This window comes from Natronohydrobacter thiooxidans (genome assembly GCF_001884735.1).
Taxonomy (GTDB): domain Bacteria; phylum Pseudomonadota; class Alphaproteobacteria; order Rhodobacterales; family Rhodobacteraceae; genus Roseinatronobacter; species Roseinatronobacter thiooxidans_A.
On record NZ_MJAP01000036.1, the window covers coordinates 1 to 41,132 of the forward strand.

A 41,132-nucleotide genomic window follows, 5' to 3' on the forward strand; every position below is an offset into this window, starting at 1 on the left:
TGTCGCGTAGCCCTTTATTGGGGTCATCCTCAATTTGTGTGGTGCAGAGGAAGCATTCGGGCCCTGAGCAAGTTCGGGCCGGCTCGCCCATACATCGCGCGCTTCAAGGTCTTCAATCGGTTGATCTGGCCTTCGGCTTGACCATTGCTCCACTCCATTTCGATCGCATTCCTGACCGCATCAATGTCTCTGTTCAAGGTTCGGGCGAACCGCACGATGGGCGCTAGGTCCGTTTCGATCGCATCGTCGATCCAGGCGGGCAGCGGGTCTGCTTTTCGACCACGCAAGATGCCATTGAAACGCATGGCGAGGCGCCGCATTGTTGTGAAGGCTGGCGAGCCTTCCTTGAGAACTTCGACTTTTCTCGCTTGTTCCAAGGTGAATTTTCCTCTTGGTTTGATGCAGAGTGCGGCCGCGATAACCGGGGAAATCGCATGTCCCGTTTCCGGGTCCCGGACCGGTGCAAGGATCTGATCTTCCTTGGTGGGTCCCTCTTGTTCCTGTTTTTCGGCTCTGCGCCATCCGGCCAAGAGCCGCTGCAAGTTTGACAGGCTGCCCTCGTAACCACGTTCTTGGATCAAAGGGAGCAGTGCATTGCCGCTGCGAATACCGTTCTCCCAGCATTGCTTCAGGTACTCTTCAAAATACCACGCGGAGGAGCGCTTGAGGACGGCGCGCTTTCGGTCAGGTGGCGTCTCGAACTGCAGCCATTTCGCGACGCTACGCCTGGGAAACCCCGTTCGCCGCCCGATCTCGCTGCACGTCAGCCCTTGCTGCCGAAGTGCCGAAATGGTCCTGAAAATCTCTTCTCTGGACTTGCGATGGGCAAAACGTGATTTCAGAAGGTTCTGAGCTGTGCTGATGTTGTCTGCATCGGAGAGCAAGGCCCTGCCAGTTGCACGACCGTGCAGGTTCATTTGCTCCTCAATTGCCATGCGAAGGTTCTGCACGATATGAAACCTGTCGGCGACCTGTTCCGCCTGCGGCGCTCCTTGTCGGGCGGCTTGGGCGTAGAGACCGCAGCGATCCCGGCTTATGACTTCCACCTCAGGATGACGCCTTAGCCAGTCGGTGCATGTGACGACATCACGATCTTCGAGAACATCGATGACGGCGCGACGCTCGAGGTCGATGATGATCGTCCCGTAGTTCTGCGACTTTCGCCAACTCCAATCATCGATCCCGATGATCCGTGCGCGTGGTGGAACAACTTGAGCTGCGCGTAGCAACTGTCGGAGAATAGTATCGTCACTGACCCGGATACCCAGTCGCCGCAAGGGCCGTTCAGCTGGGGTGCCGCCAGCGGCATGCGCCATATGGCCTAAGAGTTGCGCCTGTCGAGACGTCCGGCGCGCATAAGGGGTCGCCACCGCCGCATCGCGATCGGAAAACGTGCGGCGGCGGCAATCCGAGTTCAAACATCGCCATCGACAAACTCTGAGCTCGATCCAAACCGCTTGGCCCTGAGCAGGAAAATCCTCGATCCGCCGGCGCCGCCAACCATGTCGTTGTCTTGAGGACGTCCCGCACTCTGGGCAGATGCCATTCGGAGCCAGTCTGCCTGATACGACCCATGCACCCGTCGCAGAATGGCGGACCTCACCAACCTCCACGCTGGCGGTTGGAGCCCAATGCTTCTTCGATACCACGGCCTTATCCTTTCAATCTGTGAAGCTCGGTCAGACCGTGACACACAAATTGAGGATGACCCGATTTAAAGGCAACGCGACAACCGCCGTCGGTTGGCGAAGGCAGAGTGATTGCTCTCGTCAATCTGCCAGTGCTGTCATGGGCCGACGGGAAATGCAGCGGCGAAGACGCGGGCCCTCGTTCCGGCTCAGGTTTCGATGCCGGAACCAAAATGGTGCACCATTTCATCGCGGACCCACATCATAGCGCGGTCTTTGCTGGCATACTGGTGCCATTGGATTGCCTCGACAAGAGGCGGGATCGGCATCTCTACCTCGACGATGCGCAGCGGTAGAACGCGGGTATAGACCCGCGCCAGCTGTCGGTGCGCCAGTGCGATCCGCTCGGTTCCCGGCAGCAGGAAGGGCATCGAGGCGAAAGACCCCGCCACGATGTCGATGCGCCGCCGACCCTCGCCATACTCGCGCGAGAACCATTCCTCGTAGCTGGGCTGTGCGCCGGGGCCGAAGCTGACTGTGACGTGGCGCAGGCTCAGAAATGCGTCGAGCGCCACCTGCTCACCGACCAGAGGGTTGTTGCGGCAGACCAGCGCGCAGAAGCTCTCAGTGAATAGCGGCAGGCTGGGGTGCTGGGGCGAACAGTAGGGCTGCGGTATTGCCAGCAGGTCAAGCTCGCCATCTTCCAGCATCTGAGCAGGCCCGCTATGGCTGAGGGTCATCTGTGTGGGCTGCACCACCTCGAATTGCAGATTGGGGGCTCGTGCCTGAATGGCCAGAATAGCATCGCCCAGTCCGGCGATCATCAGATAGTCGGATGCGAAAATGCGGATCGTGCGCGCAGAGCGCGTCGGGTCGAAATCACGCGGGGTCAGCACGCGGGCGTCGATCTGCATCAGCACATCGCGCACCTCGGCGGCCAATTCGCGCCCGCGCGCAGTTGGCACCAGCTCGCGCCCCACCTGCACCAGTAGTTCGTCGTCAAAATGCTCGCGAAGCCGCGCCAGCACACCCGAGACAGTTGACTGGCTACGAAACAGTTTCTCACCCGCCCGCGTCACACTGCGCTCTGTCAGCAGACAGTCAAGCACCACCAGCATATTCAGATCGAAACCCTTGAACCGCATCGCGCATCCATCCATTGGAATTTCCGATGCAGCTTATCTGAACTTTCGATTTCAACAATACATCAATTCACGATAAGACTTCTGTCGGGCCGGTTCTGCCGGTCGGAGGAGTGGAGGACCCCATGCTGAATCGTATTCCGGCACTTGCTGCGGCTGCGTCACTCGCGGCACTTCCCGCGCTTGCCACCGAGACCCTGATCTTTGCCACGGCCAGCCCGCCGCAGGGCCCGATTTCGACTGTGATCTTTGACGGCTGGGCTGAGCGGATCAATGCCGATGGCGAGGGCGTTGTGGAAATCGACGTTCGACACGGTTTCACCATGGCCAATCCCGGCAATTTCTATGACCGGGTCAAGGACGGTGTGGTGCCGATCTCGTGGGGATTGCTGGTCACGATTGGCGGGCGGTTCCCGCTGACGGGGATGGCCAATTTGCCCTATCTGACAGATGATGCCGAGACGGCCTCAGTCGCCTTCTGGCGGCTCTATGAAGAAGGGTACCTGGACGACGAATATCACGATATCGTGCCGCTGTTCCTGACGGTCTTTCCGCAGTCCGGGGTTCACCTGTCTGCGCCGATCCCGTCGCTTGACCATCTGCACAACGCGCGCGTGATCGTCGGTGGGCAGACCAATTCGATGTCGATTCAGTTGCTTGACGGCGTGCCGCTGTCGATCAACCCTGCCGATGCCTATGAGGCGATCCAGCGCGGGACAGCCGATGGTCGCTTTGTGCCCTGGACCGCCTTCCCGCCGTTCCGCATGGACGAGATCACCAGCTACCATATCGAAGCGCCGATCGGATCTTCTGTAGGAATGGCCTTCATCAATCGCGAGATCTGGGAAGACCTTCCGGAAGAGGTCCGCGAGGTCATCATGCGCCATTCGGGCGAGGAGCAGTCGCGCCTTCTGGGTCGCTTCTTTGACGAACAGGCCGCCAAGATCCGGGCCGAGATTGCCGGTCTCGACGGGCATGAGATCGTCAACCCGTCGCAAGAGCAGTCCGCCGCCTGGCAAGAGCGTCTTGAGCCCGTAACTGCCGCATGGGTCGAGCGTACGCCTGGCGGTACGGAGCTCCTGGAGCGTTTCATCGAACTTCTGGCCGACTGACGCAGCCGCCCATACGGACCAGTTCATCGCGGCTGGTCCGTTCTTGCCGAACGTGCGTTGCTGGACGGCGCACATCCCTTTCTTTTTTCCGTGATCGAGGATCATGACCCAAACCCGGAATCACCCGCAGCGCTATGACGCAATCGCCGAACAGATCGAGGCCGTATTGCGTACCGTCTCGCGCCCCGTGGCGCTTGCGGGTGTGCTCGGGATGCTGGCAGTGGCCGGTGTCACCGTTGCGGCGGTGATCCTGCGATGGGTGGGGGCAGGTGGCATCGTCGCGATCAACGAGATCGTGGGAATGGCCTTTGCCGTCGCCGTGGCTGCGACTTTGCCTGCAGCGACCGCGCAGCGCGTACATTTGAAAATCGACCTTCTGGGCCCGGTGATGGGACCCCGGCTGAGACAGTGGATGGAATTGCTGGGCTCGCTGTTGCTGTTGCTGTTTCTGATCCTGCTGGCTCGCGAGGTTCAGGCCTATGCGGGTCGGATGGTTTCGGGCGGGCGCACCACGACAATCCTTGGCTGGCCGATCGGCCCCTTCATGCAGGCCGTTGCCGTGCTGTTCTGGGCCACGGCGGCAGTGCAGGCAGTGATCGCCGCGCTGGATCTGGTGCCCGCGCTTGGCGGGCCGGGGCAGGTCAGCGGGCGCACACATCCTCTGGTCTGGCTGTTGCTGGCTGCCACGCTGGCCGCGCTGACATGGGCTTTCTGGTGGGGCTGGAGCGATTTTCGCGGACTGTCGCGCGCCGTGACGGGGGCACCCTCGGCTTCGGTCGGGCTGGGCTTCCTCCTCTTGTGGGCGGCGCTTCTGCTGTTGATGCCGGTTTCGGCGGTGATGGGGCTGATGGGCCTTTTGGGCACCGCGCTGTTCCTGGGCTGGCGCCCCGCATGGTCGGTGCTGTCCTCGGAAACCGCCAGTTTCCTGACCAACCCGCAGGTGGCCGCGCTGCCGCTCTTTCTGCTGATGGGCAGCTTTGCCATGGTCGCGGGGCTGTCGGATGATGTCTATCGCCTTGCCCGCGCTGTGCTGGGTCGGCTCAGGGGCGGACTGGCTCTCGCCACAGTCGGGGGCTGCGCAGGCTTCGGCGCAGTCACGGGTTCGTCGCTGGCCACTGTGGCGACATTTGGCCGTATTTCGCTGCCGCAGATGCAGGCTGCAGGCTACGCGCCGCATCTGGCAGCCGGAACCGTCGCCGCAGGCGGCACGCTGGGCGCGCTGATCCCGCCCTCTGCGCCGATCATCCTGTTCGCGCTGCTGACCGAAGCCAGCATCGGCCAGTTGTTCATTGCCGCGATCATTCCCGGACTGCTGGCGGCCGCGCTTTACATGCTGACCATCGCGTTGGTGGTCCGCAGGGATCCTGCCGCGGTGCCGGACCCGGCACCGCGCGTGCCAGGCGAGCGTCGCGCTGCCCTCGCCAAGGCCGGGCCAGTGACGCTGCTGTTCGGCCTCGTTATCGGCGGGCTTTACACGGGCGTTTTCACTGCCACGGAATCGGCGGCTGTGGGCGCCATCGGGGCCTTCCTAATGGCCGTGTGGCGCGGCAAGCTGACACGGGACCAGATCCTCAAGGTCATGGGTGAGACAACAGCGATCACCGCTATGATATACATGCTGATCTTCGGCGCGCTGACCTTCTCCTTCTCTGTGGGCGCAAGCCAGTTGCCCGATACGCTGACCACATGGGTTGGCGGGCTGAACCTGGCACCGCTCCTGATCATTGCGCTTCTGCTGGTTCTCTATCTGCTGCTCGGCTCGGTGATGGACAGTTTCGCGGTCATGATCATCACTGTGCCCATCGTCACGCCGCTGATCCTGGGCATGGGCTATGACCTGATCTGGTGGGGCATCATCATGCTGGTGGTGGTGGAAACCGGCCTGATCACGCCGCCTTTCGGGATCAACCTGTTCGTCATCCGCTCGGTCCAGCCCGACATGAAGCTGACCACGGTCTTCCGCGGTGCGCTGCCCTTCGTGCTGTCCGATTTCCTCCGTCTTGCCCTGCTGGTGCTCTTCCCTGCGCTGGTGCTGTGGCTGCCGATGTCCATGTGAGGTGCCATGCCGCAAATCATTGACCTGTCTGTTCCGCTGGAAACCGGGATCGCGTCCGACCCCCCGAACCTGCTGCCCGAGATCGATTATATGGAGCATGATGCCGGCGCGCTGGAATTCGCCGCGATGACCGGGCTGGAGCCTGCGCAATTGCTTGAAGGCAAGGGCGCGGCAGCCGAGAATTGCCGGATCACCACGCATAGCGGCACCCATCTGGATGCGCCCTGGCACTATCACCCAACAATGGATGGCGGCAAACCCGCCATGCGCATTGACGAAGTGCCGCTGGACTGGTGCTTCCGCCCCGGCGTGAAGCTGGATTTCCGCCATCTGCCGGACGGCCATGTGGTCACGGCTGCCGAGGTCGAGGCCGAACTCGCCCGGATCGGTCACGATCTGAAACCGCTTGATATCGTGCTGATCAATACAGCTGCCGGTACGGCCTATGGCGCGCCTGACTATCTGTCGAAGGGCTGCGGCATGGGGCGTGAGGCGACGCTCTATCTGACCTCGCGCGGGGTGCGTGTGACAGGGATTGACGCCTGGTCCTGGGACGCGCCCTTCTCCCATACGCTGAAGCGCATCCGCGAAACCGGCGAGGCCTCGATCTTCTGGGAGGGTCACAAGGCGGGGGCCGAGATTGGCTACTGCCATATGGAGAAACTCACCAATCTGGAATCCCTGCCTGCCAGCGGATTCACTGTTGCCTGCTTCCCCGTCAAGGTTGCCCGCGCCTCCGCCGGATGGTGCCGCGCCGTGGCGCTTCTTAACGACTGAAAGGACACATATGTTCAGATACTTCCCCACGAATTACGTCTGGGATCTGTCGGTCAATCTGGCGATCGAGATGGGCGGACGCATGGGCGAGATCGCCGAGATGTGCGCGCCACTTGCCGAGGCCGCGAAAACGCCGGATGCAGAAGGGACGCGCGCCTTCCGCGAGGCCTGGGTCACTGTGGCCGACCGGCTGATCGGCCTGGCCGAAGATGATCTTGCGCGCGGGCGCAGCCTTTCAGCTGCAAACAAGCTGATGCGCGCGGCCTGCTACCAGATCATCGCCGAACGGATGCAGGCGCATGGCGCCGAGGGGCGGATGGAGCTTTACCACAAGCATCTCGCGACCTTCTATCAGGCCCTGTCGCTGGGCCGGACCGGGGCGCATCGGGTCGAGATCCCCTATGAGGGCAAGCATCTTTCGGGCATTTTCGTACCTGCCGAGCGGGTGCGCGGGCCGCAGCCGGTACTGGTGCAGGTCAATGGCTTCGACAGCACCAAGGAAATGCGGCTGATGGCGCAGCTGCCCGGCATCCTTGCGAAACGCGGCATCGCCTCGCTGGTTCTGGACCAGCCCGGCACGGGCGAGGCGCTGCGGCTGCAAGGGTTTCCCGCCCGCCACGATTCCGAACATTGGGCGACCCCGGTCTATGAATGGCTCGCCGCCCGGCCCGATGTGGACGCGGCCCGGATCGGGATGGAAGGGGTCTCGCTTGGTGGCTATTACGCGCCGCGCGCTGTGGCCTTCGAGCCGCGCTTTGCCTGCGGGGTGAGCTGGGGCGGCAATCATGACTGGCGCGATGTGCAGAAGCGCCGTCTGGAACGCGAGGGCGATTTTCCGGTGCCGCACTACTGGGCACATGCCCGCTGGGTGTTCGGGGCCGGGGACATGGACGATTTCATGGCCAAGGCCGAACATATGCATCTGGACGGCATTCTGGACCGCATCCGCGTGCCTTATCTGGTCACGCATGGCAAGCATGACACGCAGATCCCGCTGAAATGGGCGGAGCGGACCTATGCGCAGCTGGTCTACAGCCCGCGCCGCGAGCTTGTGGTTTTCGACGAGCGCACCGGGGGCGTGATGCATTCCTCCGTCGATAATTCCGGCCCTGTTCTGGATTGCATTTCCGATTTCGTCGCCGAGGTCCTCGGCGGCCGCACTTCCTGAAAGGAGACTGCCCATGCAGATCATCGGACCTGATGTCCTTGTCTTTGGCGTGGATGACGTGCCCGCCTGTCACGAATTCCTGACGGCCTATGGGCTGGACGCGCAGGATTACACTCCGGAGAAGGGCGGGCTCTTCACCGGGCTGGATGGCACCGGGCTGGAAATCCGCCGCCGCGACGACCCCAGCCTGCCGCCCGCGCTCAAGACCGGCAACATGCTGCGGATGCAGGTGATCGGCGTGGTGGATGAGGCCGCGCTTGAGGCCGTGCAGGCGGAACTCTCAAAGGACCGGCAGGTGCTGCGGCTGGCCGATGGCAGCTTGCGCTGTCAGGATGATCAGGGCTTTGAGCTGGCCTTCCGCGTCACCACGCGCAAGCCGCTGGACATGCCCGGCGAGAAGGTGAACGCCCCCTATCACCCTGCGCGCGCGGCAAATGCCATCGGCGTGTCCGAGGATATGCCCGCCAGGCCGCGCAGCCTGAGCCATGTCGTGCTGTTCGTGCCGGATGTCGATGTTGCAGTGGGCTTCTACCGCGACCGGCTGGGGTTCCGCATCACCGACACGCTGACCGGGGCCGGTCCCTTCCTGCGCCCGCAGGCCAATCCCGACCACCATACGCATTTCTTTATCCGCACCCCGGTCTATATGCAGGGCTGCGAGCATCTGGCCTTCCATATGGGTGGGCCGACCGAGCTGATGCTGGCAGGCAGCCGGATGATCCGTGCGGGGTTTGAGAGCTTCTGGGGGCCGGGGCGGCACAAATTCGGGTCGAACTGGTTCTGGTATTTCAAATCGCCCCTGGGCTGCAATGTCGAGTTCGATGCCGATATGGACATCCATGACGATGACTGGGCCCCGCGCGAGGCACCCATGGGACCAGAGGCCGCGCAGGCCTTTCTGTTCCAGTACCGCGACAAATGGGCGCCCACCGGTGGCCCCGGCGGGCCGAAACCCTGATGCTGCTGTGCCATCTCGACGAGCTGCCCGATGGCAGCACGCGCGGCTTCAAGGTTGCGGGGCTGCGCTGCAAGGTGATCGTGGTGCGCAGGGGCGACCGGGTCTATGGCTGGCGCGACCTCTGCCCTCATTACGCTGGCGGCACACCGATGGCATGGAAGCGCGACGCCTATCTGAACGGGGAAGGGACGCATATCGCCTGCGCCGCCCATGGAGCATGGTTCGAGATCGACACGGGGGTCTGCGTACAGGGCCCGTGTCTGGGCAAGCGACTGACCCGCGTGCCGCTGGAAATACGTTCCGACGGAACGGTCGCCATGGCGACTAGCGGCCGCTGACAGAATTCAGAATGATCATCTCGCGGGAGGAGCTGCGATGAGTCCCACACTGATTGCCACGGCCGCATTTGCGTCCACCGTGGCCGCACCATCCGGCGCGCAGATTGCCGAACAGCCCGAGATCGTCAGCCGGGTTCACCCGGTCATCGAGGTCGATGGGCTGCGGTTTCGCGATGCGAATGGCAACGGAACGCTCGATCCCTATGAGGACTGGCGTCTGCCCATGGCCGAGCGGGTGGCCGACCTGCTGGGGCGTATGTCCATCGAGGATCGCGCCGGGATGCTGCTGATCAACACCCTGAATGTCGGCTGCGAAGACACGGTCGAGGGTACGCCGACTGCAGACTTTCTCGACGCTCAGCGCATGACCCGGTTCATCCTGCGCAATACCGTGGCCGAAATGGCCGATGATTGTTCCGGGCGTGCGCCCTTTGGTGGTTTCCAGGTGACGCCCACGCAACTCGCGGATTTCACCAACACGGTACAGGAGATGGCCGAGGCCCGTGGCCTGGGTATTCCGGTCCTGTTCAAGGACAATGCCCGCAATTATCTCGAATCCGATCCCCGGTTCGGCATCGGCGGCGGCGCGGAGGCAATGACGGCTTTCCCCAAGGAACTGGGCATTGCCGCTGCAGTGCTGGGCACCGGTGGGCTGGAGCCGGTCCATGCCCTGACCGATGTGATGTCGGCGGAATGGCGGGCGCTGGGGATCCGGGGCATGTATGGCTATATGGCCGACCTGGCTACCGAACCGCGCAGGTACCGTGTGCACGAGACCTTCGGCGAGGATGCCGAGCTTGTCGGCGACATTCTTGAGGCGCTGGTCGAGAGGCTGCAGGGTGGCCCGGTCGGACCGCAGACCGCCGTCGCCCTGACGCTGAAGCATTTCCCCGGCGGCGGGTCGCAGGAGGGCGGGCTCGACCCGCATTATTCCTTCGGCCAGCGCCAGGTCTATCCCAGCGATGCTTTCGAGGCCCATCTGGCGCCCTTCCGCCGGGCCATCGATGCCGGGGTCGGCGCGATCATGCCCTATTACGGGATCCCGGTGGACGTGACCTTTGACGGACAGCCTCTGGAGGAAGTGGGCTTCTCCTTCTCGACCCAGACTGTGGACTGGCTGCTGCGCGACCAGCTTGGCTTTGGCGGATATGTCAATTCCGATACCGGGATCATCCAGTCGCGCGCCTGGGGGCTGGAACACGCCACTGTCGCGGAACGCATCGCGGCGGCGGTCAATGCGGGCAATGACGTGCTGCCCGGGTTCTCGGATGTGTCGCTCATTCTTGACCTGCTTGATGCCGGGCTGGTCAGCGAGGACCGTATCAACGAGGCGGCGGGCCGTCTTCTGGTCGAACAGTTTGCGCTGGGGTTGTTCGAGAACCCCGGTGTCGAAATGTCGGCGGTTGCGCAGATCGTGGCGAATGACGACCATCAGACCCTCGCCCAACAGGTGCAGCGCCAGTCGGTCGTCCTGCTGCAGAACGAAGGCGTGCTTCCGCTCGATGCCGGGGCGCGGGTCTATGCTGTCAACCTCGACACTGATGCGGTCGAGGCTGCGGGGCTGATTGCAACAACGCACGCGGATCCAGACACGCCCCGGCCCACGGCCGAAGGGCATCACGCGGCGGTGATCCGTGTCTATATCCGCAATGTCGGGACCAACCGATATCGCAGCAATGATCCGGAATTCGGTGCAAACCCGGACCACCTGAACCCGCGTACCGGCGCGGTCTGGGGGGCCGAGGACGGATGCAACGTCGCGCCTGCGGCCAACCCATCCTGCGCCGATGATGGCCAGCTGGGCGGACCGCAATCCCCGGCACTTGGGCTGCTCTTTGGCGGCGCGTTGCCCTGGGAAGTGGATGCGCTGTCTTTCACAGCCATGGCAGCAGCCGAATCCTGGGAGGTCTTCCCGTCACTTGACACGATTCAGGCGATCATGTCCGAAGTCGGACCCGAACGTACCGTGATCGCCAACGCCTCGGATGCGCCGGGTTATCCCGAGGCAGACACACTGTTCCCGTTCGGGCACGGGCTTGGTTATTGAGATGGAGAGCAGACATATGACACCTCAACGCATCGTAATCATCGGGGGCGGATTTTCGGGGATGACCGCCGCCATCCTGCTGGCAGAGGCAGGCCATGCAGTCGATCTGATCGAGATCGATGCCGACTGGCGCAGCTATGGCGCGGGCATCAGCCTGAACGGCGGCACGTTCCGGGTGCTGGCCCGTCTGGGGGTGCTGGACGCCTACAAGGAGGTCGGTGCCCTGACCGATGGTGTGGAAATCTGGGGGCCCGCCGATCAGCTTCTGGCACGTCTGCCCACGCCTTCGTTACAGGAAGGGGCGACCGGAAACGGTGGCGTGATGCGGCCTGTTCTGGCCCGTCTGCTGGCCGCGCGGACGCACGCGGCCGGGGTGAATGTGCGGCTGGGGGTGAGTTTCGCCGAGATCGACGACAGCGCCGACGCGGCCCGCGTCACCTTCAGTGACGGGACAGCGGGCGAGTATGACCTTGTGATCGGGGCCGATGGTCTCTATTCCGCGACCCGCGGCGCGATCTTCCCCGATGCGCCAAAGCCGCGCTATATCGGTCAGGCAGTCTGGCGCGCGGTTCTGCCCACGCCTGCGCAGGTCAAAACGGTCACGATGTGGATGGGCCCGGGCGTCAAGGTCGGTATCAACGCGGTCTCGGATACCGACGCTTATCTGTTCCTGACCGAGCACCGGCCCACCAATGACCATGTTCCCGCCGACACGCATCTCTCCGCGTTGAAGGCGCTGCTGGACAAGTTCCCCTCGCCCACCATCCGCCAGGTGGCGGCGGAACTGGGTCCGCACAGCCAGATTGTCTATCGACCTCTGGAGCAGCTTCTGTTGCCCCAGCCCTGGTACAGGGGCCGGGTGGTGCTGATCGGCGACGCGGTCCATGCGACCACGCCCCATATGGCCGCCGGTGCCATGATCGGGATGGAGGATGCGATCGTTCTGGCCGAGGAACTGGGCCGCGCCGCGATTCCCGACGCCCTTGCCGCATTTCAGTCCCGCCGCTGGGACCGCTGCCGGATAGTCGTGGAAAACTCGGGTCGGCTGGCCGAAATCGAACTGGGCCACGGCACCCATGAAGAACATCAGCGCCTGATGGGCCAGACTCTGGGCGCATTGGCCCAGCCGATCTGACAGGGGGACCAGAGATGAAACTCGCCACGCTTCCCAATGGCACCGAAGACGGTGCACTGGTCGTCGTTTCGCGTGATCTGACCTGCGCTGCGCCTGCGCAGGGCATCGCCCCGAGCCTGCTTGCCGCCCTGCGCGACTGGGCAAGGGCAGAGCCTGCGTTGCGCGCGCTCGTGCAACAGGTCGAGGCAGGCACGGCGCAGGGTCTTGCGCCTTTCGATTCAGGCACCATCCTCGCCCCGTTGCCGCGCGCGCCGCAATGGCTGGACGGTTCGGCCTTCCTCAACCACGGTCGGCTGATGGATCAGGCTTTCGGCAATCCGCCCTTGCCGGATTTCGAAACGCATCCGCTGGTCTATCAGGGCGCAAGCGATGACTTTCTGGGCGCACGGGCACCGCTGGTCACGCCAGATGAAAGCCTGTTCATCGATTGCGAGGGCGAATTTGGCGTCGTGGTGGACGACGTGCCGATGGGCACAGACCCCGACGCCGCGCTGGACCATATCCGCCTGATTGTTCAGATCAACGACTGGTCACTGCGCCAGCCCGGCCCGTGGGAGCTGAAACGCGGCTTCGGTTTCCTGCAAGCCAAACCCTCGACCGGCTTCGCGCCCTGCGCCATCACCCCGGACGAGCTGAGCGCCCATTGGCGCGGCGGGCGTGTCTGCCTGCCACTGCGGGTCGAGGTGAACGACGAGCGCATTGGCGAACCCGACGGGTCCGAGATGGATTTCCATTTCGGCCAGATCATCGCCCATGCCGCGCGTACAAGGCGTCTGACAGCAGGTACGATCATCGGATCGGGCACGGTTTCGAACAGAGATCGCGCGGCAGGCTCGGCCTGCATCACCGAGGTGCGCGTGATCGAGAAGATCGACAAGGGTGCGCCCGAACGTGCGTTCCTGAACTTTGGCGACCGGGTGCGCATGGAATGCGCGCTTGCCGATGGAACCCCATTGTTCGGCGCGATCGACCAGCGCGTCGCGCGACCCTGACCCATACTGGAGCAACCATGACCCCTGAACCCTTCACTCTGACAACGCTTGGAACTGCCGGTGGCCCTATGCAGAACCCCGACCGGGCGCAGCCGGCCTTCCTGCTGATGAATGGCACAAAGCCTGTGCTGATCGATTGCGGCGATGGCGCGATGCGGCAGCTGAAGCGCGCCGGGATCGAGTTCCGGGACGTGGCCGAGATTTTCCTGACGCACCATCACTTCGACCATATCGGCGGCCTGTTTGCGTGCATCGGCATCAACATGATGACGATGCGGCGCGAGCCATTGACGATCTATGGACCTGCCGGGACTGCGCAGATCCTCGACGGGCTTTTCGCCGGTTGCGACGTGCCAAATGCGATCGGCTTTGGCGTGGCGGGGCAGGTCATGCCGCATCCGCGTGAATTCGTGAAAGTCAGGGAGATTCAGCCAGGTGATGTGCTGACATCGGGGGAGATGCGGGTCACGGTCTGCGAGAACACCCATTACCGCGCCGAGGCGGAGTTCGGCAAGGAAGGCCCGGTCTCGCTGTCCTACAGATTCGACACGCCCGACCGGAGCGTGGTCCTGACCGGAGATACCGGAGAATGCCGTGCACTGGAGGAACTGGCGCGTGGCGCAGATCTGCTGATCAGCGAAATCGCCGATCTCGACCTGACGATGCAGCGCGTGCGGGCGCGGAACGCGCATATGTCCGATGCTCAGATCGACAAGATCCGCGAACATCTGTCGTCCCATCACCTGAGCCCTGAACAGGTTGGCGATCTGGCGACCCGCGCTGGTGTGGCCCATGTCGTGGCGGTCCATTTCGCGCCCGGAGTGGCGACGCCCGAGACCACGCCATCCTATGCGGCCCGCATCTCCGCAATGTTCGAAGGTCGCGTCGAGATTGCATCTGACCTGTCAACCTATTGAAGCAGACTGGCCGCTGGTCCATGCGCCCCCCCCCCCCGCTATCCGGCGGCTATTTCTGCCAGGTCGCGGGGCAAGGATTTCGCCTGCAATGTCGATTTTGCACCGATCTTCCTCGATTATGCCGGGGTCAGGGTTCCGAACTACATGTAGGGCCGATCGCTTCGCCCGGTGCTGGAGGGACGCGCGCCCGCCGATTGGGACAACCTTGCCTATAACCGCTACTGGATGCATAACGACCCCATCCACGACGCCTATGCCGATTACGGGGTGGGCGATGAGAGCAATAAACTAATCTACTGGTACAACGCCCCGCTGGGCCAATCTGGCGCATGGACCAATAACGCACCGCCCGAGTGGGAATTGTTTGATTGCGAGGTTGACCCTTTCAATCTGGTCAATCAGGCGGGCAATCCGGAGTACCGGGCGGTATTCCTCGACATGCTGGCCAAACTGGATGCGAAGATGGAGGAGATCGGAGATGTCGCCGAACACGAGAGCGAAACCCGTCGCGCAGAGCGTGCCATCTGAGCCCAAGGGGTGCTGTACGCCCGCGCGCAATGGGGCATCCTTGCCCGCGGCCTCGCTGCCCCCACAGGGCGGGGTCGCCCTAAATGCCATCGCGGTTCCCGGCGGGCGCAGCATCATAGGCACCGATGCGCCCGCGATCCCGATCGATGGCGAGGGGCCGGAGCGTCGCGTAACCTTGCGCCCTTTCGCGCTGGAGGCCACGACCGTCACCAATGCCCGCTTTGCCGATTTCGTTGCCGCAACCGGTTATGTGACAGAGGCCGAGCGTTTCGGCTGGTCCGCTGTGTTCAACGGCGATCCGGACAGTATGCGGGCGGCCCGGCGCGCGGGCTCTGCCCTGCCGTGGTGGCACCGTGTGGACGGGGCAAGTTGGCACGCGCCCGAAGGGCCGGGGTCTTCCATCAAAGAGCGGTTGGATCATCCTGCCGTGCAGGTGTCCTGGAATGACGCGCGGGCCTTTGCCGCCTGGGTGGGCGGTCGCCTGCCAAGCGAGGCGGAATGGGAACACGCTGCCCGCGGCGGGGCCGAGCGCCGACGCTTTCCCTGGGGGGACACCGAACCTGATGACGAGGCGGCAATCTTCTGCAACATCTGGCAAGGCCGCTTTCCTGACGGAAACACGCTGGCAGACGGATATGAGCGGACAGCGCCCGCGCAAAGCTTCACGCCGAACCCGCTCGGCTTTTACAACATGGCAGGCAATGTCTGGGAATGGACCGCCGATCCGTTCCGCATCCGCTCGCTCTCGCGGGCAGCGAAGGCGCGCAATGCAGATGCGCGCCAGCACAACGAGAAGGTGCTCAAGGGCGGCTCATTCCTGTGTCACATCTCATATTGCTATCGCTACCGGATCGCCGCACGCATGGCGATGACCCCCGACAGCGCAAGCTCCAACACCGGCTTCCGCGTCGCATATGATCTGGATAACCGGTCATGACGACCCTTCGCCGGTAAGTCGTCTGAGCACTACCGAAATACGTCGGATGGTTGCGAAATTCGCTACGCTGCGGCGATATGTAAGTCCTGTAGCGAAGGTCGGCGCGAAGTCGTCGACCTGCAACTTGACAAGACCCTCGCTGGCCAATGTGGTCCCGAGCGGCTCGGGGAGGCAGGCAATGTAGCGGTGGTCTTCCAGCATTCGGGTCATGATCCGGAGAGAGTGCGCACGTAACGCAATATGCGGCATCGGGAGCTCCTCGCGCGCGCAATATCTTACGATCGCCCTGGTGGCGTTGAGGGCGCTGTAGAGCGTTAGCCAGGAATAGCGGGCAAGATCGGCCGGAGTTACATGGTGGGATAAGGCAAGCGGATGATCGGCTGCCACATAGACCGCATTGGCCTGTCGGCCCAGAAGCACCGTCTCGAAGTCACGACCGAAACCGTCCTGCGCGGTCGGCGCAGTCCCTGCGTAGCAGATGATCTCGCCCGAACGCAGCGCGGGGAAAAGTTCTGTCGTTGATCCTGTGGACACCTGCACTTCAAGGCCGGGGAAAGACCTTAGCAAGTCGTCGACCAGCGGTGGAAAATGGATCGCCGAATAAACCGCACCAGCCCCGAGGTGAAGCGTGCCGCCTGCCCCTGTCGCCTGCGCGCCCAATTCTGCCAAAAGCGCGTTCCATGTGGTCTCGATCTCGATCGCACGGGCATGGGCCTGCTTGCCGGCTGCGGTCAGGGAAACGCCACGGGCATCACGGACAAGTAACTCGACACCCAGCATATCCTCCAGTTGACGTATTGACTTGGTAAGCGCGGGTTGCGTCACGTTGCCTGCCCGCGCGGCGGCGTTGAACCCGCCGTGCCGAATGACAGCCAGAAAATGCTCGAGTCGTCCGATGGGTTGCATGTTGATAAGTTACCTATTCCGATTTGGAATTGAAACATACCCGATTCTATTATCCTACGTCAGAGATATTTGTTTAGTTCGCAGGAACTGTGGGGGGAGAAACAGTTTGCGAACCGTTTTTGTCGTTTTTGATTCGCTTAACGCTGCGGCACTCGCGCCTTATGGCGCTAAGGAAGTGCATACGCCCAACTTCGCGCGCTTGGCCGAGCGTGCCGTGACCTTTGATTCCCATTTCGTCGGATCGCTGCCCTGCATGCCAGCGCGCCGCGATCTGCATACGGGCCGACTGAACTTCATGCACAGATCCTGGGGTCCGCTCGAACCCTTCGACAATTCGCTGCCGCGCCTGCTCAGCGCCGAGGGTGTTTATTCCCATATCGTCACCGACCACATGCATTATTTCGAAGAGGGCGGGAACGGTTACGTTCAAGCCTTTGACACTTGGGAATTCGTCCGCGGCCAAGAGAACGACCCTTGGCGCGCAGAGGTGGAGCCACCGCTCGAACGCTACCGTTCCGATTTCGACCAGGCGCATTATGACATACCCGCGGCGCTTCCAGCGACGCGCGGCAAGATGAGCAGGTGGGAATGGAAGAAGCTTTGCCACGCCGTCAACCGCGAGGCGATACGCGACGAAAAGGATTACCCGACCGTTAAGTGCTTCGATCATGCGTTGGATTTCCTTGCCCGCAATCGGGGAGCGGGCGACTGGTTCCTGCAGGTTGAAGCCTTTGATCCGCACGAGCCCTTCCTCGCGCCCGAGCGGTTCAAGGCCATGTATCCGACGGATTGGAGCGGCGGCATCCTGGACTGGCCACGCTATGAGAAGGCAGATGGCGACGCCGCTGCGCGGGCCGAGATCCGGTCGAACTATGCCGCGCTTGTCAGCATGTGCGACGACCAATTGGGCCGCCTTCTGGATACTTTTGACGCGCATGATCTCTGGCGTGACACCTGCCTGATAGTGACAACCGATCATGGGTTTTTGCTGTCGGAACACGAATGGTGGGGCAAGAACCGCATGCCCTATTTTACAGAAATCTCGCGTATTCCGCTTATGATCTGGCACCCTGATTCTGGTCAGGCAGGCGGCAGCCGCTGCGATGCGCTGACCCAGACACCTGATCTGATGCCTACGATCCTCGACTTGCACAATGTGTCCGTGCCGTCCGGGGTGCTGGCGCAGTCGCTGCTGCCTGTTCTTCAGGCGGTCAATTCGCCGCGCGAGAGCGTGATTTTCGGGCAGTTTGGCGGACCCGTCGCTGTGACCGATGGCCGCTATTTGCTTTTCCGGTATCCGCAGAATGTCAGCACAGAAGGGCTGAACGAGTATACGCTTATGCCGATCCATATGAGTTCGGCCTTCACGCCCGACGAACTGGGTCTGGCCACATTGGCCCCACCCTTTGGCTTTACCAATGGGCTTCAGGTTTTGCGAATTCCGTCGCGACCCGAAGCGGTCCGTCCGCCGGGCCTTCATGACGCGTTCGACGTCGGCATCCGGACTGAGCTTTTTGATCTCGAATACGATCCCGATCAGACGCGCGCTCTGGATGATCCAGAGGTAGAGGCCCGTCTGCTGGCATCCGCATGTCGTCACCTGCTCGCCCATGAGACGCCGGGTGAGGTCTATGCGCATTATGGCTTGAATACGTACAGAGAAACCGTGGAGGAGAGAACATGAACAAGATTCTGACAAGCTGCACAATTGCGGCCTTGCTTGCAGCGGCTGGCCCAGTCGTCGCACAGGACAATTGGCCCGCTGGCGCCGTAACGCTCGTGGTGCCGTACAACCCCGGCGGCACCACCGACAATATGGTGCGGATCATCGCCGCCAAGATGGAAGAAACGCTCGGCAGCTCGGTCGTCGTGACAAACACCTCGGGTGGAGGCGGTGTTGTCGGCATGTCCGCAGCGCTACAGGCCGCCCCTGATGGCCAGACCGTCGGTCTGTATATTACAAACACGCTGGTCAGCATGGTCACGGGTGGCGCGCCGTTCACCATGGATGAAATCCAGCCCGCCTGCATGTTCGGTGACGCGGTCCTGACGATCACCGGGATCGGTGGCGATAACGCGCTGGCCGATCTTGCGGCGCTCGTGGAAGTTGACGGTGCCAGCATCGGGATCGAGCGGGGCACCTTGTCGCAATTTGCCGGGCTTCAGTTCAATGAACAGGCCGGGGGCCATATCAATGTCGTCCATGCGGGTGACGGCCCGGCGCGCAACGCCGCTGTCATGGGTGGCCATATCACTGCTCTGATCACGCCGACAGCTGGCGTCATCCAGCAGCATGAGGCGGGGCAACTCAAGATTCTGGCGGTTCTTTCAGAGGAACGTCTTTCGGTCGCTCCCGATCTGCCCACGGCGCGCGAGCAGGGTTTTGACGTCACGCTGACACAGAGCAACGGCTTCATGTTTCCTGCCGGCACGCCGCAGGAAGCCGTGGACGGTTTCTGCGACGCGTTGGAGGCGATCGCCGTAGACCCAGATTTCGTCACCGAGATGGAGGCGCTCAACGTTGATGTGCGCTTCATGCGCGGCGAGGCCTATGAGGATTACATGAGTGGTCTCTTGAACGACCTCGAAGCTCTGACCGAAGCGGCTGGTGATGGCAACTGACCCACCCCAAAAGTCTGCGCGGTCCACGCGCCGGGAGGAGGCGGGTTTTCTCGCCCTCCTCCTGCTTCTCACAGGTATCCTTACCCGAGAGACCTTCAAGTTTCGTGCTGTGCCATGGGACTCGATGGGTCTGACCTTCTGGCCACGAATTTTGCTGGCGGTGCTGGCAATCGCGGTCGTTATACGCTTTTTGGGACTGCGTCGGGACACGGCACCGGGCGAAGTCGGTCTGGTCCGGGGGCTTGCCATCCTCGCGGTCTGCGCGGTCTTCGTTCTGGCGCTTCCTGTGCTGGGGGTTTATCTGCTGACCCCGCTGTTTCTGGCGGTTTTTGTTGTAGCGCAGTCGGGTCCGACGCCACGGGAGCGCCTGCGACGGTTCGTGCTTGCCAATGCTGTCCTCCTACCGAGCATCTGGCTTCTGTTCGATCTCGCGCTTGGGCTGCGGGTGCTGTCACTTCCCTTTTGGTGGCAATAGGTTATGGACGTTCTTTTTCAGACACTTGCCAGTTTGGTGGCATCGCCGATCATCCTCGTGTTGATATTCGCGGGCATGGCTATAGGCGTCATTGTGGGAATGATGCCCGGCCTCAACGCAACCATGGCGATCGCGCTACTTCTTCCTGTGACCTTTCAGATGGACGCCATCCCATCGATCAGCCTGCTGGTTGCGATCTTCGTGGGCGGAATGACCGGCGGGTGCATTTCAGGCATCCTGCTGCGCATTCCCGGGACTGCCAATTCTGTCGCGACCGTCGCCGACGGTCACGCGATGACGCTCAAGGGGCAGGCGGGCAAGGCACTCGGCCTTGCCATCGCAGCCTCGGTCTTCGGAACGATCTTCAGCGGTGTCATCCTGATCGCCTTTGCGCCGATCCTTTCGAGCTTCGCGCTGCGGTTCCACTATCCCGAATATGTCGCAGCCTTTCTCTTTGCCATGGCAGCCGTAATCGCGGTCAGCGGCGAGAGCCTGTCCAAAGGGTTGATCGCGGCTGTGCTCGGGGCGCTTGCCGCCTCGGTCGGGATATCTGCAATCGACGGCCTGCCACGCTTCGACTTTGGTTACCGCGAAATGTATGGTGGCTTTCCGCTAATCCCGGCTCTGGTCGGTCTGTTTGCGGTTTCGCAGATCATGCGCTCTGCCCTCTCGCGTGATGATGGGCAGAGTGCGCCGACCCAAGCCGTAGGTTGGCGGGAGTTGCTGCCTGACCGGCGGGAACTTACGCGACACTTGCCGAACGCCACGCGCTCGGCCGCGATCGGAACCACGGTCGGCATCCTGCCTGCAGTCGGCGGCGGGCCAGCAGGCCTGATTGCCTATGCTCAAGCCCGCAACGCCTCGAAGGAGCCCACCAGTTTCGGGAATGGTGCACCGGGCGGCATCGTCGCCTCGGAAGCCGCCAACAACGCGACCGTCGGCGGGGCACTGATCACCGCAATGACACTCGGCATTCCCGGTGACACCGTCACTGCGATGTTAATTGGTGCGCTGACCATTCAGGGTGTCCAGCCGGGGCCTCTGATGTTCGTCAATTCTCCCGGCGTTGTCTATGCGATCTATACCTCGGTGATTGTAGCGAGTCTGATGATGTTCGTCTTCATGCTCGGCTCGACCCGATTTCTGATTCAGATGCTGCGGGTTCCGCGGTCGATCTTGTTGCCCTGTCTGTTCGTGGTGGCTTGTGTTGGGATCTATTCGCTGAATGGCAGGCTGTTCGAGGTCTGGGTCATGTGCGGCTTCGGTCTGCTCGGTTTCCTGCTGGAGCAATACCGCTACCCGCTTGCACCGGTGATTTTGGGCTTTCTTCTTGGCCCGCCGCTGGAAGCCAACCTTCGGCAGATGCTGGGTCAATATGACAGCCTGATGCCGCTGGTAACGCGGCCTATTCCGCTGGTGCTGCTGTTTGGCGCATTGCTGTTCGTGGTCTTCTCCCTGCGCGCGCGACGAAGGACGGTGGATATGTTGGTCGAGAAGCCTGTGTCACGCAAGGACAGCCAGTAGACCGCGACCCGGCGGATCGAGCAGTTAAAGCTTCGGATAGCCGCCATACCGATGCGCGCCTGTGCGGCGCTGAAGAGAGGTGCGCCTTGCATCATCAAGACATGGAAACTCTATGGAGGGAGAGAAACAATGAACAGATTAGGTCTCGGGCTCAGTTTTCTCGTGACAGCGGGCCTTGTACCTTTTGCTGTCGCGGCAGAGGAGGAAGCCACGCGCTCACTGACTGAAGTTGCGACATTCCAGCATTTCATTGCCAACGATCCGCTCGACGGCGCCCATGGCCTCCCGCCATCACCCGGTGCGCCGCTCAGATATGGTCCCGTCGTCATCACGATGGACCCAGACGGGAATGCCCTGGAGGCCATCGACGAGCAGGACCTGCGCTATTTTGACGGGCGCTATTACCTCTTCGGGCAGTCCTTCACCTACGGGACGTTCAATTATTCGCCCGGTGTGAACACGGGACCCATTATTCCAACCGAGCCGGGGTCGTTCTACCGCTATGGCGGACTTGTCACATACGTTTCCGACGACCTGATGAATTGGGACTATGTCAGCCGCCAGTTCCTGCAAGACCCCGAGACCGGCGCACTCTACGTCGTCAAGAAGCCTCGGGTCGTTTATTCCGAGGCGACGGGCAACTATGTCCTCTGGTTTCTGAATGGTCAGGCCGGAGGCAGTACCGAGTCGCGGTATTTCATCGCCGAGGCCAAATCGCCGCTGGGTCCGTGGGAAAACATTCGCAGACCCACGAACGAATCCGATCCGACCCTGGAAAATCTCGGGTCCGATTTCGGCATCAATATCGGCCCTGACGGCACGACATGGATGGTCACTTCGCATCGCGGGATCAACACATTCCGTCTCAACGACGAGATGACCGGAACGCTCGATGCCTATTCCGTCCCCGTTCCGGTTGCCGGCATGAGCGTCAGCGAGGCGGTTCAGTCCGGGATCGCCTTCGACACGATCTTTGGCGGCATCGGAATGCACTATAATGACGGCTGGTGGTACATCACCGGCAGCAACCTGTGCGGCAACTGCATCGCATCGCGGTCGTATTTCCTGATGGCGCGCGACCCGTCGGGGCCGTGGATGAGCCCGGAGGACTTCTCGACAGAGACGCCCGTGACCCCCGCCCTCTTTTCCGAGGATACCGGACATGCGCAGGTTCACAGCTCGGTCATGCTGCCCGACGCAGACGGCAACACTCACGGCCTTATCCCCGCCACCCGCTACCGCTCCAACCCTGAAGGCGCGCCAGCCGATACCGACAGGCAGGCAGGAGACACCAATCTCGCGCTTGGCGGTCTCTACCTCATCCCACTTGAATACGATGACGAAGGCCGGATCGAGATGCTGGATATTCGACCCAGCCTCGAATTCCCGCTTGCGCAGCCTGTTAGGACCAGCGTGCCTGTCCCCTATCAGGCCAGCCTGACTATCACGTCGACCTCCACCGTCGTCCAGTCGTGGGAAGGGGTCGAGGGAGAGCCGCTGGCGGCGCTACTCCCGTCGGTTTTCCAGCGCACCCCGGACCTTTCGCCCGAGCCGGTCGCAAGGGCCATTCCGATGGAACCGGAAGCGAACGCACCGCTAGAGGCCCGGCTGGACCTTCCGGATGGCCGCAGCCACACTTGGACAATCGACCCGCGGACGGTCCGCTGGGCGCCCGCGATCGTGCCCCTGAACCTTCCCGAACCCTTCGACGGCGCGGGAACTGTCACCCTGACCCTGTCGTCGCGGGTCACGAACGGGGGCTACGGCGTTGCAGTGGGTACACCCAACATGTTGCGCGAGAGTGCCTATTCTGTGATCACCGAAGACGGCACGACCGCCTATCCCAATGCCGAAATGATGCTCCGGCTCTCGGACGAACCGCGCGGTGCGCCGCGTATCACGGCCCAGCCGCGCAGCGTGCAGGTCGTAGCCGGTAGCGAGGCCGGATTTGCCGTCAAAGCCGAAGGCGACGGGCTGGGTTTCCAGTGGACCCGCCACGGCGAGGTTGTGCGTGCGCCCAATGGATTGAACGAATCCACGGCCCCGACCCTTCGTCTGGCTGATGTCAGCGCCGATGATGCAGGGACCTATGTGGTGACTGTGTTCAATCAGGCTGGCTCGGTCGCCTCAGCACCGGTCACGCTGGAAGTCCTCGAACCCTGAGGGAACGGTCAGCATCATTATGTGCGCAGCAAGACTGCGCGCCACGTCACTACCGACGGCACCCGCTCTCGTTGCCCTTCGTCGGGGCTGATCGATTGCACCGCCAGATAACAAGAGGAGTAAATTTATGACTTACAGGCAAAGGCCGCTGCGCGCGCCCATACTCGCCACCGCAGCGACGCTCTCGCTGGGCGCTCAGGGAGTGCTCGCGCAGGATACTGCACTGTCTGCGAGCGAGAATGCGCGCCAGCCCAACGTTCTGTTCATGATCTCCGATGACCTGAACGCCCGGATCGCACCCTATGGCGGCCAGGCGATCACGCCACATCTTGATCGTCTGGCATCGCAGGGCGTCACGTTTGATCGCGCTTACAGTCAGTATCCCTGGTGTGCACCCAGCCGTGCCTCCTTCATGACCGGAACCCGGCCCAACACGAACGGCATCATGGATCTGACAACACCGGTGCGGAATAATCTTCCGGACATCATTACCCTGCCCGAATACTTCCGGGACGCGGGGTACTACACTGCCCGGGTCGGCAAGGTCTTTCATCAGGGTGTGCCGTTTGGCGTGGGCCGAGACGGGCTGGATGACGCGCAGTCATGGGATGAAAGGTTTAATCCCTCAGGCTGCGACATGGACTCATTCGACCGGCTGACAAACCTGACACCCGGAATTCCGCTCGGTGCCGCGCTGACCTATCTGCGCGATGATTGCGAAGACGAGTATCAGACCGACGGGATGGTGGCCACGCAGACCATCGAGCTTCTGGAACAGGCTACCGGTGATGACAGGCCGTTCTTCATCGCGGCGGGGTTCTACCGCCCGCATGTGCCCGAGATCGTGCCCGAAGCCTATTTCGACCTTTATCCGCCCGAGCAAATCGCCATCGCCCAGAACACGCCGGAACATCTTTCTGCCGTGCTCCCCGCGTCGCGCACCTGGACCCCTGACCATCTGGGCATGACGCCCGGCGAGCAGCGAAGGTTCATTCATGCCTATTACGCGGCCACCACTTTCATCGACGCGCAGGTTGGCCGCTTGCTGGATGCGGTAGAGGAACTGGATCTGGCTGACGATACAATCGTGGTGTTCACAAGCGACCACGGGTTCCTGCTCGGCGAACATGGCCAGTGGCAGAAGCAGTTGCTGTTCGAGGACTCGGTGCGCGTGCCGCTTATCATTCGTGTCCCCGGAACACAAAACGCCGGACAGCGTTCACCCAGAACTGTTGAACTTGTCGATCTCTACCCGACTCTGACCGATCTGGCGGGGCTGCCGCAGTACTCCCGGAACGAAGGTACAAGCATGGTTCGCCTTCTGGAAGATCCGGAGGACGCGACCTGGATCAAGCCGGCCTTGTCACAGGTCCTTGGGGGTCGAAGCGTTCGCACCGAACGCTATCGCTATACCGAATGGGAAGAGGGCCGTTCGGGAAGGGAATTGTATGACCACACGAACGATCCGATGGAACGTGTCAATCTGGTCGATGATCCCAGCTATGCAGAAGTCATCGAACTGCTGCGGGCCATGCTGCCGCCGGAACCCGTGGAGTCGTTGCCCAATCGTTCAGCCTATGATCCGGATGAAAACTGCATCACCCCGTCGGAGCGTTACATGACCAGGCCCGGCGGAGGAGCCGGAGGAAGTGCCCCCGCTGGCGGTGGTAGTGGCGGCCCCCCTCCCGGCCTTGTGATCTGCGACGGGTGAGCCGGTCTCGGGATATCGCTTCGCAACCGCGCCACAATTCTCAGGCTGTGGTGCGGTGAGCTTCGCTTTCGCCAGTATGGGAGTGGGCAGGACATGGGGGTCGTCGTCGGTGATCTTGCTTGACCACCATGTGCTGTCCACTCCCGGCCAAGCGCAGGATCGGAAGGTTGGTCGAACCAATGGCCGGTCACGGGTTCTGCACAAGAGGGGAACCTGTCAACAACTTGCAGAGCCTGCGGCGTGCGTTGCCAGGTCACTGCCTTTGCAGAAAGGCCCAAACGGCCCCTGCTGACAATCGCGCCGCCACGCGAGGCGCGATATTCAAATGGAAGTGCTATCGAGGGGGTTTGGTCTGAAAACATCCGGCGTGGCCCGGTAGAAGCCAAACATCGCCTGCGGCAAACCCGGAGTTCCGCTGCGACCGCTTGTCAACCTGCGGGAACGCCAGCGCGCTTATCACACGACCGACCGGGGAACTTTCGTGCCGCTGGTGTTTGCGCCGGGCGAGGCGTTCCAGTTCGACTGGAGCGAGGACTGGGCCTATATTGGCGGCGAGCGGATCAAGCTGCAGGTCGCGCATATCAAGCTCTCGCACAGCCGCGCGTTTCTGGTTCGGGCCTATCTGCTGCAAACGCATGAGATGCTGTTCGATGCGCATTGGCATGCCTTTCGCGTCTTCGAAGGCGTGCCGGGTCGCGGCATCTACGACAACATGAAGACGGCCGTCGACAAGGTCGGACTTGGCAAGAAGCGCGATGTGAATGCGCGCTTCACAGCGATGACCAGCCATTATGTTTTCGATCCTGAGTTCTGCAATCCGGCTGCGGGCTGGGAGAAGGGGCAGGGTGAGAAGAATGTTCGCGACGCGCGCCATCGCATGTGGCAGCCGATGCCGGCCTGTCCGGATCTGGATGCGCTGAATGCTTGGCTGGAAGAACGCTGTAAGCTGCTGTGGGCAGAGACGGCGCATGGCACGTTGCCTGGAAGCACCGCCGATCTTTGGGAAGCTGAGAGGCATGCCCTGATGCCACTCCCCACAATGTTCTATGGCTTTGTCGAGGAAAGAAAGCGCGTCTCGCCGACCTGTCTGATCAGCTTTGATCGCACCCGTTATTCTGTGCCCGCCAGCTTTGCGAACCGCCCCGTCAGCCTGCGCATTTACCCTGATCGGCTGGTGGTCGTGGCAGAGGGGCACGTAATCTGCACGCATGAGCGCATCATTGACCGGTCCCACCGCCAGTCAAGGCGCCTGATCTATGACTGGCGCCATTATCTGGCGGTGGTTCAGCGTAAAGCCGGGGCGCTGCGCAATGGTGCGCCCTTCGTGGAAATGCCCGAACCCTTCCGGATGTTACAGGCAAAGATGCTACGCCAGCCCGGCGGGGACCGCGAAATGGTCGATATCCTGTCGCTGGTGCTGCACCACGTTGAACAGGCGGTGCTGTGCGCCGTGGAATTAGCCCTGGAGGCGGGCGTGCCGACAAAAACCCACGTGCTGAACCTGCTCCATAGGCTGCTGGATGGCAAACCGACCGACCAGCCGGATGTGAACCCTCCCGCGGCCTTGACGCTGAGCAAGGAGCCTGAGGCCAATGTCGCGCGCTACGATGGGTTGCGCACCCCGGGAGGAACATGCCATGCGTCATGACCCCGCTGGTGCAGCTCTCATTATCATGTTGCGCAGCCTGAAGATGCCAGGCATGGCGCAGGCCGTGCAGGACTTGCATGAGCAAGGTTCACCCGCCTTCGAATCCGCCATGCCGATCCTGTCGCAACTGCTCAAGGCTGAAATGGCCGAACGAGAGGTGCGCTCGATCGCGTATCACATGAAGGCTGCCCGCTTCCCAGCATACAAGGACTTGTCCGCCTTCGACTTCGCGGCCAGTGAAATGCGTGAAGCTCTGGTCCGCCAGCTCCATCGCTGCGAATTTCTGGATGGCGCAGAAAATGTGGTCCTGATCGGCGGACCCGGCACAGGGAAATCGCATGTTGCGACGGCCCTCGGCATCCAGGCTATCGAGCATCACCGTAAGCGCGTGCGTTTCTTCTCAACGGTCGAACTGATCAACGCCTTGGAACAGGAAAAAGCCCGGGGCAAGGCCGGGAAGATCGCCGATGCGCTGGCGAAAACCGACTTGGTGATCTTGGACGAGCTGGGATACCTGCCGTTCAGTGCTTCAGGTGGGGCATTGCTCTTCCACCTCCTGAGCAAGCTCTATGAACGCACCAGCGTCATAATCACCACCAACCTGAGCTTCAGCGAATGGGCGAGCGTCTTTGGTGACGCCAAGATGACCACCGCCTTGCTCGATCGCCTCACCCATCGCTGCCACATTTTGGAGACCGGCAACGACAGCTATCGCTTCAAGGCAAGCTCCGAAACAGCGAAAAAGAAACGGAGGGAAACACCAGCATTGATGCCATCGTGACACGCAGAACATAACAACCGGGTGGGCCAGATTTCGGTGACAATGCCGGGTCAAATCTCAGATGCCGTAACAGGGCTCGGCTTGAATCTCTGACGTTGAGAGTTGAATGACGGTTTGATGTGAAGTGTCGTTGCCCTTGGCACGCTGTGCGGCGTGTCTGCGGGGTCGTGCTGTGACGCGCGCCCCAACTATCTTGGCAATAGAGAGGACAACGACATAGAAATGTATATCGGTTTGGATGTCTCCCTTGCAAGCACTGCGATTTGCGTGGTGACCGCGCAAGGTACGATTATCAAGGAAACAACAGCCACCAGCGAACCGGAGGAGCTGATTGAAGTTTTGCAGGCGCTGCCTGGGAGCGTAGTTGCGGTGGGCCTGGAGGCCGACCCCTTGTCGCAATGGCTGCACCGGCATTTGACCGAAGCTGGATTTGGCGCTGTCCTGATGGAGACCCGGCACGTGAAGGGGGCACTGAAGGGTATGCCGATAAAGACTGACCGTCGGGATGCTGAAGGGATTGCCCGGCTTCTGCAAATGGGCTGGTTCCGGCCCGTCCACCGCAAATCGATGTCAGCGCAGGAGATGCGCGCTCTTTTGTCCGCGCGCAAAGCTATCCAGCAGGCGGCGATCAATCTTGAACTTTCGATCCGCGGTGTTCTGCGAAACTTCGGGTTGAAAATGGGACGCGTTGCCAAATGTCGCTTCGAAGAGCGGGTACAGGAACTGGCCGAGGGCAACCCTATGCTGGAAGTTGCGACAAAGCCAATCCTGACTGCACGACGTGTACTGCGCCAGCAGCAAGCGAGCCTGGAGAAAGTTCTGCGCGATCACGCCAAGACAGATCCGGTGTGCCGCCGGCTCATGACCATGCCTGGGGTTGGCACCCTCGTTGCACTGACCGTCAAGTCAGCGGTCGATAACCCCCAGCGCTTTCGCTCTTCAAAAGATGTTGGTCCTTGGGTTGGCTTAACCCCTAGACGCGAGCAATCTGGCGAGCGCGACATCATCGGTGAGATCTCCCGTGCTGGGGATGTGGGGCTACGCACAGCTCTGTATCAGGCTGCGACGGTGATGTTACAACGTGGCCGTCCAAACTGGTTAAGCGCATGGGCGCTTCGTGTCGCCAAGCGGCGAGGGAAGAAACGCGCCACGGTTGCACTCGCCAGACGGATCGGAGTGGTTTTGCATCGAATGTGGAAGTGTGGCACGGAATTCCAATTTTCCCGACCGGACGCCACGAAAGCTGCGGCCGCGTAAGCCCTAACCTCACAAGCGCAGGCGACAATAACACCAACAGAAAAGGAGGCTTTGGCCACGCCCCATGGTGCTGGCTCACCGAGGTTCCACCCGGGACGCGGTCCCCGATGATGCCGGAAATGCCACTTGTGGTCGGCCAGTACATGGCTGAACACGCATCTCAGACAGGCACGCGGGAACCGTTCCTGGACTTGGCATAGAGTGGCAGCCTCAGCGCTGACTACGGACAGAAGCATCACCCCGGCGCGGGAAACCCCTCGGCAACCTGAGCAAACGGCAACGCCATTATCCCACAATAGATGTGAGATGCGAACCTCACACCGCAGATACGAAATCTAGCGGGGCTTGCTTTTGTGGAGAAACTAACTTGACTCGAAAGGCCCTGTTACAGAAGTGGCAATCAACAGCGCTGACCATTCAGGGTGTCCAGCCGGGCCTCTGATGTTCGTCAATTCTCCCGGCGTTGTCTATGCGATCTATACCTCGGTGATTGTAGCGAGTCTGATGATGTTCGTCTTCATGCTCGGCTCGACCCGGTTTCTGATTCAGATGCTGCGGGTTCCGCGGTCGATCTTGTTGCCCTGTCTGTTCGTGGTGGTTCGCCCCTTAAGGACGATGCGTAGATCCTAATCGTTGCACTCGGAGCCTGGTGGGTCGTGCGGCCAAGGCATCAAATTTGCGGGAATGCGCGCCCCTAGAGCGTCTGAGCAGATTGCTGAAATAATTTCAGCAATCTGCTTGTAAGGAAGTGACGCCACATGGCGATGTTGCGGTCGGCATCAATGCCTTGAACCTGTAAAACCGCTTTGCCAAACTCTGCGCAATGATGGTAGCTCGTTCCATAGATGCGACTTCTTACCAGTGATGTGGCTTACATTTCATCAGAACTGTGCAATGTCGTCGGGCGGGGTATCAGCCCCATCAATTTTCAGCGTCGCTCAACTACCAAAACATCTTTGAATGACTGTCTTTTCGCCGCCATTCCGGTTAGGAATATCGCCATCCAAGTCCGGAGGAGGCAGGCGAGTGAACATGCAGATGCTTTCGCGGATTGAGCATTTTCTACTAGTGGCGCGATACGGCAGCTTCAGTGCGGCAGCCAGAATAGGCAACATCACGCAGCCCGCCTTGACTAAATCTGTGCGCCAACTCGAGGCCACTCTCGGAATGGAGTTGTTTCTGCGGCGGTCTACCGGCGTTACTTTGACCGAACCGGGGCGCGTGTTCTACCAACGCGCACTTCAGATCGAGGCGACTTGGAACACTGGCTTGACCGAGTTGAACCTTTTGAAAAAGGGGCTTGGCGGCAAGCTACGCATTGGAGGCGGACCAGTCTATTCGATCGTTTACTTCCCGCGTGTGATGGACGGTTTGCTAGAGGCTTTTCCGGGGCTGGAGATCGTGGTGTCGACAGGAGCGGCATCGGAACTTCTGCCAGCGCTGAAAAGAGGCGAAATCATCTGTTATGCCGGCAGCGTCCCCCGGCCGGAAGACGGTTTGGGGCGCGAGTTCGAAACGTTGCCGTTGCACCGCCAGGTCAATGCGTTGTTTGTTGCGAAGGATCACCCGCTATTTGCACTTGATGTGATCCGCCCTGAAGACCTCCTAAACTATTCGTGGCTGACGCTTTTTGCGGCCAACGTAGCAGCGTCGTGGATTGACAGCTATTTCTCGCGGCGAAACCTGCCAAACCCGCATGTCGCTATCCAGTCGCACTCCATTCAAATAGCGCTGAAGATGCTGACAGACCACCACTTCATTGCCTGCATGCCCGAGCCCCTAGCGCAGGCCTTTCCAGGATCAGAGTTGCGGGAGATAGAGGTGGAGGGGGTCCGCTGGGAAGCCCCCACTGGACTCACCTATCGAAAATCAATGGCTGATTTCGCTACCATTTCAATGATTTGCAGACTGATGAAACGCCATGCGGGCCTGAGCGCTGCAAACCGCTGACCGGACCTATTCCCCACAGGAATAGCCTTGCGATATCTGTCATTATCCGAAGCCCGGTTCGGCAGGCATATTGGGGCTACGAAACCTTGGGAGGGGTAGAATTGAGCGGGAATCGTCTTCGACCTTGGAAGGCTGAGCCATTGACTGTCGTCGGTATGGCCATCGGCTCTGGCGTCACGATCGCGCTGGCACTGGACATCGAAAGCCGAGGCGGTGTTCTGCCGCTTGTGCTAGGCCTTCTGATGGCACTATGCACCTTGCTTTACGGTACAATCGGGCGAACGCGAGAAGAACCGGTCCCCCTTGTACTCCCAAAGTTCGAACTGATCTTCGCTGTGCTGATCGGAGCGATGCTGTTGGCCTTCCCGCTGACCGGTTTTTGGGGGGCGGCTTGGGCATTCTCAGCGGCAACCCATGCAGTAACGACTTTTCAAGCTGCGAGTGGACACTGGCTTCGCCGTGCTGCCAATTCGTGCGTTTTCGCGAGCGCAGTGGTCCTCATCGCCTATGTCGTTTTCGCGCAGATGCTGCGGATAAATTTGCCATGAGCAAGAATAGGCTTCGTCGCGGCTTTTGACGACGCGAGGGAGTCAACTCAATCTAGGGAGGGGACCATGACACTGATGAAGAGACGCCGTGCAATGATCGTTCCGGCAATTGCGCTTGTCCTTGCGACAAACGGAAGTGCCGTACTAGCGCAAGAGACATCCGACTTTCCGACAAGAGCCATAACGATGATCGTGCCAGAACCTGCAGGCGGCGGCACCGACCGCGTGGCGCGTGTTGTGGCAGATCTGCTGAGCAATGAGATGGGCGTGACTTTGGTGGTAAAGAATAGCCCCGGCGGCTCTGGTGTGATCGGTCTGAACGAACTGATCTCATCAGAAGCAGATGGCTATACAATGGCCATCAGCAGCAACCGTGGCATGATCACAGGCGTACTTCTCGGCGAGGGAATGCGATATGACGAAAGTTCTTTCGAGTATCTCGCGGGCGTCAATGTGACGGCTGACTTGATCCTCGCAGCACCGGGTGCACCCTATGCCACGGCACAGGAATTGGCTGAGTACGCCGCGGAACGACCCGGTGAAGTTCTGATTGGCATTCCCGGCACCGGCCCCTTGGTAACAGCAGTGCTGGCACAGAGAGCCATGGACGTTCAGCTGACACCGCTACGGTTTGATGGCGGTAACGGCACGCTGACTGCGGTGATGGGGGGTGCTTCTGATACAGGCATTCTGACGGCAACCTTTGCGGATACGGCGAGTGACCAGAATTTGGCCATTCTTGGGGTGGCCAGCATGGAGCGACTCGAGAGCATTCCCGATGTGCCAACCTTTATCGAGCAAGGCTATGAATTTGCAGACGAGATCACACGCATCTTTGTTTTGCCAGAAGGGGTCCCAGAAGAGGTTGTCGAAGCATATGCCGCCGCCTTCGATGCGATTGCAGCAGAAGCTCTGCCCAGCAGGTTGCGCGAGATCAACGAGATCCCGATGTATCGGGGGCGCGCTGAAATCGCGGCCTATCTTGAAGAGAATTTCGCATTGCTGCGCGACGTAATCGAAACCAATCGCGAAGCTTTTGTGAGTCAGTGACGGCTGCATCATTTCTTTCAATCGGCGGGACCCTCTGGGTCCCGTCTTATTCTCCGAGGTTCTCCTGATGGCTCTCTTCCTTGATGTCGCCGCACAGCTTCTCAGTTTTTCGACGTTGTTTTGGATTACAGTCGGCACCGTGATAGGCGTTATCCTAGGGGCGATACCGGGTCTAGGGGCCGCTATCGGAGTGGTATTGCTTTTGCCATTCACCTACAGCATGGATCCGGCGCAAGGGTTGCTCCTGCTGGGGGGTGTTTTCATGGGCGGTTCCTATGGTGGGGTCATTCCGGGCATCCTGCTGAATATTCCGGGGACGGCAACAGCGGTCATGAGTACCCTCGAAGGGCATCCCATGGCGAAACGAGGACAGGCGCGCGAGGCTTTGATCATCTCGGTTTTGGCGTCGGGGATCGGCGGAGTGATGGGTGTCCTCGCCATGATCTTCCTCACCCCGACGTTGGCGAGCGTCGCTCTCAGATTCGGGCCGCCAGAGTTGTTTCTTGTCGGTTTGCTGGGCCTTACCTTGGTCGGTACGCTGACCGGGGATAGCCTCTGGAAGGGTATTTTTGCGGCTTGCGTCGGAATTATGCTTTCTATGGTCGGTCAGGATATGGTGACAGGCGGCTATCGCTTCACCTTCGGGATCGATTATTTAGGGGCCGGTCTGCACATCGTTCCGCTTATCGTGGGATTATTTGCCCTGTCGGAAATGATAGCCCAGTTCGCCCGCGCAGGTAGCAAGGAAGTGATTGTCGCCACGGCGTTAGAAAAAATCGGTGTGAGCACTGTCTGGCGCGACTTGAGGGCGCGTTGGTCGTTGATGGCGCGATCATCGGTGATCGGCGTGATCGCGGGGATCATTCCGGGAACCGGAGCGGCCATTGCCTCATTCATGTCCTATGGTGAGGCCAGACGGATCTCGAAATCTCCCGAAACCTTTGGGCAAGGTAACCCAGAGGCACTTACAGCGACGGAAACTTCCAACAACGCTGCTGTCGGCGGCGCGCTGATTCCACTTTTGGCGTTGGGCATTCCCGGCTCTGCCACGGCGTCGATCATCTACGCCGCAATGACGTTGCACGGCCTCGTGCCGGGCCCGCGCCTCTTTTCTCAAAATCCCGATCTTGCCTATGTATTCATGGTCGGCATGCTCTTTACCGTTCTGGTGATGTGCCTGATCGGCATTTTTGCTGTGCCATGGTTTTCATTGATAGCAAAGGTGCGCATGACGCTGATCGTACCCGCGGTCTCTGTCTTCGCACTTATCGGGGCGTATAGTGCACGCAACAGCTTCTCGGATATGGTTATCGCGGTGATCTTCGGAGTTATGGCGCTTTTCTTCCGCAAAGCAGGGATTCCTGTGGCCCCTGTAGTTTTGGGTTTTATCCTTGGTCCCGTGGTCGAGTCGAATTTTCGAAGGTCAATCGTCATCGCCGGTGCCCGCAATATAAATACCGTCGAGTTCATTCTATTTCGGCCTTTGGCTGCGGTGGTCATAGTGATCGTCGCACTGGTTTTGATCAGCAGTTTCCGTTCCACCCGAAACGCTGCAAAACAATAAACGGATGAACGAAATGTCACTTGAAGTCCGCCCGCACATCATCTTCATCCTGTCGGATCAGCACAATCCTAATTTGATAGGCGCGGCCGGGCACCCCTATGTACGCACGCCGCACATTGACCAATTACTCGCCTCGGGCATCTCATTGGAAAACTGCTACTGTGCCTCGCCTCTTTGCGTGCCCAGCCGCGCATCTCTTCTGTCAGGGCGGCTACCGTCTCATACCGGTGTCTACAACAACCTACAGGCTCTTCGCAGCGACGAACCGACTTTCGTTCACGCCCTTGCGGTAGCGGGTTATGAAACCACCCTCGTGGGACGGATGCATTTCAATGGACCTGATCAGCGGCACGGATACATGAATCGCCTTGTGGGCGACATTACGCCAAGTGCGCCAGGGCGAGGCCTGAGGGAACGGCAATACGGTGACCTTACTGGCACACCGGGGCAAAGCCGAATTGCTATTGAAAAATCCGGTGGAGGCAACTCCGCGGTGCTCCAGTTTGACCGCGCGGTGACGGACGCAGCGATTGCGCATCTGGCTGACCGCAAGACGAGTGATCCCATATTCATGACAGTGGGCTACTATGGCCCGCATTGTCCTTTCGTCGCTCCGCCCGACTTTTTCCGGCACTATTTCAACGCTCTCCCAATTCCGGAAATGTCTTCAGAGACCGAGAAAGCCGGGCGTCATCCTGCGATACGTCAGTGGATTGCGAACCGAGGGGTTGAGAATGTAACTGCTGCAGAGTTGCACCGCGTTCGCGCCGCATATTGCGGCATGGTAGAATACCTTGACGGACTGATAGGCGAAGTCCTCGGTGCAGCCGAACGGTATCTCGGGACGGAGAACGTGCTAATCGTCTATACCTCCGACCACGGAGAAAGCCTCGGTGCGCATGGGCTTTTCTGGAAGTCTAATTTCTATGAAGAATCGGCGCGCGTGCCACTGGTGTTCTCTTGGCCGGGGACGATTCCGGCGGGCAGGACAACAGATGCATTAACCTCACTTCTTGATGTCGCACCAACTTTTCTCTCTCTCGCCGGTGCCACATCGCTACCCCAAGTGGACGGGGTTGACCTTTCGTTAGGTCTGCGGCGCGGTGCGCTTGTAGACGATGGCCGCGTCGTAATCTCAGAACTCGCAGACATCAAAGGGGATTCACCCTCCGCAATGATCCGACAGGGGCGCTGGAAGCTCGTGAAGCATCACGGGTACGAGAATGTCCAACTGTTCGATCTCGAAAATGACGCTGCTGAAACAGACGATCTTGGCTGTGCCCCGGAGCTTGCGCCAGTCAGGGATGGTCTTCTTTCGATCCTCGGGCAATATTGGGATGGGGATCGTGCGCAGAAGTCGTCGCACCTTGCGCAGATGAATGGCGCTGTGTTGCGCGATTTCGCACGCAAGACAGATTTGGCAGGTTGCGATGAATGGTATGGCGATCAAGCTGGCAATTTCATCACAGTGTGAGTTGGTCGGTCGCTCGATGGGTTGGCCCGATCAGATCAGAGCGCGCGTGTTCGCCTCAGCCCAACAACGACGCAAGGCGTCGGGTTTTGCCAAAGCGCCATAGCCTTCGATCACCTCAGCCGCCAGTTTGATGGCTATCCGTGCAGCGATCTCGACCGGATGACCTATCAGACGTGCGGCGAGGTAAGCGCCGTTGAATCCGCCCCCTGCGCCTGTGGTGTCGAGCGGGATGATATTGCGCAGACCGGGTATAACTTTTTGCACGCCCTCCGCAACGATCAAGACACCGTCCGCACCCAGTTTTAACGCGACTTCTGAAACGCCCAGAGACCTGAGACGTCTGCACGCCTCCTCGGGACTTGCGTCGCCGAACAACACTCTCTCATCCGGCCAGCTTGGCAAAGCAATATCGCTGATCTCGAGCAACTCGGTCATAGCTTTCCGGGCGTCGTGCGCATCAGGCCAAAACGCAGGGCGCCGATTTGTGTCGAACGCAACCTTTGCGCCCTCGGTTCTGGCGCGCGTCAACGCGTCGTGCAAGTTTCGCCGCGCTTCTTCTGTCAGGATTGCCAAGGTAATCCCTGAAACACGGATGAGATCACGACCTGTTAGGCTCTGACGCAGCGCAGCCCGATCATCCGCCAACCGTCGTGCAGCGCTGTCTGACCGCCAGTAGGAAAACGACCGTTCGCCCAAGCTATCCCATGTGATCGCATACAGCCCCGGATATTCCCCCTTTAAGCGTGGTCTGGTCGCAATACCGATCCTTTGAGACGCCACGAAATTGAGCTGCCGCTCGGAAAATGGATCGTCCCCGAAGGCGGTAATGAAATCTGCCTAGGAATCAGGCGGGAGAACTGCGCGCAGCATCCATAACGTATTGAACGTGTCACCTGCATGGTTCAAATGCCACCCCGTTCCGCGGGTTTGTGGCTCGTGCATGCACTCGCCGACGGCTACGACTCGGATCATTTCTCACCTCGGCACAGGAACGCTACATGCTCGGCAACCTGCCGATTCCAAACCGGATCCTCTCGGAGAGGCGAAGGAACGAGTCCCGGTAAACCCATCAAGGCCGTTGTCACAGCGCCCGGAGCGCGTGGAATGCCGACGAGACACGCACGAATGTCTTCGGCCCGTGGATCGTGCAGGGGGTCATGTTGCACGGCATGCCAGATCCAGCCCGCCATGACCCGGGCGAAACTGTCAGTATCACCACCGCGCTTCAACAATTCTGTCGCAGGGGCAAAAATGCGGGGGGGCAGCTTTTGCGTTCCGTCCATCGCAATCTGCTCTAGACGATGTGCAATGGCTTGGTTGCGAAACCGTTCCAACAGAGCAGCCGCATAGGCTGAAATATCGACCCCCGGCACGGGTTCCAAAGTTTCCGCTGCCGCTGAAAGATGGATTTGCGCAGCGCGGCTGATCGCGGGATCAGCTATCGCATCGCGCACATACTCGTGTCCCGCAGCCAAGCCCAGCCACGCGATGAGTGAATGCGTCCCGTTGAGCATCCGCAACTTCATCGCCTCATATGGCGCGACGTTCTCAACGAAGAGTGCTCCTGCGCGGTCCCAGTCCGGGCGACCTTGCGCGAAACGATCCTCAATCACCCATTGCCGAAACGGTTCTGTCTCTACGGCCAGCAGATCTTCGGCACCGGTCAAACGTCGTGCATCGTCCAATGTGTCTTTGGTGGTGGCTGGGGTAATACGGTCTACCATAGTATTGGGAAAGGGTACTTCTGTCGCGATCCATTCGGCCAATTCTGGATCGCGCATGGCGGCGAAATCCAGAACCAAACGGCGCAGAAGAGCGCCGTTACCCGAAAGGTTGTCGCAACTGAGCGGCGTGAACGGAAGACGACCCGAATCGCGACGCGCCGCCAGCCCGGCGGCTATGAGTCCCACCGCGCTGCGTGGGGGCGTATCGCCAGACAGATCGGCAACGATGGCGGGATCGCTAAAATTCAGACCGCCAGTCATAGAATCAAGCCCGTAGGCTTTTTCGGTTATCGTAAGCGTCACGATGCGCAGATCAGGCGCGTTCATACGCGCCAAGATATCTTCCGTTGCGACCCCGCCCAAGACTGAACCCAAGACTTTCGCGGTCGTGTCGGTTCCGTCACGGACCAAGAGCGAAAAGCATCCATCCTGAGCAGAAAATTGGCGTGCGGTCTCGCTGTTGCGCAACCCCGCAGCCTCAATGCCCCAATCGCCGCCGGTCGCTTGAATAGCTTGTTCTGTATAATCGGCCAGATGGGCACGGAAAAAGGCACCTGGCCCAAGATGGAGTATACCAGCGCGGGGGCGGTTTGGGTTTCGCACCAGTTCTGAAAGAGGATGTTTCACAGCAAATAAGACCTTTTAGCAGCATTCCCAGAAAGATCTGCTGCGAGATGTGCAGCCATTTCCTGATCCAAGCGGTGTTCGGCAACAAGGCGCGCAAGAAAGCTGGCCACACCGCGGCGCCATACATCGTGGCGCGCTGGAATCGACAAGAGCGCGCGGGTATCGTCATTGAACCCGGCAAGATTGGCGAAACCAGCTGTCTCTACGACCTGTTCCAGAAAACGGCGTATTCCTTCGCTACTGTCATGGAACCACCACGGCGGACCCAGCATCAGACAGGGCCAATACCCCGCCATAGGCGCCAGTTCTCGCGCATAGGCGCTTTCATCCAGCGTAAAGACAATCATCCGCAACCCTGCCGCATGTCCATACCGGTTTAGCAGCGAGTCCAGTCCACCGATCCAATCAGTCCGACTTGGAATATCGGCACCCATATTCGGGCCCCGCGTGGCCAGCATGTGTCGATCGGTGTTGCGCTGCGATCCGGCGTGCAGTTGCATAACCATCCCGTCTTCGACCGAGAGGCCCGCCATTTCCGTCAACATCTGAGCGCGGAACAGCTCGGCCTCATGCGGGGTCAAGGTGCCTGCGCGGGCACCCGTCAGCAGACGCTGGCATTCCGCCAGCGGCAAGTCGGCGGTCAGCGCAGAGGGGGCGCCATGGTCCGTTGCGGTGGCTCCCAAGGCGCGGAATGCTGCGCGGCGGCAGCGATGCGCCTCGATCATTCCGGACCAATCAGCGGTATCGCTCCCGGTCAGCGCGCCAAGACGGTCTAGGGCAACAGCGAAGCCCGGCGCTTCGGGGTCGATCACTGCATCTGGGCGATAGGTTGGCCGCACGCGCCCCTGCCAGCCTTGTTCGCCAAGCTGTGCGTGGTGTTCGAGCGTGTCCAGTGCGCTGTCCGTGGTCGCGATGACCTCGACCCCCATACGGTCCATCAATGCCCTGGGCCGAGCGGCAGGTTCGGCCAGAACCGTGCTGATATGATCGAACAATGCATCGGCATTGTGCGCAGTCAGCCGCTCTGGGCATCCCAAGACCGCCCCCATTGCGTGATCAAGCCACAGCGACGAAGGCGTGCCCGCAAAAAGATGGTAGTGCTCGGCAAAGCAGCGCCAAGCCGCGCGCGGATCAGCGACCGTCACGTCATCCAGCCGCGCAACGCCAAGTGCATCATAGGGAACCCCGCGGCTGTGCAACATCCTGAGCAAGTAGTGGTCAGGTGTGACCAACAGGCTGGCTGCATCTGTGAAAGCCGCATTCGTGGCGAACCATGCCGGATCGGTATGACCATGCGGGCTGATGATCGGCAGTTCGCGCACATCTTCATAAAGTGTGCGCGCAATCCGGCGCAGGCTCGGATCGGCAGGCAGCAACCGGTCAGGATGCAGGAAACCGTCGACCACACTCATGCGAAGGCCCCCGTGACACGCAATGCGCGCTCCACGCCCCGCAACTCTGCCAGTCCGCGCAGGCGCCCCACTAGCGGATAGCCGGGCTGCCCACCACGGCGCAAGTCGTCCACGATCTCTTGCCCATGGTCGGGTCGCATCGGGATATCGCAGTCTGTGCGGCCTTCGGTGCGACGACGGGCCTCTTCGCGCAGGATAGCTGCGATAAGGGCAACCATGTCAGTCTCGCCTTCCAGGTGTTCATCCTCGAAGAACGAACCGTCTTTTTCGCGACGCACGTTCCGTAAATGGAGGAAATGAACCTTTGGGCCGAAACGCTCCATCATGGCCGGCAGGTCGTTATCTGCCCGCGCGCCCAGCGAGCCGGAGCAAAGCGTCATTCCATTGGCTGGGCTGTCGACGGCCCCTAAAACGGCTTCGTAATCAGCGGCAGTCGACATAACGCGCGGCAGACCAAGCAGAGGAAAGGGGGGATCATCGGGATGACAGCACAGACGCAAGCCAAGCCGCTCTGCCAATGGCACAACTTCAGACAGGAAGTCGATGAAGTAGCCACGGAACTGATCCGGGCTGATCGCGCCATACTCCGCGAGATGATCACGCACTGCGCCCAGATCCATGGCCTGCGTCGAGCCCGGCAAACCCTTGGTGATCGCATCAGCGAGACATCTCCGGTCTGACTCATCCATCGCTGTCAATCGTTCTGCCGCAGCATTCACAACGGCAGGCGCGAAATCCTCTGTCGCGCCGGGGCGCTGGAGCAGATGTATGTCAAAGGTCGCGAAATCAACCATATCAAAGCGCATTGCGCGCGCCCCGGTGGATCGACGCCACCGCAAATCCGTGCGTGTCCAATCCAAAACTGGCATGAAATTGTAGCAGATAACCTGTATTCCGGCAGCGGCCAGATTCTCCATAGAGGCTTTGTAGGTATCAATATGGGTGCGCCACTGACCCTTTTGTTTCTTGATATCCTCGCTGACCGGCAAGCTTTCAACGACTTCCCAAGAAAGCCCAGAGGGCATGCCATCCGAGGCAAGCGCTACGTCGCGCTGGCGTTGAGCGATTGCGGCGCGGGTCCAGACTTCGCCATTGGGCACGTGATGCAACGCGGAAACGACAGCTTGCGCGCCGGCCTGAGCAATATCTTCTGGGTGAATAGGGTCTCGGGGTCCGAACCAACGCCAAGTGTGCTTCATCTTCTTCCTTTGTCAGTCGTATTCTGCACGTTCATCTGGCTGCCGCGGCAAATGCCCAGCATTTTGGTCTGAGCTTCAAAGCTATCTGAATTAGTGCGCCAGCCACCACCATACCGGTATGTTGCATGTAGAGTTCGCAGTGGCAACCGCAAATCGTACTGCCGAAGAATAGTGCTGTTCAGCTTTGATGATGTGACCGCCCCCCAACGGCACCTTTGTGCCAAGGTGGGTCTGTGAGGGTCCACAAAGGAGGACGGTCATGTCGGAGATTAGCACAGTCGGGCTCGACCTAGCAAAGCAGGGCTTCCAGGCAAACGGTGCTGACGCTTCGAGGCATTAAATTTTGCACAGAAAGCTGAGTCGGCATCAGGTGCTGGCTTTCTTCGGGCAGATGCAGCCATGCGTTGTCGCGATGGCAGCTTGCGGCGGTGCCCCCTTCTGGGGGCGGGAAATTGGGAAGCTTGGCCATGAGGTCCGGCTGATTCCGCCCGCCTACGTCAAGCCGTTCGTGAAGCGCCAGAGTGAGGCGGACAACAAAACGATCCAGTGAATCGTTTTGCGGCCCAACGACGCGGCTGATGCCGAGGCAAGACGCGCGAAACAGCGCCGCCATAGCCTGCGTTACGGTCTCTGGCGACAACCTCGATCTCCGGGCGGGCACGCAACCATGCCTCAACCATGGCAGGGTCCCGATCCGGCAGCAGGTCGACAACCCGGCGCCGCTCCAGATCGCAGATAAAAGGGGTCATCCTCAATTTGTGT

At 60.6% G+C, this 41,132-nt stretch carries 32 protein-coding genes and 4 pseudogenes; 28 read left to right on the plus strand and 8 right to left on the minus strand.

Annotation, left to right across the window (positions count from 1 at the left end):
* Positions 1 to 29: 29 nt before the first annotated feature.
* Both BG457_RS18840 and BG457_RS18845 read right to left on the minus strand, forming a co-directional pair.
* The gene (locus BG457_RS18840; protein ID WP_071799411.1) at positions 30 to 1,649 is read right to left on the minus strand and encodes an ISL3 family transposase; all 1,620 of its coding nucleotides are present in this window, start codon (positions 1,647 to 1,649) and stop codon (positions 30 to 32) included.
* Between the two features lie 188 nt (positions 1,650 to 1,837).
* Positions 1,838 to 2,773, minus strand: a complete 936-nt coding sequence (locus BG457_RS18845) for a LysR family transcriptional regulator (RefSeq protein WP_071799438.1) — start codon at positions 2,771 to 2,773, stop codon at positions 1,838 to 1,840.
* Positions 2,774 to 2,895: 122 nt separating this feature from the next.
* Here BG457_RS18845 and BG457_RS18850 point away from each other — a divergent pair, with 122 nt between their 5' ends.
* From BG457_RS18850 to BG457_RS18910, 12 genes and pseudogenes are all read left to right on the plus strand, one after another.
* A complete protein-coding gene (locus BG457_RS18850; RefSeq protein WP_071799412.1) occupies positions 2,896 to 3,882 on the plus strand; it encodes a TRAP transporter substrate-binding protein in 987 nt (328 codons plus the stop codon).
* A 103-nt stretch (positions 3,883 to 3,985) separates the two neighbouring features.
* Positions 3,986 to 5,938, plus strand: coding sequence for a TRAP transporter large permease (locus BG457_RS18860; RefSeq protein ID WP_084657743.1), 1,953 nt, complete (start codon positions 3,986 to 3,988; stop codon positions 5,936 to 5,938).
* Positions 5,939 to 5,944: 6 nt separating this feature from the next.
* Positions 5,945 to 6,715 carry a cyclase family protein gene (locus tag BG457_RS18865; RefSeq protein ID WP_071799413.1) on the plus strand — a complete coding sequence of 257 codons (771 nt, stop codon included), beginning with the start codon at positions 5,945 to 5,947 and terminating at the stop codon, positions 6,713 to 6,715.
* 10 nt (positions 6,716 to 6,725) lie between these two features.
* Complete coding sequence (locus tag BG457_RS18870) at positions 6,726 to 7,883, plus strand: alpha/beta hydrolase family protein (protein ID WP_071799414.1); 1,158 nt, start codon at positions 6,726 to 6,728, stop codon at positions 7,881 to 7,883.
* Between the two features lie 13 nt (positions 7,884 to 7,896).
* Positions 7,897 to 8,841 (plus strand): VOC family protein, encoded by a 945-nt coding sequence (locus tag BG457_RS18875; protein ID WP_071799415.1) that lies wholly within the window; start codon positions 7,897 to 7,899, stop codon positions 8,839 to 8,841.
* Positions 8,841 to 9,179, plus strand: coding sequence for a Rieske (2Fe-2S) protein (locus tag BG457_RS18880; RefSeq protein ID WP_071799440.1), 339 nt, complete (start codon positions 8,841 to 8,843; stop codon positions 9,177 to 9,179). The genes BG457_RS18875 and BG457_RS18880 overlap by 1 nt, the downstream gene beginning before the upstream one ends.
* Before the next feature lie 37 nt (positions 9,180 to 9,216).
* A complete protein-coding gene (locus BG457_RS18885; protein ID WP_071799416.1) occupies positions 9,217 to 11,226 on the plus strand; it encodes a glycoside hydrolase family 3 protein in 2,010 nt (669 codons plus the stop codon).
* A 16-nt stretch (positions 11,227 to 11,242) separates the two neighbouring features.
* A complete protein-coding gene (locus BG457_RS18890) occupies positions 11,243 to 12,361 on the plus strand; it encodes an FAD-dependent oxidoreductase (protein ID WP_071799441.1) in 1,119 nt (372 codons plus the stop codon).
* A 14-nt stretch (positions 12,362 to 12,375) separates the two neighbouring features.
* Positions 12,376 to 13,353 (plus strand): fumarylacetoacetate hydrolase family protein, encoded by a 978-nt coding sequence (locus BG457_RS18895; RefSeq protein WP_071799417.1) that lies wholly within the window; start codon positions 12,376 to 12,378, stop codon positions 13,351 to 13,353.
* 17 nt (positions 13,354 to 13,370) lie between these two features.
* On the plus strand, positions 13,371 to 14,270 hold the full coding sequence (locus BG457_RS18900; RefSeq protein ID WP_217649539.1) for an MBL fold metallo-hydrolase: 900 nt from the start codon (positions 13,371 to 13,373) through the stop codon (positions 14,268 to 14,270).
* Positions 14,271 to 14,432: 162 nt separating this feature from the next.
* Positions 14,433 to 14,798: pseudogene (locus tag BG457_RS18905) on the plus strand (sulfatase/phosphatase domain-containing protein); the annotation flags it as partial.
* 40 nt (positions 14,799 to 14,838) lie between these two features.
* Positions 14,839 to 15,735, plus strand: coding sequence for a formylglycine-generating enzyme family protein (locus BG457_RS18910; RefSeq protein ID WP_245771041.1), 897 nt, complete (start codon positions 14,839 to 14,841; stop codon positions 15,733 to 15,735).
* On the opposite strand, the gene BG457_RS18915 is transcribed toward BG457_RS18910, so the two are convergent.
* The gene (locus BG457_RS18915) at positions 15,730 to 16,641 is read right to left on the minus strand and encodes a LysR family transcriptional regulator (RefSeq protein ID WP_071799420.1); all 912 of its coding nucleotides are present in this window, start codon (positions 16,639 to 16,641) and stop codon (positions 15,730 to 15,732) included. The two genes, BG457_RS18910 and BG457_RS18915, sit on opposite strands and share 6 nt — an antisense overlap.
* A 106-nt stretch (positions 16,642 to 16,747) precedes the next feature.
* On the opposite strand from BG457_RS18915, the gene BG457_RS18920 reads away from it, so the two are divergent.
* From BG457_RS18920 to BG457_RS18990, 15 genes and pseudogenes are all read left to right on the plus strand, one after another.
* A complete protein-coding gene (locus BG457_RS18920) occupies positions 16,748 to 18,325 on the plus strand; it encodes a sulfatase (RefSeq protein ID WP_071799421.1) in 1,578 nt (525 codons plus the stop codon).
* Entirely contained in the window at positions 18,322 to 19,263 is a 942-nt protein-coding gene (locus BG457_RS18925; RefSeq protein WP_071799422.1) for a Bug family tripartite tricarboxylate transporter substrate binding protein, read from the plus strand. Before BG457_RS18920 ends, BG457_RS18925 begins: the two co-directional genes overlap by 4 nt.
* Positions 19,253 to 19,738, plus strand: a complete 486-nt coding sequence (locus BG457_RS18930; RefSeq protein WP_071799423.1) for a tripartite tricarboxylate transporter TctB family protein — start codon at positions 19,253 to 19,255, stop codon at positions 19,736 to 19,738. The genes BG457_RS18925 and BG457_RS18930 overlap by 11 nt, the downstream gene beginning before the upstream one ends.
* A 3-nt stretch (positions 19,739 to 19,741) precedes the next feature.
* Positions 19,742 to 21,262, plus strand: coding sequence for a tripartite tricarboxylate transporter permease (locus BG457_RS18935; protein WP_071799424.1), 1,521 nt, complete (start codon positions 19,742 to 19,744; stop codon positions 21,260 to 21,262).
* 129 nt (positions 21,263 to 21,391) lie between these two features.
* A complete protein-coding gene (locus BG457_RS18940; protein ID WP_175546839.1) occupies positions 21,392 to 23,425 on the plus strand; it encodes a family 43 glycosylhydrolase in 2,034 nt (677 codons plus the stop codon).
* A 127-nt stretch (positions 23,426 to 23,552) separates the two neighbouring features.
* Positions 23,553 to 25,136, plus strand: coding sequence for a sulfatase (locus tag BG457_RS18945; protein WP_071799426.1), 1,584 nt, complete (start codon positions 23,553 to 23,555; stop codon positions 25,134 to 25,136).
* A 439-nt stretch (positions 25,137 to 25,575) separates the two neighbouring features.
* A pseudogene (gene istA, locus BG457_RS18950) lies at positions 25,576 to 26,784 on the plus strand (IS21 family transposase); the annotation flags it as partial.
* Complete coding sequence (gene istB / locus BG457_RS18955) at positions 26,774 to 27,565, plus strand: IS21-like element helper ATPase IstB (RefSeq protein WP_071799428.1); 792 nt, start codon at positions 26,774 to 26,776, stop codon at positions 27,563 to 27,565. The pseudogene istA and the gene istB, both read left to right, overlap by 11 nt.
* A gap of 216 nt (positions 27,566 to 27,781) precedes the next feature.
* A complete protein-coding gene (locus BG457_RS18960; protein WP_071799443.1) occupies positions 27,782 to 28,822 on the plus strand; it encodes an IS110 family RNA-guided transposase in 1,041 nt (346 codons plus the stop codon).
* Positions 28,823 to 29,215: 393 nt separating this feature from the next.
* A complete protein-coding gene (locus BG457_RS20770; protein ID WP_071799429.1) occupies positions 29,216 to 29,452 on the plus strand; it encodes a tripartite tricarboxylate transporter permease in 237 nt (78 codons plus the stop codon).
* A gap of 402 nt (positions 29,453 to 29,854) precedes the next feature.
* Complete coding sequence (locus tag BG457_RS18970) at positions 29,855 to 30,772, plus strand: LysR family transcriptional regulator (RefSeq protein WP_071799430.1); 918 nt, start codon at positions 29,855 to 29,857, stop codon at positions 30,770 to 30,772.
* Between the two features lie 101 nt (positions 30,773 to 30,873).
* Positions 30,874 to 31,320 carry a tripartite tricarboxylate transporter TctB family protein gene (locus BG457_RS18975; protein ID WP_139257869.1) on the plus strand — a complete coding sequence of 149 codons (447 nt, stop codon included), beginning with the start codon at positions 30,874 to 30,876 and terminating at the stop codon, positions 31,318 to 31,320.
* Between the two features lie 66 nt (positions 31,321 to 31,386).
* Positions 31,387 to 32,370, plus strand: a complete 984-nt coding sequence (locus BG457_RS18980; protein WP_084657745.1) for a Bug family tripartite tricarboxylate transporter substrate binding protein — start codon at positions 31,387 to 31,389, stop codon at positions 32,368 to 32,370.
* A gap of 67 nt (positions 32,371 to 32,437) precedes the next feature.
* A complete protein-coding gene (locus tag BG457_RS18985) occupies positions 32,438 to 33,934 on the plus strand; it encodes a tripartite tricarboxylate transporter permease (protein WP_071799433.1) in 1,497 nt (498 codons plus the stop codon).
* A gap of 13 nt (positions 33,935 to 33,947) precedes the next feature.
* Positions 33,948 to 35,408 carry a sulfatase family protein gene (locus BG457_RS18990; protein WP_175546840.1) on the plus strand — a complete coding sequence of 487 codons (1,461 nt, stop codon included), beginning with the start codon at positions 33,948 to 33,950 and terminating at the stop codon, positions 35,406 to 35,408.
* A 30-nt stretch (positions 35,409 to 35,438) separates the two neighbouring features.
* Here the strand turns inward: BG457_RS18990 and BG457_RS18995 are convergent, their stop codons facing one another.
* The 4 genes from BG457_RS18995 to uxuA form a co-directional block, all read right to left on the minus strand.
* Positions 35,439 to 36,236 carry a sugar kinase gene (locus tag BG457_RS18995; RefSeq protein ID WP_217649540.1) on the minus strand — a complete coding sequence of 266 codons (798 nt, stop codon included), beginning with the start codon at positions 36,234 to 36,236 and terminating at the stop codon, positions 35,439 to 35,441.
* A gap of 140 nt (positions 36,237 to 36,376) precedes the next feature.
* Positions 36,377 to 37,759 (minus strand): mannitol dehydrogenase family protein, encoded by a 1,383-nt coding sequence (locus BG457_RS19000; protein WP_071799435.1) that lies wholly within the window; start codon positions 37,757 to 37,759, stop codon positions 36,377 to 36,379.
* Positions 37,756 to 39,171: a glucuronate isomerase gene (uxaC, locus tag BG457_RS19005; protein ID WP_071799436.1), complete on the minus strand. Its 1,416-nt coding sequence runs from the start codon at positions 39,169 to 39,171 to the stop codon at positions 37,756 to 37,758. The genes BG457_RS19000 and uxaC overlap by 4 nt, the downstream gene beginning before the upstream one ends.
* Complete coding sequence (gene uxuA, locus BG457_RS19010; RefSeq protein WP_071799437.1) at positions 39,168 to 40,370, minus strand: mannonate dehydratase; 1,203 nt, start codon at positions 40,368 to 40,370, stop codon at positions 39,168 to 39,170. The genes uxaC and uxuA overlap by 4 nt, the downstream gene beginning before the upstream one ends.
* 259 nt (positions 40,371 to 40,629) lie before the next feature.
* On the opposite strand from uxuA, the pseudogene BG457_RS19750 reads away from it, so the two are divergent.
* Positions 40,630 to 40,890: pseudogene (locus BG457_RS19750) on the plus strand (IS110 family transposase); the annotation flags it as partial.
* A 64-nt stretch (positions 40,891 to 40,954) separates the two neighbouring features.
* On the opposite strand, the pseudogene BG457_RS20060 reads toward BG457_RS19750, so the two are convergent.
* A pseudogene (locus BG457_RS20060) lies at positions 40,955 to 41,132 on the minus strand (transposase); the annotation flags it as partial.

Bases quoted from the DNA above. Each gene is read 5' to 3' on its own strand.
- BG457_RS18925 (WP_071799422.1), top strand. From the start codon at position 18,322: ATGAACAAGATTCTGACAAGCTGCACAATTGCGGCCTTGCTTGCAGCG.
- BG457_RS18875 (WP_071799415.1), top strand. From the start codon at position 7,897: ATGCAGATCATCGGACCTGATGTCCTTGTCTTTGGCGTGGATGACGTG.
- BG457_RS18970 (WP_071799430.1), top strand. From the start codon at position 29,855: ATGCAGATGCTTTCGCGGATTGAGCATTTTCTACTAGTGGCGCGATAC.
- BG457_RS18945 (WP_071799426.1), top strand. From the start codon at position 23,553: ATGACTTACAGGCAAAGGCCGCTGCGCGCGCCCATACTCGCCACCGCA.
- BG457_RS18860 (WP_084657743.1), top strand. From the start codon at position 3,986: ATGACCCAAACCCGGAATCACCCGCAGCGCTATGACGCAATCGCCGAA.
- BG457_RS18980 (WP_084657745.1), top strand. From the start codon at position 31,387: ATGACACTGATGAAGAGACGCCGTGCAATGATCGTTCCGGCAATTGCG.
- uxuA (WP_071799437.1), bottom strand. From the start codon at position 40,370: ATGAAGCACACTTGGCGTTGGTTCGGACCCCGAGACCCTATTCACCCA.
- istB (WP_071799428.1), top strand. From the start codon at position 26,774: ATGCGTCATGACCCCGCTGGTGCAGCTCTCATTATCATGTTGCGCAGC.
- BG457_RS18890 (WP_071799441.1), top strand. From the start codon at position 11,243: ATGACACCTCAACGCATCGTAATCATCGGGGGCGGATTTTCGGGGATG.
- BG457_RS18935 (WP_071799424.1), top strand. From the start codon at position 19,742: ATGGACGTTCTTTTTCAGACACTTGCCAGTTTGGTGGCATCGCCGATC.
- BG457_RS18985 (WP_071799433.1), top strand. From the start codon at position 32,438: ATGGCTCTCTTCCTTGATGTCGCCGCACAGCTTCTCAGTTTTTCGACG.
- BG457_RS18930 (WP_071799423.1), top strand. From the start codon at position 19,253: ATGGCAACTGACCCACCCCAAAAGTCTGCGCGGTCCACGCGCCGGGAG.
- BG457_RS18880 (WP_071799440.1), top strand. From the start codon at position 8,841: ATGCTGCTGTGCCATCTCGACGAGCTGCCCGATGGCAGCACGCGCGGC.
- BG457_RS18900 (WP_217649539.1), top strand. From the start codon at position 13,371: ATGACCCCTGAACCCTTCACTCTGACAACGCTTGGAACTGCCGGTGGC.
- BG457_RS18895 (WP_071799417.1), top strand. From the start codon at position 12,376: ATGAAACTCGCCACGCTTCCCAATGGCACCGAAGACGGTGCACTGGTC.
- BG457_RS18870 (WP_071799414.1), top strand. From the start codon at position 6,726: ATGTTCAGATACTTCCCCACGAATTACGTCTGGGATCTGTCGGTCAAT.
- BG457_RS18940 (WP_175546839.1), top strand. From the start codon at position 21,392: ATGAACAGATTAGGTCTCGGGCTCAGTTTTCTCGTGACAGCGGGCCTT.
- BG457_RS18865 (WP_071799413.1), top strand. From the start codon at position 5,945: ATGCCGCAAATCATTGACCTGTCTGTTCCGCTGGAAACCGGGATCGCG.
- BG457_RS18885 (WP_071799416.1), top strand. From the start codon at position 9,217: ATGAGTCCCACACTGATTGCCACGGCCGCATTTGCGTCCACCGTGGCC.
- BG457_RS18915 (WP_071799420.1), bottom strand. From the start codon at position 16,641: ATGCAACCCATCGGACGACTCGAGCATTTTCTGGCTGTCATTCGGCAC.
- BG457_RS18845 (WP_071799438.1), bottom strand. From the start codon at position 2,773: ATGCGGTTCAAGGGTTTCGATCTGAATATGCTGGTGGTGCTTGACTGT.
- BG457_RS18850 (WP_071799412.1), top strand. From the start codon at position 2,896: ATGCTGAATCGTATTCCGGCACTTGCTGCGGCTGCGTCACTCGCGGCA.
- uxaC (WP_071799436.1), bottom strand. From the start codon at position 39,171: ATGAGTGTGGTCGACGGTTTCCTGCATCCTGACCGGTTGCTGCCTGCC.
- BG457_RS18990 (WP_175546840.1), top strand. From the start codon at position 33,948: ATGTCACTTGAAGTCCGCCCGCACATCATCTTCATCCTGTCGGATCAG.